45 protein-coding genes and 2 tRNA genes (1 of these 47 cut by a window edge) are annotated in these 57671 nt (G+C 73.6%); 28 read left to right on the forward strand and 19 right to left on the reverse strand.

All coding sequences use genetic code 11. From position 1 onward, the window contains the following. Positions 1-66: 66 nt before the first annotated feature. From ACZ6ZN_RS20620 to ACZ6ZN_RS20630, 3 genes are all read left to right on the forward strand, one after another. A complete protein-coding gene (locus ACZ6ZN_RS20620) occupies positions 67-585 on the forward strand; it encodes an SSI family serine proteinase inhibitor (RefSeq protein WP_469648214.1) in 519 nt (172 codons plus the stop codon). A gap of 355 nt (positions 586-940) precedes the next feature. Next, positions 941-5893 (forward strand): hybrid sensor histidine kinase/response regulator, encoded by a 4953-nt coding sequence (locus ACZ6ZN_RS20625; RefSeq protein WP_469648216.1) that lies wholly within the window; start codon positions 941-943, stop codon positions 5891-5893. 92 nt (positions 5894-5985) lie between these two features. Continuing rightward, the gene (locus ACZ6ZN_RS20630; protein ID WP_469648219.1) at positions 5986-6591 is read left to right on the forward strand and encodes a hypothetical protein; all 606 of its coding nucleotides are present in this window, start codon (positions 5986-5988) and stop codon (positions 6589-6591) included. A 98-nt stretch (positions 6592-6689) separates the two neighbouring features. Here ACZ6ZN_RS20630 and ACZ6ZN_RS20635 read toward each other — a convergent pair whose 3' ends face one another. Continuing rightward, positions 6690-7268 (reverse strand): TetR/AcrR family transcriptional regulator, encoded by a 579-nt coding sequence (locus ACZ6ZN_RS20635; RefSeq protein ID WP_398109249.1) that lies wholly within the window; start codon positions 7266-7268, stop codon positions 6690-6692. A 132-nt stretch (positions 7269-7400) separates the two neighbouring features. Here ACZ6ZN_RS20635 and ACZ6ZN_RS20640 point away from each other — a divergent pair, with 132 nt between their 5' ends. After that, entirely contained in the window at positions 7401-8606 is a 1206-nt protein-coding gene (locus ACZ6ZN_RS20640; RefSeq protein ID WP_469648221.1) for an MFS transporter, read from the forward strand. A gap of 31 nt (positions 8607-8637) precedes the next feature. On the opposite strand, the gene ACZ6ZN_RS20645 is transcribed toward ACZ6ZN_RS20640, so the two are convergent. The 3 genes from ACZ6ZN_RS20645 to ACZ6ZN_RS20655 all read right to left on the reverse strand — a co-directional run bounded on the left by ACZ6ZN_RS20645 (position 8638) and on the right by ACZ6ZN_RS20655 (position 11631). Further along, positions 8638-10314, reverse strand: coding sequence for a long-chain fatty acid--CoA ligase (locus ACZ6ZN_RS20645; RefSeq protein WP_469648223.1), 1677 nt, complete (start codon positions 10312-10314; stop codon positions 8638-8640). Positions 10315-10466: 152 nt separating this feature from the next. Further along, the gene (locus ACZ6ZN_RS20650) at positions 10467-11030 is read right to left on the reverse strand and encodes a SigE family RNA polymerase sigma factor (protein WP_398109246.1); all 564 of its coding nucleotides are present in this window, start codon (positions 11028-11030) and stop codon (positions 10467-10469) included. Positions 11031-11304: 274 nt separating this feature from the next. Next, positions 11305-11631 carry a hypothetical protein gene (locus ACZ6ZN_RS20655; RefSeq protein WP_398109245.1) on the reverse strand — a complete coding sequence of 109 codons (327 nt, stop codon included), beginning with the start codon at positions 11629-11631 and terminating at the stop codon, positions 11305-11307. Between the two features lie 373 nt (positions 11632-12004). Here ACZ6ZN_RS20655 and ACZ6ZN_RS20660 point away from each other — a divergent pair, with 373 nt between their 5' ends. From ACZ6ZN_RS20660 to ACZ6ZN_RS20670, 3 genes are all read left to right on the forward strand, one after another. Further along, positions 12005-12874, forward strand: a complete 870-nt coding sequence (locus ACZ6ZN_RS20660; RefSeq protein ID WP_469648228.1) for a bifunctional DNA primase/polymerase — start codon at positions 12005-12007, stop codon at positions 12872-12874. Positions 12875-12929: 55 nt separating this feature from the next. Further along, positions 12930-13391 (forward strand): hypothetical protein, encoded by a 462-nt coding sequence (locus tag ACZ6ZN_RS20665; RefSeq protein WP_398109243.1) that lies wholly within the window; start codon positions 12930-12932, stop codon positions 13389-13391. A 94-nt stretch (positions 13392-13485) separates the two neighbouring features. Continuing rightward, the gene (locus ACZ6ZN_RS20670) at positions 13486-14058 is read left to right on the forward strand and encodes a GNAT family N-acetyltransferase (RefSeq protein ID WP_469648230.1); all 573 of its coding nucleotides are present in this window, start codon (positions 13486-13488) and stop codon (positions 14056-14058) included. A 189-nt stretch (positions 14059-14247) separates the two neighbouring features. On the opposite strand, the gene ACZ6ZN_RS20675 is transcribed toward ACZ6ZN_RS20670, so the two are convergent. Next, entirely contained in the window at positions 14248-18885 is a 4638-nt protein-coding gene (locus ACZ6ZN_RS20675; RefSeq protein WP_469648232.1) for an nSTAND1 domain-containing NTPase, read from the reverse strand. Between the two features lie 354 nt (positions 18886-19239). Between ACZ6ZN_RS20675 and ACZ6ZN_RS20680 the strand changes: the two genes are divergently transcribed. Continuing rightward, entirely contained in the window at positions 19240-19461 is a 222-nt protein-coding gene (locus tag ACZ6ZN_RS20680; protein ID WP_469648235.1) for a ferredoxin, read from the forward strand. Then, positions 19458-20219: a PIG-L deacetylase family protein gene (locus tag ACZ6ZN_RS20685; protein WP_469648237.1), complete on the forward strand. Its 762-nt coding sequence runs from the start codon at positions 19458-19460 to the stop codon at positions 20217-20219. The genes ACZ6ZN_RS20680 and ACZ6ZN_RS20685 overlap by 4 nt, the downstream gene beginning before the upstream one ends. A gap of 18 nt (positions 20220-20237) precedes the next feature. On the opposite strand, the gene ACZ6ZN_RS20690 is transcribed toward ACZ6ZN_RS20685, so the two are convergent. The 4 genes from ACZ6ZN_RS20690 to ACZ6ZN_RS20705 form a co-directional block, all read right to left on the reverse strand. Beyond that, a complete protein-coding gene (locus ACZ6ZN_RS20690; RefSeq protein ID WP_469648239.1) occupies positions 20238-20978 on the reverse strand; it encodes a glycosyltransferase family 2 protein in 741 nt (246 codons plus the stop codon). 148 nt (positions 20979-21126) lie between these two features. Continuing rightward, entirely contained in the window at positions 21127-21561 is a 435-nt protein-coding gene (locus ACZ6ZN_RS20695; RefSeq protein ID WP_469648241.1) for a peptidase inhibitor family I36 protein, read from the reverse strand. A 272-nt stretch (positions 21562-21833) separates the two neighbouring features. After that, positions 21834-21920, reverse strand: a tRNA-Ser gene (locus ACZ6ZN_RS20700). A 61-nt stretch (positions 21921-21981) separates the two neighbouring features. Next, entirely contained in the window at positions 21982-23430 is a 1449-nt protein-coding gene (locus ACZ6ZN_RS20705) for a S1C family serine protease (RefSeq protein WP_469648244.1), read from the reverse strand. A gap of 290 nt (positions 23431-23720) precedes the next feature. Between ACZ6ZN_RS20705 and ACZ6ZN_RS20710 the strand changes: the two genes are divergently transcribed. The 3 genes from ACZ6ZN_RS20710 (at position 23721) to ACZ6ZN_RS20720 (ending at position 26470) form a co-directional block, all read left to right on the forward strand. After that, positions 23721-24548 carry a glycerophosphodiester phosphodiesterase gene (locus tag ACZ6ZN_RS20710; protein ID WP_469648246.1) on the forward strand — a complete coding sequence of 276 codons (828 nt, stop codon included), beginning with the start codon at positions 23721-23723 and terminating at the stop codon, positions 24546-24548. A 153-nt stretch (positions 24549-24701) separates the two neighbouring features. Continuing rightward, a complete protein-coding gene (locus ACZ6ZN_RS20715; protein WP_469648922.1) occupies positions 24702-25340 on the forward strand; it encodes an ATP-binding protein in 639 nt (212 codons plus the stop codon). 164 nt (positions 25341-25504) lie between these two features. Then, positions 25505-26470: a DUF5926 family protein gene (locus ACZ6ZN_RS20720; RefSeq protein WP_398109234.1), complete on the forward strand. Its 966-nt coding sequence runs from the start codon at positions 25505-25507 to the stop codon at positions 26468-26470. 234 nt (positions 26471-26704) lie between these two features. On the opposite strand, the gene ACZ6ZN_RS20725 is transcribed toward ACZ6ZN_RS20720, so the two are convergent. Further along, positions 26705-27313, reverse strand: a complete 609-nt coding sequence (locus tag ACZ6ZN_RS20725) for a hypothetical protein (RefSeq protein ID WP_469648249.1) — start codon at positions 27311-27313, stop codon at positions 26705-26707. 55 nt (positions 27314-27368) lie between these two features. After that, a complete protein-coding gene (locus ACZ6ZN_RS20730) occupies positions 27369-28034 on the reverse strand; it encodes a bifunctional DNA primase/polymerase (protein WP_469648252.1) in 666 nt (221 codons plus the stop codon). A gap of 499 nt (positions 28035-28533) precedes the next feature. Between ACZ6ZN_RS20730 and ACZ6ZN_RS20735 the strand changes: the two genes are divergently transcribed. The 3 genes from ACZ6ZN_RS20735 to ACZ6ZN_RS20745 all read left to right on the forward strand — a co-directional run bounded on the left by ACZ6ZN_RS20735 (position 28534) and on the right by ACZ6ZN_RS20745 (position 34764). Next, on the forward strand, positions 28534-30045 hold the full coding sequence (locus ACZ6ZN_RS20735) for a PP2C family protein-serine/threonine phosphatase (RefSeq protein WP_469648254.1): 1512 nt from the start codon (positions 28534-28536) through the stop codon (positions 30043-30045). Positions 30046-30127: 82 nt separating this feature from the next. After that, entirely contained in the window at positions 30128-31585 is a 1458-nt protein-coding gene (locus ACZ6ZN_RS20740; RefSeq protein ID WP_469648257.1) for an aminopeptidase P family protein, read from the forward strand. A 185-nt stretch (positions 31586-31770) separates the two neighbouring features. Beyond that, entirely contained in the window at positions 31771-34764 is a 2994-nt protein-coding gene (locus tag ACZ6ZN_RS20745) for a glycine--tRNA ligase (RefSeq protein WP_469648259.1), read from the forward strand. Between the two features lie 73 nt (positions 34765-34837). Here ACZ6ZN_RS20745 and ACZ6ZN_RS20750 read toward each other — a convergent pair whose 3' ends face one another. Further along, the gene (locus tag ACZ6ZN_RS20750) at positions 34838-35305 is read right to left on the reverse strand and encodes an ATP-binding protein (protein WP_469648262.1); all 468 of its coding nucleotides are present in this window, start codon (positions 35303-35305) and stop codon (positions 34838-34840) included. 222 nt (positions 35306-35527) lie between these two features. On the opposite strand from ACZ6ZN_RS20750, the gene ACZ6ZN_RS20755 reads away from it, so the two are divergent. From ACZ6ZN_RS20755 to ACZ6ZN_RS20795, 9 genes are all read left to right on the forward strand, one after another. Beyond that, positions 35528-36349, forward strand: a complete 822-nt coding sequence (locus ACZ6ZN_RS20755) for a hypothetical protein (protein WP_469648264.1) — start codon at positions 35528-35530, stop codon at positions 36347-36349. Positions 36350-36486: 137 nt separating this feature from the next. Then, positions 36487-37224: a YcnI family copper-binding membrane protein gene (locus ACZ6ZN_RS20760; RefSeq protein WP_451875996.1), complete on the forward strand. Its 738-nt coding sequence runs from the start codon at positions 36487-36489 to the stop codon at positions 37222-37224. A 93-nt stretch (positions 37225-37317) separates the two neighbouring features. Further along, a complete protein-coding gene (locus ACZ6ZN_RS20765) occupies positions 37318-37971 on the forward strand; it encodes an SCO family protein (RefSeq protein WP_451875995.1) in 654 nt (217 codons plus the stop codon). After that, positions 37968-38453: a copper chaperone PCu(A)C gene (locus ACZ6ZN_RS20770; protein ID WP_469648268.1), complete on the forward strand. Its 486-nt coding sequence runs from the start codon at positions 37968-37970 to the stop codon at positions 38451-38453. Before ACZ6ZN_RS20765 ends, ACZ6ZN_RS20770 begins: the two co-directional genes overlap by 4 nt. A gap of 13 nt (positions 38454-38466) precedes the next feature. Then, positions 38467-40380, forward strand: coding sequence for a copper resistance CopC/CopD family protein (locus ACZ6ZN_RS20775; protein ID WP_469648271.1), 1914 nt, complete (start codon positions 38467-38469; stop codon positions 40378-40380). 6 nt (positions 40381-40386) lie between these two features. Next, positions 40387-41676: an iron uptake transporter deferrochelatase/peroxidase subunit gene (gene efeB, locus ACZ6ZN_RS20780; RefSeq protein WP_469648274.1), complete on the forward strand. Its 1290-nt coding sequence runs from the start codon at positions 40387-40389 to the stop codon at positions 41674-41676. A gap of 61 nt (positions 41677-41737) precedes the next feature. Continuing rightward, positions 41738-42670, forward strand: a complete 933-nt coding sequence (gene pheA / locus ACZ6ZN_RS20785; protein WP_451875991.1) for a prephenate dehydratase — start codon at positions 41738-41740, stop codon at positions 42668-42670. A 520-nt stretch (positions 42671-43190) separates the two neighbouring features. Then, positions 43191-44468: a serine--tRNA ligase gene (serS, locus tag ACZ6ZN_RS20790; RefSeq protein ID WP_398109220.1), complete on the forward strand. Its 1278-nt coding sequence runs from the start codon at positions 43191-43193 to the stop codon at positions 44466-44468. Continuing rightward, positions 44465-45268: an HAD family hydrolase gene (locus tag ACZ6ZN_RS20795; protein ID WP_469648277.1), complete on the forward strand. Its 804-nt coding sequence runs from the start codon at positions 44465-44467 to the stop codon at positions 45266-45268. The genes serS and ACZ6ZN_RS20795 overlap by 4 nt, the downstream gene beginning before the upstream one ends. Positions 45269-45282: 14 nt before the next feature. On the opposite strand, the gene ACZ6ZN_RS20800 is transcribed toward ACZ6ZN_RS20795, so the two are convergent. From ACZ6ZN_RS20800 to ACZ6ZN_RS20820, 5 genes are all read right to left on the reverse strand, one after another. Then, a tRNA-Ser gene (locus ACZ6ZN_RS20800) sits at positions 45283-45369 on the reverse strand. A 351-nt stretch (positions 45370-45720) separates the two neighbouring features. Continuing rightward, the gene (locus tag ACZ6ZN_RS20805; RefSeq protein WP_333931693.1) at positions 45721-46440 is read right to left on the reverse strand and encodes an ABC transporter permease; all 720 of its coding nucleotides are present in this window, start codon (positions 46438-46440) and stop codon (positions 45721-45723) included. Between the two features lie 9 nt (positions 46441-46449). Then, the gene (locus tag ACZ6ZN_RS20810; RefSeq protein ID WP_451875989.1) at positions 46450-47361 is read right to left on the reverse strand and encodes an ABC transporter ATP-binding protein; all 912 of its coding nucleotides are present in this window, start codon (positions 47359-47361) and stop codon (positions 46450-46452) included. Continuing rightward, positions 47358-48275 (reverse strand): ABC transporter permease, encoded by a 918-nt coding sequence (locus ACZ6ZN_RS20815; protein WP_398109217.1) that lies wholly within the window; start codon positions 48273-48275, stop codon positions 47358-47360. The genes ACZ6ZN_RS20810 and ACZ6ZN_RS20815 overlap by 4 nt, the downstream gene beginning before the upstream one ends. Continuing rightward, entirely contained in the window at positions 48265-49233 is a 969-nt protein-coding gene (locus ACZ6ZN_RS20820) for an ABC transporter ATP-binding protein (protein ID WP_398109362.1), read from the reverse strand. The genes ACZ6ZN_RS20815 and ACZ6ZN_RS20820 overlap by 11 nt, the downstream gene beginning before the upstream one ends. Before the next feature lie 168 nt (positions 49234-49401). Between ACZ6ZN_RS20820 and ACZ6ZN_RS20825 the strand changes: the two genes are divergently transcribed. The 4 genes from ACZ6ZN_RS20825 (at position 49402) to ACZ6ZN_RS20840 (ending at position 53795) form a co-directional block, all read left to right on the forward strand. Further along, complete coding sequence (locus ACZ6ZN_RS20825; RefSeq protein ID WP_469648281.1) at positions 49402-51159, forward strand: SDR family oxidoreductase; 1758 nt, start codon at positions 49402-49404, stop codon at positions 51157-51159. Between the two features lie 143 nt (positions 51160-51302). Next, positions 51303-51851 carry an RNA 2'-phosphotransferase gene (locus ACZ6ZN_RS20830; protein ID WP_469648284.1) on the forward strand — a complete coding sequence of 183 codons (549 nt, stop codon included), beginning with the start codon at positions 51303-51305 and terminating at the stop codon, positions 51849-51851. 83 nt (positions 51852-51934) lie between these two features. Beyond that, positions 51935-52837 (forward strand): LLM class flavin-dependent oxidoreductase, encoded by a 903-nt coding sequence (locus ACZ6ZN_RS20835; protein WP_469648287.1) that lies wholly within the window; start codon positions 51935-51937, stop codon positions 52835-52837. 70 nt (positions 52838-52907) lie between these two features. After that, positions 52908-53795 (forward strand): HAD-IIB family hydrolase, encoded by an 888-nt coding sequence (locus ACZ6ZN_RS20840; RefSeq protein WP_398109361.1) that lies wholly within the window; start codon positions 52908-52910, stop codon positions 53793-53795. A gap of 48 nt (positions 53796-53843) precedes the next feature. On the opposite strand, the gene ACZ6ZN_RS20845 is transcribed toward ACZ6ZN_RS20840, so the two are convergent. Together ACZ6ZN_RS20845 and cydD are read right to left on the reverse strand one after the other, a co-directional pair. After that, complete coding sequence (locus ACZ6ZN_RS20845) at positions 53844-54920, reverse strand: M23 family metallopeptidase (protein WP_469648289.1); 1077 nt, start codon at positions 54918-54920, stop codon at positions 53844-53846. 117 nt (positions 54921-55037) lie between these two features. Continuing rightward, on the reverse strand, positions 55038-57671 hold the 3' portion of the coding sequence (gene cydD / locus ACZ6ZN_RS20850; protein WP_469648291.1) for a thiol reductant ABC exporter subunit CydD. It continues 855 nt past the right edge of the window; 2634 of the gene's 3489 nt are visible here — the last part of the coding sequence; its start codon lies off the right edge, out of view; the stop codon is at positions 55038-55040.

A 57671-nucleotide genomic window follows, 5' to 3' on the forward strand; every position in this document is an offset into this window, starting at 1 on the left:
GGGGCCGGGCGGGCGGCAGCGGGGGAAGGGGCGCAACGTCCGGCGCCGCCTCGCGTTAGGCAGGGCATGTTGCGTGCCACCCCCCGGGCCACCGCCCGCCCCGCCCTGCGGCGCCTCCTCCTCGGTGCCGCCGCCTCCGTCGCCGGCGTCGGTTCGCTGGCCGCCGTGTCCCCGGCCGCGTACGCCGACGCCACCGGGACCGACCCGCTGCCCCGCGAGTGGGTCGATGACCTCCGGGACCGTGACCACCTCACCGTCACCGTGCGGAACGCCGGAGAGGGGGTGGACGGCACCTTCGAGCTGTACTGCGGCCCCGACGGCGGCAGCCACCCCGACCCGCACGGCGCCTGCGCGGCCCTGGAGCGGGACACGCGGTGGGGCCGGGACGTCTTCGCGCCGGCCCCGCAGGGCGGCATGTGCACCATGCAGTACGGCGGGCCGGCCACCGCGCACGTCACCGGCACCTGGGCCGGGCGCCCCGTCGACGCGACGTACGACCGCCGCGACGGCTGCCAGATCGACCGCTGGGACCGGCTCGTGCCGCTCCTGCCCGGCATGGGGGAGAAGCCGGACGCCGTCCGCTGAGCCCTGCCGGCCGGGTCCCCCCTCCACCGGGGACCCGGCCGGACCCGTCCCGCGCCTCCACGGCACACCCCTCTGTGCGCCACACTCCGCCCACATCAGGCCGGCTCGGCCGAAACATACAGAAACGTCTTCGTCGTAAAGGTCCCGCGAAGGTCCCGCGACGTCGTCGCAGGAGGGCGGGCGTTCGGGGTCGCCCGCGTGCCGGTCCGGGGTCCCTTCCCCGTGCGACGTCGCTCTCATCCGGCGTCGCGAGCGCAACCCCAGCCCTTAGACTCCCTCGCGTGACACGCTGCGGGACGGTTGGCAAGATGGCCCGAGCGGTCGGCAAGGTGCGGTAACAGGAGGGAAGCGTCTCGTGAGCAGCAGGCCATCCCGAGGCGCTGCTCGCCTCGCAGCCATACTGGACGCCCTCCCCGACGCGTTGGTGCTGGTCAACGCCAACGGGACGGTGGTCAACGCCAACACCATCGCCCTGGAGGCCTTCGAGACCCCGGGCACCGCCCTGGTGGGGCGCGGGCTGCTCGACCTGCTGCCGCAGTTCGACTCCAAACTCATCCCGGGTTCCATGCGCCGGCCCGAGCACCTCGACCCGCGGGCGCGCACCAAGCCGACCCGGATGGTGGCGCGCAGGACCGACGGGACGGAGTTCCCCGTCGAGGTCACCAGTGCGAATCTCGAGAACGGGCAGCAGGCGTACGACGGTTACGGCTACACCGGCGACGAGCTGCTGATGCTCGTCGTGCGCGATCTGTCCGGGACCGTGGACACCGAGGCCGAGCTGGCGCGGTCGCAGCGGCAGACCGAGATGATCCTGCGGGCCGCCGCCGAGGGCGTCGTCGGCACCGACACCGACGGGCGGATCGTGCTCGTCAACCCGTCGGCCGCGCAGATCCTGGGCTACCGGGCCAGCGATCTGGGCGGGCGCGAGCTGCACACGCTCGTCCTGCACTCGCGGGCCGACGGTTCGCCCTTCCCCTACGAGGACTCGCCGCTCGCCGACACCCTGCGCTCCGGGCGCAAGCACCGGGTGCGCGGGCAGGTGCTGTACGCCAAGAACGGCGCCAAGGTCCCGGTCGACCTGACGACCGCGCCCGTGCGCGACGGCGACCAGCTCGTCGGCGCCGTGATGACCTTCACCGACCGGCGGCCCTACGACGCCGTCGTCGAGGAGAAGGAGGCGGCCGAGAAGGCCCACGCGGAGGAAGTGGAGCGGCTCTCCGAGGAGCACGCCTCCGAGCTGACCGCCCTGCGCCAGCAGCACGTCACCGAGCTGGAGGAGCTGCGCGAGCGGCACGCCGAGGAACTCGCCGCCAACGAGGAGCGGTACGCCGCCCTCGGGGAGCGGGAGAAGGACCGGTTCGACGCGCTCTCCGCACGGCACGAGCAGCTGCTGACCCTGCTGGGCCGGTCCCTGCGCGGGCCGCTGGAGGAACTGCGCCGCGAACTGGCCGCGCTCGCCGCCGACGACGCCGGGCAGCTGTGGCCCGAGGCCAACCAGGTGCTGCACCACCTCTCGGCCGGCTACTCGCGCATCACGACCCTGATCGACAACGTCCTCGGCTTCCAGCGGCTCGACGCGGGCAGCGAGAACGTCGCCCGGACGAAGGTGATGCTCGACGCCGTCGTCGCCGCCGGTGTCGACGGGGCCGTGGAACTCATCGGGCCCGGGCGGGTGCAGTTCGCCGTGCACGCCCCGCCCATCGAGGCCGAGGTCGACCCCCGGCTGCTCGCCACCGCCCTCGCCCATCTCGTCGCCGACGTGGCCGGGGTGGACGCGACCGGCAACTCGCCCGTGTCGGTGGGCGGTTACATGGACAACACCGTCGTCGTGGCGGCCGCGCAGCGCGGTGAGGTCGTCCGCATCGAGGTCCGCGGGCCGTACGCCGGGGGCGACAGCGTGCACGAGCCGATCGTGCGCGGGATCGTCCGGGCCCACGGCGGCGTCCTGCAGACGCACGACGTGCCGGGGATGAGCGGCAGTGCGTACGTCCTCGAAGTCCCGCTCGGCGGCGGGGCCGGGGCCGTCACCGGGCAGCCGGTGGACGAGGCGGCGGCCGCGCCGGCACTCGCGTCCGGCGAACAGCCCTCCGGCGCGGGGCGCCGCCGTGCCCGGCGGGGCGGCACCGACGCCTTCCTCGACGGGGACGCCCCCGTCGGTGAGGGCGAGGACGAGGCGGGCTCCGGTGCCGAGGGCGGCGTGCCGACCGGTCGGCGCAGGAGGCGCGCCGCCGGGGAACCGGCCGCGCTGCCCGCGCAGGCCTCCGGCGAGGACGCCGCCTCGAGCGGTACCGGGCGGCGTCGCGGCCGGGCCGCCGAGGACGCCGGTGCGGCGGCCGTCGGCAGCGCGGTGCAGGGTGTCGCCGAGGGCGCCGTCGTGATGGCCGGGGAGCACGCGGGCGCCGCCGCCTCGAACACCGGGCTGGGCGGCACCGTTCCGCCGCAGGGCGTGCCCGTGCCGTCCGGGCGGCGTGCCCGGCGTGAGCCCGGTGAGCAGCACGCGCTGCCCGCGGCGCTTCCGGCGGCGCCGTCCGGCGCGCAGGACCAGGACGCGCAGGGCTCTCCGGGCTCGCAGGAGCAGGATCAGGGTCCGGCGCAGGCACCGCAGCCGACGGGGCGCCGGCGCAGGGCGCTGGCCGCAGCCAACGAGCGCGCCGCGGCCGCGCAGCAGGCTGCGGCGGCCGGACCGCGTCCGGTCTTCGCGCTGCCGCCCGCCGAGGCCGACCAGGTGGCACCGGGTGCGGGTACAGGCGCGGGTACGGGCCCGGGCGTGCAGGCACCGTCCGGGCAGACCGGTGCCGGTGGGGCCGGTGCTCCGGTTGCCGGGCAGGGAGCCGTGGCGGTGCCCGGCACCGCCGGTGACGAGGGCGTCGAGGAGGGGCGGCACGATGCCGTTCCGCACGACCGGTCCGACGATCACACGCCGCCCCAGCCGCACCCGACCAGCCGGCCGACCGGGCGCCGACGGCGTGCCGTGGCCGCGCCGGAGTCCGCCGGGGCACCGGCTCCCGACCCGTCCGTGCCGGCTCAGGCTCCGGCTCCGGCTCCGGCTCCGGCTCCGCAGGGTGCCGGGCAGCCGGGGGCCGTGCCGGGGCATCCCGGCCAGGTGGCCGCCGCGTCCGCGGGAGCCGCTCCGGTGGCCGGCGGGCCTGCGGGATTTATGCCTTCCGTTCCGGTGCCTGCGGGTGCCGTGCCCCCTGGTGCCGGTGCCGTGCCCCCTGGTGCCGGTGCCGTGCCCCCTGGTGCCGGTGCCGGGCAGGGAGTGGTTCCCCCGCAGGGTGTCCCGGCCCAGGGGTTCCCCGCCCAGCAGGTCGCCGGGGCCGTTCCGCCCGGACAGGCCGTGCCGGTACCGGGCGTGCCCGGTCAGGCCGCGGCGCCCGCCGCCCGGGTCGCGCCGGGTGCGGGTGTGCCCCCGCAGGGCAACGCCCCCGGCATGCCCACGAACGCCGCGGCGCCGCAGGGCGTCGCCGGGCCGCATCCGGATGCCGTGCCGCCGCAGGCAGGTCCCCTGCCCGGCCCGGGCGGGCTCGGTCACAGCGTGCAGGGGGTGCTGCCGGGCCAGGCGGTGCAGTTGCAGGCGCAGCCGCTGCCTCCGCAGGCACCGGCCGTACCCGACCAGCACGCCTCCGCCGCTCAGCCGCTGCCCGCGGAGGCCGCCGGGCAGAACCCGGGTGTCCCGGCCCAGGCGAGCCCGGCTCGGACGACCCCCGCTCAGGCCGCACCGGCTCAAGCCGCACCCGCGCAGGGAACCCCGGCTCAGGGAACCCCGGCTCAGGGAACCCCCGCCCCGGGCACGCCGATCCCCGGCGGATGGCCCGCCGGGGGCGGCACCTCGGGCGCCGGTGTCCCCGTGCCCCCCGTGCTTCCGAACGGTGCCGCGCCGAGCGCCCACCCGCAGGGCGCCCCGGGCGCCCCGAGTGCGGCTCCGAGTGCCCCGAACGGGGCGTCCCAGCGGAACACGCCCGCTCCCGGGACCCCGGTGCCCCCGCAGGGTGCCGCTGCGCGGGGAGCGGCCCAGCCGCTGCCCGCCGAGGCCGCGGCGCCCGTGGACCCCAACTCGACGCAGGGACGGGCGATCAGCGTCCGGACGCTGGGGCAGGGCGTGCCGTTCACCCGGCAGGCGGCCCAGGTCCAGCAGCCGTCGGCCGCCCACGGCCCGGCGACGCCTCCCCCGCACGCGCCGGGCGGTTCGGGCCGCCGTCGCAAGCTCGGCACGCCGCCCGACCCGGCCGCGCGTGCGGAACCGCAGGCCGGTCCGGACCAGGCACCGCGACCGGTGGACCGCGCGGGCCGTCCCGAGCAGGCCGCCCTGCCGCATCCGGCGGCCGATCCGACGCCTCCCGGCGGGACCCCCGCCGGCACACCGGTCCCGCCGGGCGCCCCGGCTCCCGCGCCCATGCCCGCGCAGCACTCGCTGGCCGGGCAGACGCGGCTCGCGCCGGTGACGGAGGGCGGCGGGCGTTCGTACGCCATAGGCGCGCCGGACGAGAACGCGGCCGAGGGCCCCGAGCCGCTGGACGGTCCCGGCGGGGCCGTCGAGGTCGCCGATCCGCCCCGGCCGCAGCCGATGGACGACGAGCTGCCGCCCGAGCCGCTGGACAATCCGCGGCGGCTGCTGGTGTGGCCCGCGCCGGACGTCAGCACCCAGCAGGCGCTGAGCGACCGCGGCTACCGGCCGGTGATCGTGAACTCGCGCGAGGAGGTCGACGCGCAGATCGCGGCGTTCCCGGCCGCGCTGTTCGTCGACCCGCTGACCGGGCCGATCACGCGCACGGCGCTGCAGTCGCTGCGGCAGGCCGCGGTGGCGGCCGAGGTGCCCGTGCTCGTCACGGCCGGGCTGGGCCAGGCCTCGCGGGACGCGGCGTACGGGGCCGACCCGGCGGTGCTGCTGAAGGCGCTGGCGCCGCGCGACAGTGAGCAGCACCCGCCGCGGGTGCTGCTGATCGAGGAGCACGCCGAGATCGCGCTGGCGCTGACGGCGACGCTGGAGCGGCGCGGCATGCAGGTCGCGCGGGCCGCGAGCGACGCGGACGCGGTGACGCTGGCGGGGCAGTTCCGGCCGAACCTGGTCGTGATGGACCTGCTGCAGGTGCACCGGCGGCAGGCGGGATACGCCGGGATCGTCGACTGGCTGCGGGCGAACGGGCAGCTCAACCGCACCCCCCTCGTCGTCTACACCGCCGCCGTCGACCAGGCGGACCTGCCGCGGCTGGCGTCCGGCGAGACGGTGCTGTTCCTGGCGGAGCGGTCGACCAGCAACGAGGTGCAGACCCGGATCGTGGAGCTGCTCAGCCGGATCGGCACCAACTAGGACCGGCCGGGGCGTCGGCCGGTCCGGCCGGCGCGCAGTCGGTTGCCGCCCTGCCGCGTGTGCCCACCGGCGGCGACGGCATGATGGCCGACATGGAGTCTCTCGCCGCGGCAGGTCTGCGCATCGTGGACGGATGGACCGAACCCGACGGGCTCCTCCCTCCCATCGTCGCCGGCCAGGCGGCGAGCTGCCCCCACGACGAAGGGCGCGTCGAGGCCATGCTCGACGTCCTGGAGCCGCGGCTGCGGGAGAGGGCCAACGCCGACTGGTACCGGCTGTCCGTCGAGGGAGGGCTCTTCTCCGGGACCGACCGCAGGTTCCTCCTCGCGCTCGGGCCCGGCGAGGACCGCCCCGCCCGATGGTTCTGCGTCGAGTTGCAGCGTGAGTGGGACGTCATGGGCGAGGGCGCTGTCGGCCTGCTCGGCAGCGCCTCCTGCCGCCCCGAGTTCCGCATGCTCTCGCTCGACGGGAACGTGCTGGTCTTCGCGACGACGTGGGAGCACGACATCAGCACCTCCGTGCTGACGGCGCCGCATCGCTCGCGGGTCCTGCGGCGGTGGGCCGAGGCGGTGGCGGAGGGCACGATGGACGAGCCGGACCACCCACCGCTGAGCCTGGCGGCACGCCGCTGGCTCGACACCCATCCGGAGACGGACCGGCGCCAGGACAGCGACCCGTGCGGCCCTGCCCGGCCATGAGGCCCTGCCCGGCCATGAGGCCCTCTGCCCGGCCGTGAGGCCCTGCCCGGCCATGAGGCCCTCTGCCCGGCCGTGAGGCCCTGGCCTGCCATGCGGCCCTAGCGGGCCGTCAGGCGGCGGGCCGCCTCCTTGACCGAGGCGCGCAGCCGGTCCCGGTCGGGGTCGCCGCCGCCGACCAGGATGCGCCGCATCTGCGGGACGACGGCGGTCCAGTTGGCCAGCGCGGTCAGCAGGAACAGCAGGTCGGCGGCCGGGATCGCGTCGGTGACGACACCCCGCTCCTGCCCGTCGCGCAGGGCGGCGACCTTGCGGGCGTAGTGCTCCTGGCGGTCGGACTCGTGGGGCAGTTCGGCGCTGCCGTACTCCAGGCCCTCCCAGAAGAGCAGGCGCAGCAGTTCGGGGTGGGCGGCGTGGTAGTCCGTCAGCCGGTCGATCCAGCCCTCGATGTCGTCGGGGTCGACGGGGACGGCCTCGGCGAGGTGGAGCATCTTCCGTTCGAGGACGATCGCGAAGAGCTCGGCCTTGTTGCCGAAATAGGCGTAGATCAACTGCTTATTGGCCTTCGCCTCGGCGGCGATGCGGTCGATGCGGGCGCCGGCGATCCCGTGCCGGGCGAACTCGGCGACCGCCGCCTCGAAGATCCGGGCCTTGGTGGCCTCGGGGTCCCTTGCTGCCATGGGGGAGAGGGTAGCGCGCCCAGGCAACCAACTGTTTGGTTGACAGGGAATGACGGGGCGGCCCAGACTGTTGGCGCCATCAGCCAACCAACCAGTTAGTTGTTAGAGCCGACTCCAAGGAGTCCTCCCCTCATGCCGACAACGACCACGACCACCACCCCCCAGGCGGGCCGTACCCCGGCGCGGGCACCGCGCACGCCCTCCCCCGGTCTCTTCCTCACCCTGCTCGCGGTGTGCAGCGCGGTCACCGCCGCCAACATCTACCTCGCCGCGCCGCTGCTGTCCCTGATGGCCCGCGACTTCGGCTCGACCCCCTCGGCCCTGGCCTGGATCGCCTCCGTCGCACAGCTCGGCTACGCGGTCGGCCTGCTGTTCTTCGCGCCGCTCGGCGACAGCGTCAACCGGCGCCGGCTGGTCGCCGGGCTCACGCTGGTGACCGCCCTGGCGCTGGCGGCTAGTGCCCTCGCGCCCGGCGCCGGGATCCTCGCGGTCGCCGTGTTCGTCGCCTCGGCGGCGACCGTCGTGCCGCAGCTGCTCGTGCCGCTGGTGGCCGAGCGGGCCCCGGCCGAGCGGCGCGCCCGGCACGTCGCCGCCGTCATAGCGGGCCTGTTCACCGGCATCGTCGCGGCCCGGGTGCTGGGCGGACTGGCGGGCCAGGCCTTCGGCTGGCGCTGGGTGTTCGCGGGCGCCGCCGTGCTGACCCTGGTCCTGGGCCTGGCGACCGCCTGCGTGCTGCCCTCGCGGCGCAGCAGGCAGGGCTCGCTCTTCTCCGGGCTCGCCGCGCTGCCGTCGGTGCTGCGGGGCTCGCCGGAGCTGTGGCGGGCCTGCGTGCGCCAGGCCGGGATGTTCGGCGCCTGGAGCGCGCTGTGGACGTCGCTCGCCGTGCTGCTGACCGGGCCGGCGTACGGCCTGTCCACCGCGGCCGCCGGGCTGTTCGGACTGTTCGGGCTGACGGCGAGCGCGGTGGCGCCGCTGGCGGGCGGGCTGGTGGACCGGTTCGGCGCGGGCCGGGTGGTGCGGTCCGCGTACCTGGTGGCGGCCGTGTCCGTGCCGCTGTTCCGGCTCGGCGGGCACACGCTCGGCGCCCTGTTCGCCGCCGCGGTCGCGATCCACGCGGCGCTGGTGGCGTCGCACGTCGCCAACCAGACGCTGGCCCTGACCTCGACCTCCACCCCGGCCACCGCCAACACCGCCTACGTGGTCGCCGGCTTCGCGGGCGGCGCCGCCGCCTCCGCCCTCGCGGGCGCCGCCTACGGCCACTTCGGCTGGGACGGGGTGTGCGCGGTGGCGGGGCTGTGGCTGCTTCTGGGCTGGGGCGTGACCGCCGTACGACGGTGAGGCGCTGCCGTACGGCGGTCCGCCGGGGGCCTCAGAGGCGGGTGACGTCCAGCTCGCCCTGCGCGTACTGCTTGCGCAGCACCTTCTTGTCGAACTTGCCGACGCTGGTCTTCGGGACCGCCTCGACGATCGTCCAGCGCTCCGGGAGCTGCCACTTGGCGATCTTGCCCTCGTCGGCGAGGAAGCCGCGCAGGTCCTCGAAGCCGACGGAGGCGCCCTCCTTGAGGACGACCGTGGCCAGGGGCCGCTCGCCCCACTTGTCGTCGGGCACGGCGACGACGGCCGCCTCGGCGACGTCCGGGTGGGACATCAGGGCGTTCTCCAGCTCGACGGAGGAGATCCACTCGCCGCCGGACTTGATGACGTCCTTGGCGCGGTCGGTGAGCGTGAGGAAGCCGTCGGGCGAGATGGTGCCGACGTCGCCGGTCTTGAGCCAGCCGTCCTCGCTGAACTTGTCGGCGGGGCGAAGCGGTTCGGCGTCGGGGCCGTTGTAGTAGGCGCCCGCGATCCAGGCGCCGCGCACCTCCAGCTCACCGGCCGACTCCCCGTCCCACGGGAGGCGTTCGCCGCCGGGGCCGGTCAGCCGGGCCTCGACACCGGCCGGGAAGCGGCCCTGGGTGAGGCGGTAGGCGAACTCCGCGTCGGTGCCGACCGCGGAGGCCGGCGGACGCGCGACCGTGCCCAGCGGGGACGTCTCCGTCATGCCCCACGCGTGGCAGACCCGCATGCCCAGCTGGTCGAAGGCCTCCATCAGCGACGGCGGACAGGCCGAGCCGCCGATGGTGACCTGGGTGAGGGAGGAGACGTCGCGGGGGTGCGCGGTCAGCTCGGCGAGCAGGCCCTGCCAGATGGTCGGGACGGCGGCGGCGTGGGTCGGCTTCTCGCTCTCGATCATCGCGGCGAGCGGGACCGGCTGGAGGAACCGGTCCGGCATCAGCATGTTCACGCCGGTCATGAACGTGGCGTGCGGCAGGCCCCAGGCGTTCACGTGGAACTGCGGGACCACGACCAGCGAGGTGTCCTGGTCGGTCAGGCCCATCGACTGGGCCATGTTGACCTGCATGGAGTGCAGGTAGATGGAGCGGTGGCTGTAGACCACGCCCTTGGGGTCGCCGGTGGTGCCGGAGGTGTAGCACATGGCGGCGGCCTGGCGTTCGTCCAGCTCGGGCCAGTCGTAGGTGACCGGCTTGCCGGCGATCAGGTCCTCGTACTCGTGGACCTGCGCGGTGGCCTCGGCGAGCAGGGAGCGGTCGCCCGGGCCCGTGACGACCACGTGCTCGACGGTCTTCAGGTGGGGCAGCAGCGGGGCGAGCAGGGGGAGCAGCGAGCCGTTGGCGATGATCACGCGGTCGGCGGCGTGGTGGACGATCCACGCCAGCTGCTCGGGCGGGAGGCGGAGGTTCAGGGTGTGCAGGACCGCGCCCATGGAGGGGATCGCGAAGTAGGCCTCGACGTGCTCGGCGTTGTTCCAGGCCAGGGTCGCCACCCGCTCGTCGCCGGTGACGCCGAGGTCCTCGCGCAGCGCGTGGGCGAGCTGGGCCGCGCGGGCGCCGATCTCCGCGAAGGACCGGCGGTGCGGTTCGTCCTCACCGGTCCAGGTGGTCACCTGTGATGTCCCGTGGATCGTCGACCCGTGGGTCAGGATCCTCGAGATCAGCAGCGGTACGTCCTGCATGGTGCTCAGCACGGCGTCCTCCCGGGGCGACATTGCCTGCGCGGTGGTAAGGGATGTGCGCTGATTCTGCGCACATACCGCGCGGTATGTCACTAGGACCGGGCGATCGATCACATCACGCCGCGCCGGAGGAACGGATCACAGGGGCGGACGACGGCTGTCCGGGGACTTGCGGTGCCGGCGGGTCAGCGGCGGGCGAGTTCCAGCTCGGTGTCCTCGCGGAGCTTGCCCAGGGCGCGGGAGACGGCCGACTTGACCGTGCCCACCGAGACGCCGAGCACCTCGGCCGTCTGCACCTCGCTGAGGTCCTCGTAGTACCGCAGGACGACCATCGCGCGCTGCCGGGCCGGCAGCCGCATGATCGCCCGCCACATCGCGTCGCGCAGGGCCTGCTGCTCGGCCGGGTCCTCGCCGCCGCCGGAGCGCGGTTCGGGCTCGGGCAGCTCGTCGCAGGCGAACTCGTCGACCTTGCGCTTGCGCCACTGGGAGGTCCGCGTGTTCAGCAGGGCCCGGCGGACGTAGCCGTCGAGGGCGCGGTGGTCCTCGATCCGCTCCCAGGCGACGTACGTCTTGGTCAGGGCGGTCTGCAGCAGGTCCTCGGCGTCGCTCGGGTTGCCGGTGAGCGAGCGGGCGGTTCGCAGCAGCACCGGCCGGCGGGCTCTGACGTACGACGAGAACGACGGGTAGGGAAGGGTCTGCGCCGCTGGCGCGGCCGCCTTCGAAGCGGTGGTGCAGACGAGTGTGGTCATGGCTCCACGCTAGGAGCGGGGTGTGCCCGGCGGATCGGCCGCAGGTCCCGAAGCGGGGTCCCCCTCAGGTTGTAGGGGTGGGGGTGACTGCACCTCCTGTAGGTGGAGCGGGGGCCGGGGAGTACTGCGGGTTCGTCCCTGAGGGGACGGCCGCACCCGTCCGCACGCACGCCTGGGCGGCGGTACCGGAGTACCGCCGCCCAGACCCGTGCCACCCCGTGCAGGACACCCCCCGCGCCCCCCGGGCCGGCGCCGCCGCACCGGCCCCGTCAGCTCACCACCACAGCGGGGTGAAGCTGATGGCCGTATTGGCGTTGCCCTGGTTGACGGCCGTGAAGGCCGAACCGTTGACCTGGGCCGTATTGCTCTGGTTGGAGGCGCCGTCGCCGACGGCCTGCTGCTGTGTGGTGGCCGCGTTGCCGAAGTTGTCGCCGCCGACGCCGCTGCCGAGGATGCCCTGCTCGGCCTCGCTGACGGCCGCGATCGATCCGCCGTCCGCGAAGGCGCCGTTGTCCGCCGCCGCGACACCGGCGAAGAGGGCGGCCGCGAGCGGAAGGGCGGAGACGGCTGCGATGACGCGGGCGGTGCGGATGCTTGCCATGGTGCTGTCCCTCCAGGACTCCGGGAAAACCGTGGTCGTGCCGGCCGAGGCCGGCGGTGCTGTGTGAACTGCTGGTCTCACCGGGGAAGTTGGCCGGCCGCCCCGGTGCGGTGCTCGACGTCGCGAGTCCAGAGTTGCCCGCCGAACCCCGGCGAACCACCTCGGAAGCCACTCTTCGCACGCAAGCGTGAGGACAAGTCGATAAACCCCCTCGCGTCACTTCCGCCCCGGACCGGGGCGAACGGGAGCTTTCGATCCCGGGCGCCGCAAGAGGTGAAGCGTTACGGCACATTTCCCCCGTCGCCCACCGCCCCCGGCGCGTCCCCCCTCGCTCCCCCTTTCCTTTTTCGAACGCACGTACGAAACTAGAGTCATGGCCACCACCGACCGGCAGGCCACGACGCTGGCCCTCGCGCACGCCCTGTCAGCCGCCGAGCGCGGGCTCGCCGTCATCCCCCTGTCGCGCACCAAGCTGCCCGCGCTGCGTTCCCCCCACCGCGACGACCCCCTGCCCTCCCCCTGCCACGGCGAGTGCGGCCGCCTCGGGCACGGGGTGTACGACGCCTCCAGCGACCCCGCCCGCATCCGCGAACTGTTCGCCGCCGCGCCCTGGGCGACCGGCTACGGCATCGCCTGCGGACTGCCCCCGCACCACCTCGTCGGCGTCGACCTGGACGTGAAGACCGGCACCGACTCCTCGGCGGCCCTGCGCGAACTGGCCTTACGGCACCTTTTCACCATCCCGCCGACCGTGGTCGTCGTGACGCCCTCGGGCGGGCGGCACCTGTGGCTGAGCGGCCCGCCCGACGTGGTCGTCCCCAACTCGGCGGGCCGCCTCGCGCCGGGCATCGACATCCGCGGCGCGGGCGGCTACCTCGTCGGCCCCGGCTCACGCACCGCGCACGGCGTCTACGCCGCCGCCCCCGGCACCGCCCACCTGCCGCCCGCCCCCTGCCCGCGCTCCCTGCTGCGGCTGCTGCTCCCGCCGCCGCCGCGCAGCCACCGGCACCCGCCGGACCCGGCCGGCGGCCACGGCCAGGGCCTGGTCCAGTTCGTCCTCGCCGCGCACGAGGGCCAGCGCAACACCCGGCTGTTCTGGGCCGCCTGCCGGGCCTACGAGGACGGCATCGGACCCGCGCTCGTGGAGCCCTTGGTCGAGGCCGCCGTCGACACCGGCCTGTCCGAGCGGGAGGCCCGGGCGACCGTCGCGTCGGCGGCGCGGCTCACCGGACACCGGCCGTGACCACCGCCCCGCCCCTGCCGAGCGCGGCCCCGACCAGGAACAGCGAAAGACCCCCATGCCCCAGCACGTCAAAGCGCCGGCCCTGGCGCTCGCCCGCCTCGTCCTGGCCTCCGGCCGCCCGGTCGACCTCGCCGAGCTGCGGTTCACCTCGACCTACGGCGACCTGGAGGGCTATCCCTGCAAGCCGGTGAACGACCTGCGGATCCGGACGCTGCTGCGGTCCGCCCGGCGGGCCCGGCCGGGCACGCCCGTGCACCTGGTCCCGCCGCCGCGCGAGTACCCCGACCAGTACGCGGGCGGTCTCGGGCCGGTGGAGGTGCTGCCCCCGGTGGCCTGCCTCGGCACGTTCCACTCCGCGGCCCTCGACCCGGCCCACGACCCCGTCGCCTACCGTTCGCGCCTCACCGTCCTGTGGTTCCAGTCCGCCCCGCGCCTGCCCGCGGACTGCCGGACCGAGCCGGGGCTGCGGGACCTGGACTGGCACCGGCTGGCCCGGGACGCCCGGGCGTCCACGTAGGGCCGCCCCGAAGGACCTCGACAGCGTCACCCGCTCCACGACGGGCCGGCCGGCACCCCCGGCGCCGCAGCCCGGGGCGTGACATCGTGGGCGTATGAGCATCGTCGTGCGGCCGGCCTCGGAGTTCGAGGACGTCCGCGCCGTCCTGGGCCCGAAGTCACCCGGCGCGAACGTCTGCTGGTGCCTGAGCCACCGGATCCCGTCCCGGCTCAACAACGAACTGCGCGGCCCGGCGCGCGGCGAGTACGTCGCCGGCCTGTGCCGCGCCGACACCGCCCCCGGCGTGCTCGCCTACGACGGCGCGGAACCGGTCGGCTGGGCCGCCGTCGCCCCGCGCGCGCAGACCACGTTCGCCCGCAACCGCAGGATCCCGCACGTCGACGACCTGCCCGTGTGGTCCCTGTGGTGCGTCCGGGTCCGCCCCGGCCACCGCAAGCAGGGCATCTCGCACGCCCTGATCGCCGGCGCCGTCGACTTCGCCCGGTCGCACGGCGCTCCGGCCGTCGAGGCGTACCCGCTGGACAACGGCGACGCGAAGGTCGACCTGACCATGGCCTACGCCGGTCTGCGGAAGAACTTCGCCCGCGCGGGCTTCACCCTCGCGGCCCCGACGACCTCGGTCCTGGCCGGCCATCCGCGCGTGCTCATGCGCCTCGACCTGCGCTGACGCAGCACCGGGCCGCGGACGGCGAAGACCCGACCGCTGGCGACGGGGGATGCACCAGCGGTCGGGCCATGGCCAAGGGTAACAAGCGCTTGCGCCCCGCGAGCCGACTCCGCGGGACTGGACGCCGGTTGTGACTGGTATCACTCAACTCCCTTGCCCCACACGGCTGTTGGGGCGAGCAGTTCTCGTTCAGCCGTCGCAGGGCGGGTCGTAGGACTGCCGGGGCAGGTACTCGTGCCAGGTGTCCGGGGTCAGCACACCCCGGGTCAGGGCGCACACCCGCTGCGCGGCCCGGTCGACGTCCAGGTCCCACAGCCGGATGGAGTCCGCTCCGCTCGACACGGCCAGCATGCCGCTGCGCGGGTTGAACGCCAGGTAGTTGCCGGCCTTCGCGCTGGTCATGGACTGGCCGATCGCGTCGGCCGCGGCCGGGTCGGACACGTTCCACAGCCGCACGGTGCTGTCGTTGCCGCCGCTCGCCAGCCTGCGGCCGTCCCGGCTGAAGGTCAGCGCCACGACCGCCTCGGAGTGGCCGGTCAGCCGCTTCCGCAGCACCGCCCGGGCGGGATCGGACACGTCCCAGAGCCGGACGGAGGTGTCGTCGCCCGCGCTGGCCAGCGTCCGGCCGTCACGGCTGTAGGCGAGGACGTTGACCGCGCCGAGGTGACCGCGGAGCGGGGCGCGGACCAGGGAGACCCGGCCCGGGTCCGCCACGTTCCACAGCCGGATGGTGCCGTCCGCGCTGCCACTGGCCAGCGTCCGGCCGTCCGGGCCGAACACCAGGTGGTTGACGTAGCCCTTGTGCCCGGTCAGCGGCGTGCCGAGCGGACGCGGGCGGGAGCGGTCGGAGATGTCCCACAGCCGGATCGTGCGGTCGTCGTCGGCGGTGGCCAGGGTGCGGCCGTCGGGGCTGAAGGCGAGCGGATCGGCGTACCGGATGCGCAGCGGGACGGGCGGGCCGTGGGCGACGGGACGCGCGGGATCGCCGACGTTCCACAGCTGCACGGCCCGGTCGCCGGTCACCACCGCCAGGGTGCGGCCGTCCGGTGAGAACTCCAGCGCGCGCACGTCCCCCTTGCCGGGGCGGAACGGCTCGCCCAGCCGCACCGGCCTGCTCGGCGCCCGTACGTCCCACAGCCGCAGCCGTCCGTCGCGCCCGGCCGTGGCCAGCACCTGCCCGTCCGGCCGGAACGTCCCGGTCCGGCCGGTCATGTCCGACCGCGGCAGCGCCCACAGCCGCACCTTGTTGTCCCCCGCGCCGGTGGCCAGGGTGCGCCCGTCGGGACTGAACCCCAGCGCGAACATCTCGCCGCTGCTGCCCGACAACGGCCCGCCCACCTGCGCGGGATGCGCCGGATCGGCCACCTTCCACAGACTCGCCGTGGTGTCCGAGCTGGCGGCGGCGAGCATGCCCCCGTCGGGGCTGAACGCCACCGACCAGACCGGTCCGGTGTGGCCGGTCAGCGGCGTTCCGATGGCCTCGGGGCGATCGGATCCGGCCATGTTCCACAACCGCACGGTGCCGTCCTCGCCCCCGCTGGCCAGCGTCCGCCCGTCGGGGCTGAACGCCACCGAATGCACGGTGGAGGTGTGGCCGGTCAGCGGCCTGCCGGCCGGCTCGGGACGCCCCGGGTCGGTCGTGTCCCACAGGCGGATCGTGCCGTCGTCGCCGCCCGCCGCCAGGGTCCTGCCGTCCGGGCTGAACGCCACCGAGCGCACGGCGGCCGTGTGCCCGGTCAGGGGCGCGCCCCGCGCCCGCGGCCGGCGCGGATCGGTCATGTCCCACAGCCGTACGGTCCGGTCGTCGCTCGCGGAGGCCAGCGTGCGGCCGTCCGGACTGAAGGCGATCAGGTAGATCGTGCCGTCGTGGCCGGTCAGCGGCTTCCCGAGCGGCTCGGGGCGGCTCGGGTCGGTCACGTCCCAGAGCCGGATCGTGCCGTCGTCGGACGCACTGGCCAGGGTCCGGCCGTCCGGGCTGAAGACCGCGCTGCTCACCCAGCTGGTGTGGCCGGTCAGCGGCTCGCCCAGGGCCTCGGGCCGCTGCGGGTCGGCCACGTTCCACAGCCGCACGGTGCGGTCGTAGCTGGCGGTGGCCAGGGTCTGGCCGTCGGGGCTGAAGGTCGTGAGGTAGACGGCGCCGGTGTGCCCGGACAGGGGAGTGGCCAGCGGGGCGTTCACGACGGAGATCAGCCGGCTGCTCGCGCCCTCGTCGTCGGGCCGCAGCCGGTGGGCGACCAGGTCGAGCTGGGCGGACAGCGACGGGTCGGTGTCCCGGACGCGGTCGGCCTGGGCGAGCACCTGCTCGAACACGGCCTCGTCCCGCTGCTTCCAGGCGATCACGGCCGCGCCGACCGCCAGCAGGGCCAGCGCCATCAGCGACGCCACCGCCGCCCGGCTGATCCAGATGACCCGCCGGCGCAGCCGCACGGACGCGGCCAGGAACTCCACCGCGCTGCGGGTCAGGAAGGTGTCCCCGGCCGACTTCGCCCAGTTGTGGGCCTGTTCGAGGCGGGAGCCCCGGTACAGCAGCGACGCGTCGCGGTGCGACTCCTCCCAGGCCCGGCCGTCCTCCTCCAGGCGCTGGCGCAGCAGATTGTCCTGCCGGTCCTCGTCGATCCAGTCGCGCAGCCGCGGCCAGGCGTGCAGCAGCGCCTCGTGCGTGATCTCGACGGTCTCCGCGTCGAGCGTCACCAGCCGGGCGCGGACCAGCGCCTCCAGGGACTCCTCGGTCTTGCCCGGATCGGCCGACTCCTCGGCGAGCTGGCGCCGGGTGCCGCGCCGCCGCGTGGCCTGGGTGTCCTCGCCGAGCCGCACCAGCCGGAGCAGGAGCAGCCGGGCCGCCGTGCGCGCCGCCGGGTCGAGGCGGGACCAGGCCCGTTCGGCCGTCGCCGCGACGGCACCCTGGATGCCGCCGGCCGCGCGGTAACCGGCCAGGGTCAGCCGGCCCCCCTTGCGGCGCTGCCAGGTGGCCAGCAGGGCGTGCGACAGCAGCGGCAGCGCGCCCGCGTCGTGCGCCCCGCGAGGGCCGTCCGCGCTGACCTCCCGGACGATCAGCTCCGCGAGGCCGGGCTCCAGTTCCAGTCCGACCGCCTTGGCCGGGCCGGTCACCGCCTCGCGCAGCTCGGCGGCGGTCAGCGGCCCGAGCACCATGTGCCGGTGCTGGAGGGCGTCGGCCAGCTCCGGGTACCGCAGGCACTGCTCGTAGAAGTCGGCGCGGATGCCCAGGACGACGATCGCCGGGGCCGGTTCGCCCGGGGCGGCGGGGGAGCAGGCGGCGTGCAGCGCCTCGACGAAGATCCGGCGCTCGGTCTCGTCGGAACAGAGCGTGAACGTTTCCTCGAACTGATCCACGATGACGACGGGACGGGCACCCGACGGATCCTCACGCCGGGCCCAGGCGGTGACGGCGGCCCGGACGGCGGCGGAGAAGGGGGGAGTACCCGGTTCCGGTGCGGAGGCCGAGGTCGCGGGGCCGGTGGCGGGGGTGTCCGGTGGTGCGGGTGGGGGTGAGTGGGGGGTCGTCGTGGGGGTGGTGGGTCGGGGCGTGGGGTGGAGCGACGCGCCGGGCGGATCCGGCGAGCCGGTCGGGTCGGGGTGCGCGCTCGGCGGCTCTGGCTGGTGAGTGCGAGGAGCGGGGTGACCGCTTGCGTCGGGGTGGGCGCTGGGGCCGGAGTGGACGTTGGGGTCGAGAGGAGCGCCTGTGCCGGAGTGGGCATTGGGGTCGGGGTGACCGCTTGCGTCGGGGTGGCCGCTGGGGCCCGGGTGGGCGCTGGGGCCCGGGTGGGCGCTGGGGCTGGGGTGACCGCCTGCGTCGGAGCGGCCGCTGGAGCTGGGGCGACCGGTGGAGCCGGGATGGCCGCTGGAGGTGAAGTGGCCGGTCGGGGCGGGTGAGTCGGTCGCGGCCGTGGGACCGGTGGGGGTGTCCCCGGCCGGAGACGCACCGTGGGCGACGTGGTCCGGGGCGGTGCCGTGGGCCTTCGCCTCCGGGCTTGCCCGGAAGACGTCCCCCTCCGCGACCGCCCTGCCCGGGGCATCCCCCTCCGGCGACGTCCCCGCCGCTCCCCCGGGTCCCCGCACGGCCGGGAGGACCGAGGCCAGTTCGGGCACGCGCCGGGTGAGTTCCGCCAGCGGATCACTGCCCGGCAGGAGTTGCACGACCAGCCGCTCCCGCCCGGTCCGGCCGTCACCGTCCGCTTCGGGCAGGGCGTCGTCGTCGGCCAGCGCCCCCTCCCGCAGGGCCGGCACCAGACCGGCGTTCAGCAGGGAGGACTTGCCCGCTCCGGACGCGCCGACCAGCATCACCAGACCGCCGGCCGGCGGCACCGCCGCCAGCTGCTCGACGAGCGCGTCCGTACTGCGCTCCCGGCCGAAGAACCAGCGAGCGTCCTCCAGCCGGTAGGAGGCGAGTCCCCGGTACGGGCACACCCAGCCCGGCGCGGGCGCGGGATCGGTCGGGACCTGCTCCTCGGCCGGGGACGCCGCCGGGCGTTCGCCGGCCGGCCCGGCCACCGCGCTCTCCCACAGCCGCTGCCACTGCCCGACGTCGTACAGACCGGGGGACACCGGGGCCGGCCGGGCCCTGCGCGCCTCGGGGATCAGCACCTGGAGCACCGCGGCGAGGGCGGCGAACTGGGCCGGTACGTTCCGGGCCCGCCGCCAGTCGCTGATGCGCTGGGCGGACACCCGCACGGGCCGCCCGCGTTCGTCGACCCGCTGCAACCGGACGACCGCTTCGGAGACCCGCTTGAGCGGGGGATTGCCGGCTTCCTTGTACAGCAGGGCGAGGCGTTCCGCGAAGGCGGTGCGCGCCCCCGAGTCGGAACCCAAGGTCTCCCCTCCTCACTTCCGATCGCCTGGACGTCCGGTCCGGAAAACTCACTCTATATCGCTGACCTGCGGCAACGCCGTCCGCTGCACCCCGGAACCTCCTCCTCCGTGGCCTGAAATGGCAGGATCCGGACGCAGCAGCGCACCCCATCCGGACACCTTCCGTCCGAGCCACGACGGCAGGCTCCACCGTTCGGTACCGGTCCCCACGAGGGGAGGGACCGGTACCGGACGACTTGGTCCGCCTCCCCGGCTCGCTGCGCTCCCAACCCCCGGATTCGGCCGGTGACGCGCTGGGCAGGGAACACCTGAACGCACGGCAGGCGACGGCGTCCGGAGGGGGACGAGGGATTCATGAAGGTCTCGGTCGAACGCGACCTCTGCTACGGCTCGGCCGAGTGCGCGTACCGGGCCCCGGACGTCTTCGAGTTCATCGACGGCTACGGTGTCGTCCGCCCCGGCCGCGCCGACTCGGGCGACGACCCGCGGGTGCGCGAAGCGGCGGAGAAGTGCCCGAGCCAGGCGATCGCCCTCACCGGGACACCGGAGCCGCCGGCCGGTCCGGACACCGGATGACGGCACCGGGCCTGCTCGCGGTCTTCGCCCATCCCGACGACGAGTCCCTGTCGGCCGGCGGCGTCCTCGCCCGGCACGCCTCCGCGGGCGGCCGCACGGCGGTGGTCACGGCGACCTGGGCGGCGGACAGCACGCGCGCGGCGGAACTGGCCGATGCCCTCCGGCTCCTGGGCGCGGGCGCACCCCGGATGCTCGGCTGGGCCGACTCACGCGTCCCGCACTCGGCTCCCGGCCGACCGCGTCTGTGCGACGCCCCGCTGGAGGAGGCGGTGGGCGCCCTAGTGGCGCAGATCCGCGCCGTACGCCCGGAGACCGTGGTCACCCATGACGCCTACGGCGGTGTCACCGGCCACGAGGACCACGTCCACACGCACCGGATCACCCTGCTCGCCGTCCACGCCGCCGGACTCGAGCGCCTCCACCCGGACGCCGGCGCGCCCTGGCGGCCGAGCGCCCTGTACCTGGCCACGCACCCGCACTCGGCGGTCCGGGACTGGGGCGGGTACCTGGCCCCGGCGGGCAAGGGCCTGCGGACGGTCCCGGACGAACACGTCACCGCGACGGTCGACGTCACCCCCTGGCTCGACCGGAAGGTCGCCGCGGTCCTGGCCCACCGCACGGAGGTCGCACGCGGAGCGGTCCCCGCCCTGATCGCCGCTGCCTCGGAGCAGGAGCGCCGACGACTGCTCGGCACGGAGCACTACACCCGCCACGACCTGCTCCCCACGCCACCGCCCCGGGCGGACGGCCTGGCGTGACAGGGCCCCGGCGCCCGCTCACTGCTCGGCGGAGCCGCTCCACCGCAGCCGGGACAAGGCGCGGGCCCGGGCCTCCACGACGGCCATCCGGGCCTCCCGCTCGCCCCGTTCCCCATGGGCCGCCTGCCCGGTCACCTGCCCCGCCCACTTCCGGTACAGCAGCCCCACCTCGCCCGAGAACCAGCCCCGGCTCACCGCGGAGAGCGCGAGCAGCAGCCCGGTGTCCTCGGAGGCGGGCAGGGCCATCCAGCCGCCGAGCGCGAGCAGCAACTCCCGCCGCACGCACAGCGAGGCGGGGTGCACCGGGGCGATGAAGTCCTGGGCCTTCCACTGCTCCAGCACGGTCCCGCGCTCGATCGGCCCCTCGTCGGGATCCCCGGGGAACCCGACGGTCGTTCCGTCGGGCAGCAGGTCGAGGACCCGGGAGGTCACCCAGCCGATGCGTGGATCGCCCTCCAGCACGGCGATGTCCCGTGCGAGCACCCCGGGCGCCAACCGGTCGTCGGCGTCCAGCACTTTCACGTACGGCCCGTCCGCACGGGCCAGGGCGATGGTCCGGGCCACCCCCGGCCCACCGGCGCGCCCCTGCCGGAACGTCACGCGCGGATCGCTCGGCACGTACGGCCGCACCTCGGCGCCCTGCCCGTCCTCCTGCACGACCCACCGCCACCGCCAGCCCGCCGGCAGCCGCTGCTCGCACAAGGAGGCGTAGGCCTGCGGCAGGAACCGGGCATGGGGCCCGTGCACAGCGGTGACCACGACGACACACCGACCGCCGACGACGACCACCCCTCACCTCACCCCGCCGGCGCCCGGGACCCCGCGGCGCCGGCCTGCTCCCCGCAAGCCTACGGAACCCGTGGGGCCCCGGCCGTCGTCCGGCCGGGGCCCCACGGCACCGGGTGCGCTAGCAGCGGGTGACGGTCTTGGCGCTCTCGGCCTCGTCGTTGAAGACCCAGCCGTACTTGAGGTTGTTGATGTTCGTGTGCGGCTTGACGCAGATCGAGTAGCCCGAGTAGTCGTCGTTGTCGTAGACGCGGACGTTGTAACCGGAGTTGTTGATCAGCGACGTGATCTCGTTGTCCCCGTTCCAGCCGTCGATCTGGTACTTCTGGTTGGCGCCGGTGGGCTTCCAGTTGACGTACTTGCTGCCGGTGTAGCTGGCGTCCTCGTACATGCAGATGCGACCGGAGTCGCACGTCCAGTCGGCGGCCCGGGCCGGGGCCTGCTGCTCCGCCTGGGCCGGGACGGTGCCGAGACCGACCACCGCGGTCGTCACGGCGAAGGCCAGGGCCGCGCCGCGACCGAGCCGGCCCATGAAGGACGTCGTCGAACGTGTCATGTGTTGCTCCCCCTTGTCACAAGGCACTGGTCGTGTGCCACGGGCTCCGCCCGAGGGCGGAACATCGCGCGAACTCCTCCGGGAATGACAGTCGTTGAGCGCTGCGTGCCCGAAGAAGACCGCTGGCGAGCCTAGGAAGCGATCACTCGCGGATCAACCGGATATCTCCCTTGAGCGCCCTCGCCCAAGTCCCCCCCCCGGCACGCGGAAGGGGTGCCCCTCCGGAGAGGGGCACCCCTTGCGTACTGCGCTGTCCATGACTATGGCCTGCGCGGAGGCGGTGGGATTTGAACCCACGGTGACATCGCTGCCACGACGGTTTTCAAGACCGTTCCCTTCGGCCGCTCGGGCACACCTCCCCGCGCCGGCCGAGATCGGCGGCGCGGGGACAAGGGTAACGGGTCGGTGCGGGCGGGTGGGTCAGTCGCCGACGCGGGAACCGAGGGTGACGTCGACCGTGCGCTCCTTGCCGTCGCGCTCGTACGTGAGGGTGACCTTGTCGCCGGGCTTGTGCGTCCAGATCTCGCCGATCAGGGTGGGACCGGAGTCGATCACGCGGTCGTCGAGCTTGGTGATGACGTCGCCCGGCTTGAGACCCGCCTTGGCGGCCGGGCCGCCCGGCTCGACCGGCGCGGAGCTGCCCGCGCCCTCGTCCGTGATCTGCGCGCCGCCGGAGCTGTCGTCCAGGGAGACGGACGCGCCGATCTTCGCGTACACCGGCTTGCCGTTCTTGATCAGCTCCTGGGCCACGTACTTGGCCTGGTTGATCGGGATGGCGAAGCCCAGGCCGATCGAACCGGACTGGCCCGTGCCGAAGCCGCCGTTGCCGGTGGACTGGATCGCGGAGTTGATGCCGATGACGTTGCCCCGCCCGTCCAGCAGCGGCCCGCCGGAGTTGCCCGGGTTGATCGAGGCGTCGGTCTGCAGGGCGCTCATGTAGGAGGCCTGGCTGCCGCTGCCGTCGCTGGAGGCCACCGGGCGGTTCTTGGCGCTGATGATGCCGGTCGTCACCGTGTCGGACAGGCCGAAGGGCGCGCCGATGGCGATGGTCGCGTCCCCGACGGCCACCTTGTCCGAGTCGCCCAGGGTGAGCGGCTTCAGGTCGGAGGGGGCGTTCTTCAGCTTGATGACCGCCACGTCGTAGCCCTGGGCGTTGCCGATCACCTCGGCGTCGTACTTCTTGCCGTCCGGGAACGTCGCGGAGAGCTTGCCGCCGTCCACGGCGTCGGCCACCACGTGGTTGTTGGTGACGATGTGGCCCTGCTTGTCGAAGACGAAGCCGGTGCCCGTGCCGCCCTCGCCGCTGGTGCTCTCGGCCTGGATCGTGACCGTGCTCGGCAGCGCCTTGGCGGCCACGCCCGCGACGGTGCCCGGGTCGCGCTTGACGTCCCCGCCGTTGGTCGAGGCGGACACCGTCGTCGAGCCGGTGTTGTCGTCGTTGTCCTTGGCCAGGGTGTAGCCGAGGCCGCCGCCGACACCGCCGGCGACCAGCGCGGCGATCAGGATCCCGGCGATCAGGCCGCCGCGCCCGCGACCGGACTTCGGCGCCGGCTGCTGGTACGACGATCCCCAGCCGCCCGGCCCGGAACCACCGGAACCGCCGTCGCCGTACGGACCGGCCGGCGGCGGGGGCGGCGGCCAGGACGGGTCCGGGGCGGAGGAGGAGACGCCGGGGCCGGCAGGACCGGCCTCACCGGCGGCGCCCTGCCCCTGCGGGGCCTGCCCGTACGGTCCCTGCCCCTGGGGAGCCGGCCCGTACGGTCCGTGGCCGGCCTGTGCCTGCGGCGCCGGAGCAGCAGGAGCGTCCACCGGCACGGGGGGTGCGGACGGGGCGGGGGGTACCGCGTTGCCCTCGTTCTCGGTGCTCACAGCTTCTCTCCTCGATCCACGGCTGTTTCCTGGGTCGCACTCGGTCGTGCTCCGCACGCGTCCGCGCGACCGGCCCGGCGCGCCTGCGGCGTGCTTGTCCCTTTGTATGCCGTCAGCTTTTCCCACGGGCCGTCAGAGCACCATAAGCGGCGGCTGTGCGTCCGGGGTCGTTCTTTATATAGGTCATTAACGGTCAAAAGGATGCAATCCCAGTGCCGCCGTCCGGAACCGCGCCCGCGCGGAGTCCCTCCGACCGGACGCATACCCGCCCACGGTGGCACCATGACGCGGTGACCCACGCACGACAGCACGTCATCAAGGTCGTCGCCCACCGCGGTGCCTCCGAGGACGCCCCGGAGCACACGCTGGCCGCGTACACCAAGGCGATCGAGGACGGCGCCGACGCCCTCGAGTGCGACGTGCGCCTCACCGCCGACGGCCACCTGGTGTGCGTGCACGACCGCCGGATCAACCGTACGTCCAACGGCCGCGGCGCCGTCTCCGCCCTGGAGCTCGCCGATCTCGCCGCCCTCGACTTCGGCTCCTGGAAGACGCGCGACGCCTGGAAGGGACGCGACGAGGAACCGGACTGGGAGCACCGCCCGGAGGACCGCGAGGCCACCTCCGTGCTGACGCTGGAGCGGCTGCTGGAACTGGTCGCCGACGCCGGGCGCCCGGTGGAACTGGCCATCGAGACCAAGCACCCCACCCGCTGGGCCGGGCAGGTCGAGGAGCGGCTGCTGACCCTGCTCAAGCGGTTCGGCCTGGACGCCCCGGCCTCCACCGGTGAGTCGCAGGTGAGGGTGATGAGCTTCTCGGCGCGTTCCCTGCACCGCGTGCGTGCCGCCGCACCGGCCCTGCCGACGGTGTACCTCACGCAGTTCGTCTCGCCCCGGCTGCGCGACGGCCGGCTGCCGCCCGGGGTGGGCATTGCCGGCCCCTCGCTGCGGATCGTGCGCAGCCACCCCGCATACATCGAGCGCCTCAAGCGGGCCGGCCACCAGGTGCACGTGTGGACGGTCAACGAACCCGAGGACGTGGACCTGTGCGTCGGTCTGGGCGTCGACGCTATCATCACCAACCGCCCGCGCGCGGTGCTGCACCGGCTCGGCCGCTGACACGTCCGCCCCACAGGCCCCGTGTGCCTCGTGCACATCTCTTGACCCCGCACCCCGGCAGGCACGATCCTCACATCTCGGCCACACCGATGATTTCCAGCCAGACGGGCACCGGGAGTGCACCGGCGCGTTCGCCGCGTGCCGGCCGCCGAAGTGCGTCACCGGAGGTGGACTGGCCGGTTTCCGGTCCAGGCCAAGGGGGCATCCACACCGTGGCGTGGGGCGAAGGAGGTCTCGGGGGTGGCGTTGGTGGTGGCACAGGAGGTGCCCACGTCGTCGAGCATGGCCGTACCCCATGGCCCTGCGGGCGTGGGCGAAGCGCGACACCGGATGCGCACGCAGCTGCGCAGCGGTGGGGTGGCGGAATCGGTCATCGACGACGCCGTACTGATCCTTTCCGAGCTGCTGAGCAACGCGTGCAAGCACGGCAGGCCCCTGGGCGACGCGCTCTCCGGTGACGGCGATGTCCGCGCCGCGTGGCGGGTGGACCCGGCCGGCCGGCTGGTGGTCGAGGTCACGGACGGCGGCGGCCCGACCCGCCCCGCCCCCGCGACCCCCTCGGTCACCGCCCACGGCGGCCGCGGTCTGAACATCATCACCGCGCTCGCCGACGACTGGGGCGTGCGCGACGACATCCACGGCGAGGTCACGGTGTGGGTCGTCGTCCACGACGACGTGCACGACCCGGACGCCGGCCACCGCCGCGACGACTTCGCGACGCGCGTGGCGGCCCCGCCCGTCTCCCGGACGGCCGGACTGGACTTCGCGGACGCCTTCGACGAGCTGGGCTGAGGACCCGCCCACCGACCGGGGCGACGATCCCGCCGCCGGCCGGAGCGACGATCCCACCGCCCGCCGGAGCGGGAAACGGTGTTGTCCACAGGAACCCGACGCCCCGGGCACGAACGGCTAGGCTCGCGACCGTACGAGACGAGCCGTAACCGGGAGACCCATCGATGGCCAAGAAGCGACCCCAGACGAAGGCCAAGCGCCCGCAGATCACGGACGGCGAGGTCCCGGTCGTCGGTGCCCGCGAGCCCTGCCCGTGCGGCAGCGGCCGACGGTACAAGGCCTGTCACGGCCGGGCCGCCTCGCACGCCGCGACCGAGCTGGTCCACCGCCCCTTCGAGGGCCTGCCCGGCGAGTGCGACTGGGTCGCCCTGCGCGAGCTGGTCCCGGCGGCCACGGTCGAGCTGACCCTCAAGGACGGACTGCCCGAGGGCGTCCCGTCGGTCACGCTGGCCACGGTGCTGCCGATGGCCTGGCCCGCCCTGCGCCGCGACGACGGCTCGGTCCTGCTCGGCCTGCAGAACGACACCTCCTCGGGCGACATCAGCCGCGACCTCGCCGACACGCTCCAGCAGGCACTGGAGGCCGCGCCGGGCACGCCCGTCCAGGGCCGCCGCGCCCCGGCCGGCAGCCCGCGCCTTCAGGACCTGCTCGACCCGGAGGGCGCGTTCGAGCCAGAAGTGCACAGCGGTTTCGAGTTCTGGGTGCCGGACGCGGAGAACGCCACGCCGGAGGTGGCCGCCTCCCTGGAGCGGGCCAACGCCGCGGCCATCCCGACCGTCAAGCTCCAGGGCGTGGACGCCGCGTACTGGTGCGAGACACCGGACAAGAACCACCTGCGGTGGGTCATGCCGCACCCCGAGGAGCAGCTCCTGGACGCCCTCGCGCGCCTGCACGCCGCGGGCCGTTCCAGCCTCGGCGAGGGCACGCGCCTGGTGGGCTCCTTCCGCGCCCACGGGCTCACGGTGCCGGTCTGGGACCTGCCGAGCGGCGTCACGGCCGAGGACGTGGAGAAGCCCGCGGCGGAGTTCGCCGAGCGCCTCGCGGCCGCCCTGGCGGAGGACGCCCCGCTCACCCCGGAGGAGCGCCGCGCGCGCGGCGGCCTGACCAACCGGCAGGTCACGCTGAGCTGACGGGCACCGTGGGCGCTCCGGCCGGCCGGGTCACCGGCGGGCCGGACCGGCGCGCCCGGCCGGGATCACAACTCCCGTCGCGGACAAGCCAGTCGGTGACCGGAAAGGCGAGTTCGAATTTGCGAACCGCCGATCTCTTGTTACCGTTCCTGTAGCCCGGTTGCTGGTGCATCCCCCGTCGCCAGCAACCGGGTCTTTCCATGTGCGCAGAACCTCACCGTACGCAGTCGCTCGTCAACTGCTCGTCCACACTGGTGAGTTGCTTCCCGAGCGCAGCAGCAGCGGCCCCTGCCCGCCCCGCCGGGCGAACTCGGCGACGGCGGTGTACGCCGCCAGGTCCCCGCGCACCGGCTCCCTGGGGGTCTCGCAGGTTCCCGGCTCGTCCCCGGCGCCCACCGCGCACGTGATGCGCACGGTCCGGTCCCCGGGGGCCATCAGACTCAGCACGGCGTCCAGCGCCGACCCCGTCGTGTTGCGGTAGTAGGTGCGCGCCCAGGTGTCCGCACCCCGGGCGACGACACAGGTCTGGGCCTCGATGCCGTCGGGGGAGGCGAGTTCGGGTCCGCAGCGCACGGCGGACGTCACGTCCTGCCCGCGCGCGGGCGAGGAACCCGGGCGGGAGTGATCGGCGCGGGAGGAGGACGCGTGGGGGGACTCCGCGCGAGAGGAGTCTTCGCGGGAGGCTTCCGTCCCGGCGGGGTGCGCCGGGCGTTCGGACCGCACGGCCCCCGAGGCCGCCACGGCCAGGGGCAGGGCGACCGCGCACGCCACCAACGTGCCCGCCAGGGCGATCAGTCTGGCCTTCCGGGGATCCCGGGCGAGGCCCCGGGCATGACGCCGCATGGCCCCGGCATACAGCGCACCGGGGCGTGAGCGGCGGTCGGCGCGCCCGGCGGGCCTAGAACTCGGGCGCGCTCACACCCGTACGAGTGAGGACGTCGACCACGGCGTCCACCACGGCCTCGACGTCCGGCACCCACGGCGAGGCCGAGCCGGGCAGCGGGGCGCGCTCCCAGTGGATCTCGCCCCGGCCCGTCTCCGACGGCGGCAGCGCGAGGTAGCCGCCCTCACCGTGGAAGCGGAGCGAACCGGGCACGAAGTCCTTGGCGTAGAGCAGTTCGCCGAGTTGCTCCAGCGAGTAGGGCTTCACGAGGATCGCCCAGCGGGAGGGGGAGGCGACGACCGGGCCGAGCCGCATGCCCTGCCGGTCGAGGGCCTCCAGGGCGCGGGCGGCCGGGACGGCCGGCAGGGAGACCGCGCAGGGCGCCCTGCCCCCGGTGGCCAGGACGATCGGCGCCGTCGGCCGGTTGCCCCACCACCAGCGGACCATGCGCGCGTCGGTGGTGGCCGCGAGGAGGCCGGGGTCGAAGGGGTGCGCGCCGGGCACCGTGCATTCCGGGTCGGGGCAGGCGCAGCGGTCCGGCCGCTGCGGGTCCGCCGTCACGCCCGGGAGTACGGGCCACTGCCATTCCGTCGCATAGGTCAGGGCCGCGCCGATGAGCTCAGGCGTCCCGTCACCGCGCCGGAACAGGGGCCTGCGTCGCCTTCCGGGGATCTCGCGCATGAGCGCTCGTCCTTTCCGTTGCACGCCTGGCAACACCGTGGTCCATCACAACATGTGTCGATCGCTTCACTGTGCGTACCTGTTGGCGCATCACACCCCTGCCGCGAGCAGGGGGAACCCCTCCGGGTCGAGCGTGGGCTGCCTCCGCGGCCGTCCCGCCCATACTGCGTCCATCGAGAGCACGGGCGTGGCGTAGGGGTGGCGAAGTATGGCGTTTGCCGTCGCGCGTATTTCTCTCCGCCTCCGCCACGGGAGGATGGGGCACGGTCGTCGGTGGATAGGACGCCCGGTTCCGTCACCAGGTTCCGGGTGATTCCCGACCACCCCTGGCCTTCTCCGAGTACGTACCCATCACGACCGTTGTGACGCTCCGTCGAGCAAGGCCAGTCGACCGCAATAACCCGTCCACTGCGGCAGTTTCAAGCCAAGTTTGCTTTTCCGCAAGAGGAAGGAAGGACTTCTCTTAAGCCTCACTGACACCAGGAATCCCGGCAGGACAATGCTGGACATCTCCTTACGAGTCCGTGTAGATGTGGAGACACTGCTGGCGGCGCAGAATGACATGGGGGTTTGCGATGCTTTTGAGCAGTACGCGCCGGTCGGAAGGCCGGACGCCATGAACGCCCCGCACCCTCCGAAAGTGGCTGGAATCGATTCAACGGTTCCGGCCCCCGCACACACTGTCGCGCCCGTCGCGAGTACCTCCCCGGCCTCCCCCGCAAACCCACCCACCCCACCCGGCGCAGTACTTCAGGACCGCCTCGCCGGCTGGGTCTCCGACCTCACCACGCTCCACGAGCTGACCGAACGGCTGGCCCGCACCGCCACCCTCGACGAGGCCCTGCACGAACTGCTGCGCGCCGGAGCCGCCCTGGTCGGCGCCCGGCGCGGCCTCGTCGTCCTGGAACCGGGCGACGGACTCGGCCCGGACAGCACCATCGGCCTGGGCCTGGGCCGAGCCGACCTCGGCCACATCGAGACCGTGCCGCGCAGCGCCCTGTCCTACGGCCGGATCCTCGACGGACTGCCCGGCGGCGAGGGCGGCATCGCCGATCCCGACCTGTTCGCCGAGGAAGGCCTCGACCCCCGCCACCGCGAGGTCGCGGCCCGCCTCGGCTACGCCGCCAGCTACGCCCTCCCCCTGTCCACCGAGTCCGCCGGCCGCCTGGGCGCCGCCGTCTGGCTCTACGACGAGCCCGCCGAACCGGGCGAACGGCAACGCCACCTCGCGGGCCTGTACGCGCGCTACGCCGCCGAGCACCTCGCCCGCCTCCTGGAACTGGAGCGCACGCGCGCGTCCATGGCCACCATGGCCGACGAGCTGCTGCCCGCCCGGCTGCCCCGGGTGGCGGGTGTGCGGCTCGCCGCCCGGCACCGCACCGGCCCGCGCGGCGGCGGCGACTGGTACGACGCGCTGCCGCTGCCCGACGCCGCCCTCGGCCTCGCCGTGGGCTCCGTCACCGGCGCGGGGCCCAGCGCGGTCGCGGCGATGGGCCGCCTGCGGGCGTCGCTGCGCGCCTACGCCGTGATGGAGGGCGAGGACCCCGTCGCGGTCCTGTCGGACCTGGAGCTGCTGCTGCGGCTGACCGAACCGGCCCGCTCGGCCACCGCCCTGTTCGGATACTGCGAACCGGCCGCCCGCAAGATCACGCTGGCCGGTGCCGGGCACAGCCCACCGCTGCTGATCGGGCCGCGGCGCACCGAGTTCGTCGAGACGTCGGTCTCCGCCCCGCTGGGCATGCTCGCCTGCTGGGAGGCGCCGAGCGTCGAGATCCTCGCCGAGCCCGGTGAGACGGTCCTGCTCTACACCGACGGACTGCTGCACCGCACGGGCGAGGCCACCGACCGCGCCTTCGCCCGGCTGCACGCGGCGGCGGCCGGAGTGCCCCGGGCACTGCGCGGCGACCCCGGGGCGATCGCCGACCACGTCCTGCGCAGTGTCCTGCCGGACGGGCTGGACGCGCAGCAGGGCGCCGAGGACGTCGTGCTGCTGGCCGCGCACTTCGAGTAACGCTCCTCGTCACCGGCCCTGGGCCCCCTTCCACGCCGCCGTACAGTGGAGGAGGTCCAGTGCCGTACCGAGGAGGATGACCGTGGCCGAGGAGCTCACACCGGAGACCCCGGAAGAGAGCGAAGAGCCGATCAAGCAGCGGAAGAACGGGCTGTACCCGGGCGTGTCCGACGAGCTGGCCGAGAACATGAAGAGCGGCTGGGCCGACACCGAGCTGCGCGACCTCGAGCCCATCCCCCAGGCCGCCGAGACGGCCGCCCGCCGGGCCGCGCTGTCCGCGCGTTTCCCGGGCGAGCGCCTGGTGATCCCGGCGGGCAACCTGAAGACCCGGTCGAACGACACCGAGTACGCCTTCCGCGCCTCCGTCGAGTACGCCTACCTCACCGGCAACCAGACCGAGGACGGCGTCCTGGTCCTGGAGCCGAAGGACGACGGCCACGAGGCGACGATCTACCTGCTGCCGCGCTCGGACCGCGACAACGGCGAGTTCTGGCTGGACGGCCAGGGCGAGCTGTGGGTCGGCCGCCGCCACTCCCTCAGCGAGGCCGGGAAGCTGTACGGCATCCCCGCCTCCGACGTGCGCGAACTGCCCGCAGCACTGCGCGAGGCCACCGGCCCGGTGCGGGTCGTGCGCGGGCACGACGCCGGCATCGAGGCCGCGTTGACCGACAAGGTCACCGCCGAGCGCGACGAGGAGCTGCGGGTCTTCCTCTCCGAGGCGCGGCTGGTCAAGGACGCGTTCGAGGTCGGCGAGCTGCAGAAGGCCGTCGATTCGACCGTGCGCGGCTTCGAGGACGTCGTGAAGGTCCTCGACAAGGCGCAGGCGACCTCCGAGCGCTACATCGAGGGCACCTTCTTCCTCCGCGCGCGCGTGGAGGGCAACGACGTCGGCTACGGCACCATCGCCGCCGCCGGGCCGCACGCCTGCACGCTGCACTGGGTGCGCAACGACGGCCCCGTGCGCGCCGGCGACCTGCTGCTGCTCGACGCGGGTGTGGAGACGCACACCTACTACACCGCCGACGTGACGCGCACGCTGCCGATCGACGGCCGGTTCACCGAGATCCAGCGCAAGATCTACGACGCCGTGTACGAGGCCCAGGAGGCCGGCATCGCGGCCGTGCAGCCGGGCGCCAAGTACCGGGACTTCCACGACGCCGCCCAGCGGGTGCTGGCCGAGAAGCTCGTCGAGTGGGGTCTCGTCGAGGGGCCGGTGGAGCGGGTGCTGGAGCTCGGCCTCCAGCGGCGCTGGACGCTGCACGGCACCGGCCACATGCTCGGCATGGACGTGCACGACTGCGCGGCGGCCCGGGTCGAGACGTACGTCGACGGCACGCTGGAGCCGGGGATGTGCCTCACCGTCGAGCCCGGGCTGTACTTCCAGGCCGACGACCTGACCGTGCCGGAGGAGTACCGCGGGATCGGCGTCCGGATCGAGGACGACATCCTCGTGACCGAGGACGGCAACCGGAACCTCAGCGCCGCGCTGCCCCGGCGCTCCGACGAGGTCGAGGCGTGGATGGCCGCCGTCCAGGGCTGACGGCGCCTGTCCGGGCCCGACGACACCCCGGGGCGCGGGGGAGCCTGCCGCACGGCTGCTCCCCCGCGCCCCGCAGTGCTGTGCCGCCCGTTGTGCCTGGTCAAGAAAGAGCAGGTCAGCGCGGGTTGACGTATGAGATCATGGCCGACCTTGCCGGGCCGACTCGGGGAACGGGCGCGATCACCATGAACAACGTTCAGACCGCACTGACCATGCAGGACGCCATCCTCACCCTGCAGAAGTACTGGAGCGACAACGGCTGCATGATCACGCAGCCGCTGAACACCGAGGTCGGTGCCGGTACGGCCAACCCCTCCACCGCCCTGCGGGTGCTCGGCCCGGAGCCGTGGAGCGTGGCCTACGTCGAGCCCAGCGTCCGGCCGGACGACTCGCGCTACGGCGAGAACCCCAACCGGCTGCAGACGCACACCCAGTTCCAGGTGATCCTCAAGCCCGACCCGGGCAACCCGCAGGAGCTGTACCTGGGGAGCCTGCGCGCCCTCGGTGTCGACCTCAACGCCCACGACGTGCGGTTCGTCGAGGACAACTGGGCCTCTCCCGCGCTCGGCGCCTGGGGCCTGGGCTGGGAGGTCTGGCTCGACGGCATGGAGATCACCCAGTTCACCTACTTCCAGCAGGTCGGCGGAGTCGCGCTGGACCCGGTGTCGGTGGAGATCACCTACGGCCTCGAACGCATTCTGATGAACCTTCAGGGCGTGTCCCACTTCAAGGACATCGCGTACGCCCCCGGCATCACCTACGGCGAGGTGTTCGGGCAGAACGAGTACGAGATGAGCCGCTACTACCTCGACGACGCGGACATCGACACCAACCACCGGTTGTTCGAGTCGTACGCCGCCGAGGCCCGTCGCCTGCTCGACCTGGGACTGCCCGTCCCCGCCTACCTGTACGTGCTCAAGTGCAGCCACACCTTCAACGTGCTCGACGCGCGCGGCGCCATCAGCACCACCGAGCGGGCCAAGGCGTTCTCGCTGATGCGCGGGCTGACGCACGAGACCGCGAAGCTGTGGGAGCAGCGCCGGGCGGCGCTGGAGCACCCGCTGGGCGTGGCGGCCGTGGCGGCCCCGGCCGAACGGGCCCCGCTGCCCAAGGTGCCCGGCGTGGAGACCCTGCTGTTCGAGATCGGCGTGGAGGAACTGCCGTACGCGGACGTCCCCGCCACCACCGAGGCCGTGCGTGCGTCGATCACCGCCAAGCTCGCCGAGACCCGGCTGGGCCACGGGACGATCACCGTGATGGCCACGCCCCGCCGCATCGTGATCACGATCGACGGCGTGCAGCCCCGCGAGCACGACACCATGCGGACCGTACGCGGCCCCAAGGTCGCCGCCGCCTACAAGGACGGCGCCCCCACCCCCGCGCTGCTCGGTTTCGCCCGCAGCCAGGGCGCCGAACCCGCCGATGTGCGCACTGTCGAGGTCAACGGCACCGCGTACGTGGCGGTCACCCGGCACGAGGAGGGCCGCCCGGCCGTCGAGGTGCTCAGCGATCTGCTGGCCGAGGTCGTGTCCGGGCTGCGGGCCGGGCGCAACATGCGCTGGAGCGACCCGGGCCTGTCGTTCTCCCGCCCGGTGCGCTGGCTGCTGGCGCTGCTGGGCCGCACCCCCCTGCCCGTGGTGGTCTCCTCGCTGACCTCGGGCGACACCACCCGGGTGCAGCGCCAGGCCCCCTACCCGGAGGTCCGGGTGACCTCCGCCGAGGGCTATCCGCACTTCCTGCACATGCACGGCATCCTCCTGGACCGGGACGCCCGGCGCGGTGCCGTCGTGCGGGGCGCCGTGGAGGCGGCCGCCGAGGTGGGCGGGCGGATCGACGTGGAGGGCCAGTCCGGGCTGATCGACGAGATCACGGACATCCTCGAGTTCCCCTACGCCGTGCGCGGGTCGTTCGACGAGCGCTACCTCGAACTGCCCGCGAGCGTCCTGACCACGGTGATGCGCAAGCACCAGCGCTACCTGCCCGTGCTGGACGGCGACCGGCTGATGCCGCACTTCGTGACGTTCGCCAACGCCCTGTGCGACGACGACGTGGTGCGGGCGGGCAACGAGGCGGTGCTGCGCGCCCGCTACGAGGACGCCGCGTTCTTCTGGCGGGCGGACCTGAAGGTGGCGCCCGAGGAGTTCCGGCGGCGCCTGGACAAGCTGACCTTCGAGGATCGGCTCGGCACGGTCGCCGACCGGGCCGACCGGCTGGCCAAGCTCGCCCTGGACCTGGCCGGACGCGCCGGGCTCCAGGAGGAGACGGTGGCCGTCGTCCGGCGGGCCGGTGCCCTGGCCAAGTTCGACCTGGCCTCCCAGATGGTGATCGAGTTCTCCGGGCTGGCCGGTGTGATGGCCGAGGAGTACGCCCGTCACGCCGGGGAGTCCGCCGAGGTCGCCCGTGCTCTGGCCGAGATGGAGCTGCCGCGCGCGGCCGGTGGGGAGCTGCCCGCCTCGGAGGCGGGGGCCGTGCTGTCCCTGGCCGACCGGTTCGACCTGGTCACGGGCATGTTCATCATCGGCGCCGCACCGACCGGCAGTTCCGATCCGTACGGGGTGCGCCGGGCCGCGATCGGACTGCTCAACGTCCTGCGCGGCCTGCCCGCCGTGGCCGGCGTCCGGGTGCGCGAGGGACTGCGCGCGGCGGCCGTGCGCTACGCCGCTCAGGGCGTCGAGGTGCCCGCCGAGCGGGTCGCCGAGGCCGCCGAGCTGATCACCCGGCGCTATGAGCAGCAGCTCACGGACGCCGGGCACGAGCACCGGCTGGTGCAGGCCGTCCTGGTGTGGGCTGATCGCCCCGCCCACGGGGACCGCACGCTGGCCACGTTGGAGCGGCACGTCGGCAGCGAGGCGTTCGAGGCGCTGGCGGCCGCCTTCCAGCGGGTCGTGCGGATCCTGCCCGAGGGCGGCGTCGCAGGAGCCGATCTCTCCGTGCTGACCGCTCCCGCCGAACTGCGCCTCGCCGAGAGCGCCCGGGCCGTACGGGAGGCCCTTCAGGGCCGCGAGGACGACCTCGGCGCGCTCATCGAGGTCTCCGCCCCGCTGGTCGAGGCGATCGCCGCCTTCTTCGACGAGGTGCTGGTGATGGACCCCGACCCGGCGGTGCGGGCGGCGCGGCTGGCGCTGCTGACGGAGGTGGCGGGGCTGGCGCGGACAACCCTGGACTGGGGAGCGCTGTAGGCAACGCCGTAGAACCGGGGGCGGGGCGGGCGTTTCACGTGAAACACCGTCCCGCTGCCCGGTGGGGCCACTGTCAGACCGCCATGAGCGGTGCGTTCTCGCGCCACTTCAGGACCTTGTCGAAGCTCACCACGGCTCCGCCCCGGCCCGGCTTGTTGCCGATGTGGACGTGGTCGGCGAGCTCCTCGATCAGGCACAGGCCCCGGCCGTGCTCCGCGTCGGTGCGGGCCGGCTGCCTGATCTGCGGGCGGGACCGCTCGGCGGAAGCCCCGGGGAAGCCCGGGCCCGCGTCCGCGACCTCGATCCGGCAGGTCTCGCCGTCGAGGTAGGCGGTGACCCGGTAGGCCTCCGAGCCCGGGCCGCAGCCCTGTTCCCCACCGTGCTCGACGGCGTTGGCGCAGGCCTCTGTGAGGGCCACGGAGAGGTCGTAGGAGATGTCGGGGTCCACGCCTGCGGTTTCCATCGTGCCGATCAGCAGGCGCCGGGCGAGGGGCACGCTCGCGGCGTCCCGCCGCAGATGGAGTGACCACCAGATGCTCATGCTCCAGCCTCCTGGCTGTGCCTCGACATACCGTTACGTATTGCCCTCAGTCCCCGGGTGTAAGCGTGAAGTCGCCGTGAGGCCGCCCATATGGCGGATGCGGGCTGGTCCTGATCGGTGTATGTAGGGGCGGGCGGGGCCAGAGGGTGACGTTCCGGTCGTACGGCATCTTGTGGACCTGCCGTACGGGGGCCGCGGGGCCAGTGCGATGATGAGCCCGCCATGACTGCCCCCCACGCGCGCGCGACGCGCCCCGGAGATCCGCTCCGGATCCTGCGGGCCGCGGTGTTCGCCGCGGTCTGTGTCGTGCTGGCCGGGGCAGGTCACACGCTCGCCTCCTGCGACGGCGTCCCGCTGTGGACGCTGGGCGCCGGATTCCTCGGGGTGCTCCTCGTGGCGGCCCCGCTCGCCGGGCGGGTGCGCTCGCTGGCCGGGGTGGCGGCCCTGCTCGCGGCCGGCCAGACGGTGCTGCACATCGTGTTCGGCCTCGGCCAGCACGGCACGGCCGCCGTCGGCGCCTCCGCCCCGGCGGGTGGGAGCGACGCCGCCCTGGTCCAGCAGGCGGCACGCCTCGTCTGCGGCACGACGGCCGCGGCGATCAGCCCCGCCCAGGCGCAGAGGATCCTCACCGACGCCCGGATCGATCCGGCCGCGGGAGCGCACACCCACCTGGCCGGAGAGGTCGCCCCCGGCTCGTCCGCCTCGCTGTGGCCGTCCCTTCCGATGCTGCTGGGCCACGTCCTCGCGGCCCTCGCGGCCGGGTGGCTGCTGCGCCGGGGCGACCTGGCGCTGCTGCGGCTGACCGAGTTGTCGGCGCAGGGCGTCGCCGAAGGAGCGCTGATGCGCTCCCTGCGCGGTGCCCTCGCGTTCGTGCGCGCCCTGCGTGCCGGACTTCCGGGCGCCCTCGAGGCGGGTCCGCGCCCGGTGCGGGCCGATCGGGACGCCGCGCCGCTGCCGTGCGCCGTCGCCCTTCAGCACTCGGTGATCCGGCGCGGCCCGCCGGCCGGTGCGGCTTCCGTGTCCGCACTCGCCCTGGCCGCCTGACGACGCGACCACCCCTGCGCTGATCCGCTCTGTGTACCGGACGGCTGGGAGAGGCCGCCGCCGTCGTGCGGTGGGCGCGCGTGCGCGTATCCCTCGTCCTCAGTCGTACCGACTCTCACAGCGGAGTGTTTCCTTCCATGAAGGTTTCCCGTATCGCCGCGGCCGGTGCCGCCGCCGGTGTCACCGTCCTCGCCCTGTCCGCCCCCGCCTTCGCCCACGTCACCGTGCAGCCCGAGGGCGCGGCCGCCAAGGGCGGTTACGCGGTCGTCGACTTCAAGGTCCCCAACGAGCGCGACGACGCCTCGACCACCAAGCTCGAGGTGAACTTCCCGACCGACCACCCGCTGGCCTCCGTCATGCCGGAGCCGGTGCCGGGCTGGAAGGTCGAGGTCACCAAGTCCAAGCTCGACAAGCCGCTGGAGATGCACGGAGAGAAGATCTCCGAGGCCGTCTCCAAGGTCACCTGGACCGCCGACGGCAAGGGCATCCAGCCCGGGTACTTCCAGAAGTTCCCCGTCTCCCTGGGCCAGCTGCCCGAGGACACCGACACCCTCGCCTTCAAGGCCCTGCAGACGTACTCCGACAAGGAGGTCGTCCGCTGGATCGAGGTGCCGCAGGAGGGCAAGGAGGAGCCCGACAACCCGGCCCCGGTGCTGGAGCTGTCCGCCGCCTCCGAGGACGGGCACCACGGCTCGTCGGCCGGTTCGGACTCCGACGAGGAGAAGGCCGAGAAGACGTCCGCGCACACCGCCGCCGACTCCGGCTCCTCGGACGGCACCGACACCACCGCCCGCGTTTTGGGCATCGTGGGCATCGTGGTCGGCGCGGCCGGCGTCGCCTACGGCGTGCTCGCCGGACGCCGGCGCACCGCCTGAGGCTGCTTCCGTACGGCACGCACCGGGGCACCACCCCCCACCGCGGGGGCACCCCGGTGCGTGCCGGGACACCGACATCTGGGACATTTTTCTATGCGCACCACAACCTTCGCCGCGGCCGCCCTGCTCGCCGCCGCTTCCCTGACCCTGACCGCGTGCGGCAGCGGCGACGACAACGGCAAGCCCGTGTCCGTGGTCTCCGAGGAGGCCGGCAGCAAGAAGGCCGCCACCGTCCTCGACAGGCCCTTCGAGAAGCCGGACCTGGTCCTGACCGACACCCGGGGCAAGAAGTACGACCTCCGCAAGGAGACCGCGGGCAAGCCCACGCTGATCTACTTCGGCTACACCCACTGCCCCGACGTGTGCCCGCTGACGATGAACAACATCGCCGTCGCCAAGAAGCAGCTGCCCAAGGCCGAACAGGACGAGCTGCGCGTGGTGTTCGTCACCACCGACCCCGAGCGCGACACCGCGGCCGAACTCGGCACGTGGCTCAAGGGCATCGACCCCTCCTTCGTCGGCCTCACCGGGGACTTCCCCACCATCCAGGCCGGCGCCCGCACCCTCGGCATCAGCATCGAGCCGACCCGCAAGGACAAGAACGGCAAGCTCGTCTCGGAACACGGCACCCAGGTCATCGCGTTCTCGCCGAAGACCGACGGCGGGTACGTGCTCTACGGCGAGGACGCGACCGTCGACGACTACACCAAGGACCTGCCCGCACTGGTCAAGGGGGAGAAGCCGTGAGGCGCACCGGTCCGGCCGCCCTCGCCATAGCCGGGGCGCTCGCCCTGGCCGGCTGCGGCGGCGACGCTTCCGGCAGCGACTCCGGCTCCGGCTCCGGCTCCGGCTCCGGCAAGGCGGAACTCTCCGTCGGCTCGGCCTACATGCCGCAGCCGATGTCCGGTGACATGGCGGCCGGCTTCCTCACCGTCACCAACAAGGGCAGCGCCGACGACGAACTGACCGGGGTCACCAGCGACATCGGCCGGGTCACCGTGCACGAGACCGTCGACGGGGCGATGCAGGAGGTCGAGAGCCTGGAGATCCCCGCGGGCGGCCGGCTGGAGCTGCGCAGCGGCGGCGACCACCTGATGTTCGAGCAGCTGAAGCGCAAGCCGAAGGAAGGCCAGACGGTCTCCGTCGAACTGCGCTTCGCCCACTCCGCGCCCGTCACGGTGCGGATGCCGGTGAAGCCGGCGACCTACACCCCGAAGACCGGACACTGAGGGAGGGACCCCTGTGACGCAGACCATCGCCCCCCGCCGCGTCCGGATCCTGGTGCTGCTGCTCCTGGCCGCCGCCTGCGCCCTGTTCGCCGGCGCCGGACCGGCCTCCGCGCACGCCGCGGTCACCGGCAGCGACCCCGGGCAGGGGGCGGTGGTCGACCAGGCCCCCGCCCGCATCTCGCTCACCTTCTCCGAGCAGGTAGCGGTGTCCGACGACTCGCTGCGCGTCCTGGACCCCGAGGGCAAGCGCGTCGACACCGGCGAGCCGTCCAACGTCAGCGGCACGACGTACGCCGTGCGGCTGCACTCGGGGCTGCCCGACGGGACCTACACCGTGGCGTACCAGGTCGTGTCGGCCGACAGCCATCCCGTCGCGGGCGCGTACACCTTCTCCATCGGCGCCCCCTCCAAGACGTCCGTGTCCGTCTCCGGCCAGACCACCGACGACGGGGTGGTCGGCTGGCTCTACGGCTTCGGCCGGTACGCGTCCTACGCCGGCTTCCTGGTGATGGCCGGCGGTGCCGCCTTCGTGCTGGCCTGCTGGCCGCGCGGCTCGGGGGTGCGACCGGTGCAGCGGTACGTCGTCTCCGGTTGGGTCGCCCTCACCGCGGCGACCCTGGCCCTGCTGCTCCTGCGCGGGTCCTTCACCGGCTCCGGGAAGGTCTCCGACGTCTTCGACCTGTCCCTGCTCGGGCAGGTGCTCCAGACCAAGACCGGCGCGGCCCTGGTCTCCCGGCTGCTGCTGCTCGCCGCGGCGGCGCTGTTCATCGCCGTGCTGTTCGGGGCGTACGACAAGCGCGAGGACCCGCAGGAGCGGCGGGACCTCACCTTCGGGCTCTCGATCGGCGGTGCCGTCGTGGCGGCCGGGATCGCGGCGAGCTGGGCGATGTCCGAGCACGCCTCGGTCGGGCTCCAGGCGGGGATCGCCATGCCGGTCGACGTGCTGCACCTGCTGGCCGCCGCCGCCTGGCTCGGAGGACTGGGCGCGCTGCTGGTCGCCCTGTACCGGGCGCCCGCCGCCTCACCCGTCGGCGCTCCGGCCGTCCACCGGTTCTCCCGGCTGGCGTTCGGCAGCGTCGTCGTCCTGATCGTGACCGGCGTCTACCAGTCGTGGCGTCAGCTCGGCTCCTGGACGGCCTTCACCGACACCCGGTACGGCCGGCTGCTCCTGGCCAAGATCGCCCTGGTCGTCGTGCTCGTCGGGGTCGCGTGGATCTCGCGGCGGTGGACGGGCCGGCTGGCGCAGACCGCACCGCCCGCTGCCGAGGAGCGGGAGACGGCACGGGTCGGCACCGGGCCGGAGGCCTCGGCGGACGCCGGCGCGTCCGAGCCCGCCGACGCCCGCCGGGCCGCCCAGCTCGCCCGGCAGCAGGCCGCCCGGGACGCCGCCCGGCAGAGGAAGATCCGGGACGCCGATCCGAACCGCTCCGGACTGCGCCGCTCCGTGCTGGCCGAGGCCGGGGTCGCCGTCGTCCTGCTCGCCGTGACCACCGTGCTGACGCAGACCGAACCGGGACGCACGGAGGAGGAGGCCAAGGCGGCCACGCAGTCCTCCGCCGCCGCCTCCGCCGAGTCGGGCACGTCCGGGGCGCTCACCCTGAACATGCCCTTCGACACCGGCGGCGAGGACGGCAAGGGCGTCGTCACGATCGACATCGACCCCGCCCGCCCGGGCGACAACGAGATGCACGTCTACGTGGAGCGGCCCAACGGCCGGGCGTTCGACATCCCCGAGGTGAAGGTCGACTTCACCCTCAAGGCCAAGGACATCGGGCCGCTGCCCGTCGTCCCGGACCACATCGCTACCGGACACTGGTCGGCGAACGGAGTGCAGATCCCCATGGCCGGCGACTGGCAGGTCGACGTGACCGTGCGGACCTCCGACATCGACGAGGTGACCGTCACCAAGAACGCGCAGATCGGCTGAACCACCATGGCTGACCAGTCCATTCCGCAGGCCCGCACCCCCGGCACCGTGCCGGGGGAGACCGCGGCGGCCCCGGCCGGGGAGGGCATCTCCCGGCGGCGTCTGCTGGGCACCGCCGGTGCCACCGGGCTCGTGCTCGGCACCGCCGGTGCCGCGGTGGGCCACGCGGCCGCCCCGTCCGAGGCGGCCGCCCCCCTCACCTCACTCGGCACCGGCCGGTCGATGTTTCACGGGAAACATCAGCCCGGCATCACCGACGGGCTCCAGGCCCGCGGCCATCTCGTGGCCTTCGACCTCACCGCGGGCGCGGGCCGCAAAGAGGCGGCCGCCCTGCTGCGCCGCTGGTCGGAGACGGCCCGGCGGTTGATGGCGGGCGAGCCGAGCGCACAGGACGACACCGGCGTGGCCCGCGACGCCGGGCCCTCGTCGCTGACGATCACCTTCGGTTTCGGTCACAGCTTCTTCGCCCGCACCGGCCTGGAGAAGCAGCGGCCGGTCGCCCTGGACCCGCTGCCCGAGTTCTCCTCCGATCGCCTCGACAAGAACCGCAGCAACGGTGACCTGTGGGTGCAGATCGGCGCGAACGACGCGCTGGTCGCCTTCCACGCCCTGCGCGCGATCCAGAAGGACGCGGGCCGGGCCGCCCGGGTGCGCTGGCAGATGAACGGCTTCAACCGCTCGCCCGGTGCCACCGCCCACCCCATGACGGCCCGCAACCTGATGGGCCAGATCGACGGCACTCGGAACCCGAAGCCGGACGAGGCCGACTTCGACCGCCGGATCTTCGTCCCCGAAACGGGTGAACCCGCCTGGATGGCGAACGGCTCCTACGCCGTCGTCCGCCGCATCCGGATGCTCCTGGACGACTGGGAGAAGCTCTCGGTCACGGCCCAGGAGAACGTCATCGGGCGCCGCAAGTCGGACGGGGCAGCCCTGTCCGGGGGGACCGAGACGACGGCGATGGACCTGGAGAAGACGGACGCCCAGGGCAACCTCGTCGTGCCGATCAACGCCCACGCCCGGATCACCCGGCCCGACCAGAACGGCGGCGCCGCCATGCTGCGCCGCCCGTTCTCCTTCCACGACGGCATCGACCCCGACGGGACGCCCGACGCGGGTCTGCTCTTCATCTGCTGGCAGGCCGATCCGCTGCGCGGCTTCGTGCCGGTGCAGCGCAAGCTCGACCGGGGCGACGCCCTGTCGCAGTTCGTCCGGCACGAGTCGAGCGGGCTGTTCGCGGTGCCGGGCGGGGCCCCGGAGGGCGAGTACGTGGGGCAGCGGCTGCTGGAGGGCTGAGCGCCGGACGGAGTGCGCGCAGGGGGAAACGGGGCTTCCGCGGGCCCATTAGGGTGAGGTCATGCCAGCGAGCTATGCGTATCTCGGCCCCGAGGGCACCTTCACCGAAGTCGCCCTGCGCACGCTTCCCGAGGCCGCCACCCGGGAGCTCATCCCGTACGTGTCCGTCCAGTCCGCGCTCGACGCGGTCCGCGCAGGCGAGGCCGAGGCCGCGTTCGTGCCGATCGAGAACTCGGTCGAGGGCGGCATCACCACCACCCTCGACGAGCTGGTCGCCGGCGCCCCGCTGATGATCTACCGCGAGGTGCTGCTGTCCATCACCTTCGCGCTGCTGGTGCGTCCGGGCACGAAGCTGTCGGACATCAAGACCGTCTCCGCGCACCCGGCCGCCCAGCCCCAGGTACGCAACTGGATGCGCAAGCACCTGCCGGAGACCCACTGGGAGTCGGCCGCCTCGAACGCCGACGCCGCCCGGCTGGTCCAGGAGGGCCGCTACGACGCCGCTTTCGCCGGGGAGTTCGCGGCCGCCCGGTACGGTCTGGAAGCCCTGGAGACCGGCATCCACGACGCCGAGAACGCCCAGACCCGGTTCGTGCTGGTCGGCCGCCCCGCCCGGCCGGCGGCGCCGACCGGCGCGGACAAGACGTCCGTCGTGCTGTGGCAGCGCGACGACCACCCCGGCGGCCTGCGCGACCTGCTGGGTGAGTTCGCCACCCGCGGCATCAACCTGATGCTGCTCCAGTCCCGGCCCACCGGCGCGGGCATCGGCAACTACTGCTTCTGCATCGACGCCGAGGGCCACATCTCCGACCGCCGGGTCGCCGAGGCGCTGATGGGCCTGAAGCGCATCTGCCTTCAGGTGCGGTACCTCGGCTCGTACCCGCGCGCGGACGTGCGGCCGGGAGAACTGCAGCCGCCGCGGCCGGGCACCTCGGACGACGAGTTCGTGGCGGCGGCCGACTGGGTCGCGCGCTGCCAGGACGGCCGCTTCTAGAGCCGGTCGTACCTGCTGACAGTCGTTGTCCACAGAAGTTATCCACAGGTCCGCTTCTCGACCTGGGGACAAGTCGACAACGAAGCGTGAGTCAGTCGACAAATCACCCTTCTTGGCCTCGATGCGGCCATCGGCGGGCAGGTCACCCTTCGTCCACCGTTTCCCCATGCATCACCCTTCGAGGTGACCCCTTTCCACTCGAAAGTGAGGGTAGGGAGGGTTTGTCCTGGGAATTTCCCAGAGAGTTCGGTGCTTCCGGAGTGATCCATTCCGAAGTCCACAGATCTTCCACACAGCCTGTGGATAACTTCTCCGACGGTGTGGACCGCTGTGGACAACCGAGGCCCAAGTCCCGCCCGCCGCAAGGAATTCGAGTCAAGGCGACGCTCGCCGGGTGCCCCGTTCCGGGGAGCCGGGCGACCCATATTGACACGCTGCGCAATTCGGTCATAACGCCCCGTAAAGGGCGCGTGGAATACGGAGTCGTAGGTGGTCACCCCACACCGGTAGCCTTGGGCGCGTGATTGACCTTCGCCTGCTCCGTGAGGACCCCGACCGTGTGCGCGCGTCGCAGCGCGCCCGTGGAGAGGACGTCGCGCTCGTCGACTCCCTCCTGTCTGCCGACGAGCGGCGCAGGTCGTCCGGCGTCCGCTTCGACGAGCTGCGCGCCGAGCAGAAGGCGCTCGGCAAGCTCATCCCCAAGGCGAGCGGGGACGAGAAGGCCGAGCTGCTGAAGAAGGCCGGTCAGCTGGCCGCCGACGTCAAGGCCGCCGACGCCGACCGCGACGCGGCGGCAGCCGAGACCCAGGAACTCCTCCTCCGCCTCGGCAACCTCGTCCACCCGGACGTGCCGGTGGGCGGCGAGGAGGACTTCGTCACCCTGGAGACGCACGGCACGATCCGCGACTTCGCCGCCGAGGGCTTCGAGCCCAAGGACCACCTGCAGCTCGGGCAGATCCTCGGCGCGATCGACGTCGAGCGCGGCGCCAAGGTCTCCGGCTCGCGCTTCTACTTCCTGACCGGCGTGGGCGCCCTGCTCGAGCTCGCCCTGGTCAACGCGGCGATGGCCCAGGCCGGCGCGGCCGGCTTCACGCCGATGCTGACCCCGGCCCTGGTCCGGCCCCAGTCCATGGCGGGCACGGGCTTCCTCGGCCAGGCCGCCCAGGACGTCTACCACCTCGCCGACGACGACCTCTACCTGGTCGGCACGTCCGAGGTGCCGCTGGCGGCGTACCACATGGACGAGATCCTCGACGCCGACCGCCTCCCGCTGCGCTACGCGGGCTTCTCGCCCTGCTTCCGCCGCGAGGCCGGCTCGCACGGCAAGGACACCCGGGGCATCTTCCGCGTGCACCAGTTCGACAAGGTCGAGATGTTCTCCTACGTCTCCCCCGAGGACTCCCAGGCCGAGCACCAGCGCCTGCTGGAGTGGGAGAAGCAGTGGCTGACCTCGCTGGAGCTGCCGTTCCGGGTGATCGACGTGGCGAGCGCCGACCTCGGCGCCTCGGCGGCCCGCAAGTACGACTGCGAGGCGTGGATCCCGACCCAGGGCAAGTACCGCGAGCTGACCTCGACCTCGGACTGCACCGAGTTCCAGTCCCGCCGGCTGTCGATCCGGGTCCGTGACGGCAAGCAGGTCAAGCCGCTGGCCACGCTCAACGGCACGCTCTGCGCCGTCCCGCGCACGATCGTGGCGATCCTGGAGAACCACCAGCAGCCCGACGGCTCGGTGCGCGTGCCCGAGGTGCTGCGGCCCTACCTCGGTGGCCGCGAGGTCCTGGAGCCGGTGGCGAAGTGACCGCCGTCCTTCCGTACAAGCTGGTCGCGACCGACCTCGACGGGACGCTGCTGCGCTCCGACGACTCGGTCTCCCGGCGCACCCGTGACGCGCTCGCCGCCGCCACCGCGGCGGGCGCGGCCCACATCGTCGTCACCGGCCGCGCGGTCCCCTGGACCCGGCACATCCTGGACGACCTGGGCTACCAGGGGCTGGCCGTCTGCGGCCAGGGCGCGCAGGTCTACGACGCCGGCGCGCACCGGCTGCTGACGTCGGTGACGCTGGACCGGCAGCTGGCGGGGGTGGCGCTGGCCAAGATCGAGGCGGAGGTCGGCCCGCTGTACATGGCGGCGAGCCGTGACGGCCTGGACGGCGAGGTGCTGGTCGGCCCGGGCTACGCCGTGCAGGGCACCCTGCCCGCCACGCCCTTCACGGACGCCTCCGACCTGTGGAGCGCGCCCCTCAACAAGCTGTACATCCAGCACCCGACCCTCTCGGACGACGAGTTGTGCGAGGTCGCCTCGCGGATCGCGGGCGGTTTCGTCACCGTCGTCATGGCGGGCGCGGGGATCGTCGAACTGCTCCCGCTCGGCCTGTCCAAGGCGACCGGGCTGTCGCTGGCGGCCCGCCGGCTCGGGATGAAGGCGGCCGACACCATCGCATTCGGCGACATGCCCAACGACATACCGATGTTCGGCTGGGCCGCCTACGGCGTCGCGATGGCGGACGCCCACGAGGACCTCAAGGCGGTCGCCGACGAGGTGACGTCCTCCAACGACGAGGACGGCATCGCCGTGGTGCTGGAGCGGATGCTCGGCTGAACGCGGTCTTCCGGCGGAGGATGCACGGATCGAACGTGCGCGGGCCTTCCAGCCCGACCATGGCTCAGCAAGCCAGTGCCTTACCACTCGGCCAATCCTCCGGGTGGGCGGCCCACGCGATGTGCGGTTCGCGTGCTCGAAGCGGCCGCCCCGGGCAGCTCCCCGTGCGGCGCGGGCTCCACGGAGGGGTGGTGACTACTCCGGAACCGGCCGCGGGCTGCCCTGAAGGGAGCTGGACGTACTGCCGTGCAGAGGCACCGTCCCGCTCCTCTCCCAGACCCCGACGCCGGGCCTCTCGCCCGGCGGGGACACGACCACTGTGCCCGCCGGGCGCATCGGGCGCCACCGAATAAATCCTGCGCTCGCCGGTGTGCCTCGCCGTTGTGCCTTGCCGGTATGCCTTGCCGGTGTGCCTCGGCGGGGACGAGGCCCGTCGAGGCACACCGGTCACGTCACTCCTCGCCGGCGAGGGTGAGGGAGCGCAGCTTCTGCCCCGCGTACCAGGTGGCCAGCACGGTGACGGCCACCAGCAGCACCGTCGCCGTGGTCAGGCCGACGTCGGAGGAGACCAGGTCCCCGCCGGACACCTTCTGGGCGACGGCCAGCGACCACTGCTGGACGCTCAGCGTGCGCGCCCCCGGCACCAGGGAGCCGAACAGCGCCTCCCAGACCAGGGCGTACACCAGGCCGAACACCACCGCGTGCCGCGAGACCGTGCCGAGCAGCAGGAACAGCGCCGCGTAGGCGATGGACGCGACCAGCGCCGCCACCGTGTAGGCGACCGCGACCTGCTGGCCGTTGCCGTTCAGGATGAACCCGGCGACGAGCGTCGGCACCGCCGAGAACACCATGGTCACCGCGACGGCCACGATGAGCTTGGTGAAGATGATCGTCGGCCGCTTGATCGGCTTGGACAGCAGGTACACCACCGAGCCGTCGTCGATCTCCGGGCCGATCGCGCCGGTGCCCGCGATGACGCCGATGATCGGCACCATCGTCGCCAGGGCGAGCCCGCCCAGCAGATCCGCCGCGGTCTGGTCGTCCGCTCCGGCCAGGCCGCGCACCGCCACGGCGATCACGATCAGCAGCAGCGGCAGGGCGCCCAGGATGAGGGCCCGGCGCCGGCCGAGCAGGGCCCGGTAGGTGAGCCGGGCGACTGTGGGGTCGTACATCAGGGCCTCCTACGCCGCGACCAGGTACGAGAAGACGGACTCGAGGGACTCGTCGGACGGCGAGACCGTGAGCAGCCGGATGCCGTGGTCCCTGGCGACCTTGGGCAGCAGCGCGGTGAAGCGGCCGAAGTCGACGGCCTGGATGCGCAGCGCGCCCTCGGCGTGGTCGACCTCGATGCCGGACGTCGACGGATCGGCGATCAGCGCGGCCGCGAGGGCGCGGTCGTCGCTGGAGCGCACCAGGTAGCGGTGCGGCCGGTCGGTCATCAGGCGGCGGATCTTGCGGAAGTCACCGCTGGCGGCGTGCCGGCCGGCGACGACGACCTCGATGTGCCAGGCGAGCTGCTCGACCTCTTCGAGGATGTGGGAGGAGAACAGCACCGTGCGGCCCTCGTCGCCCATCCGCCGCAGCAGGTCCATCAGCTGCATGCGCTGGCGCGGGTCCATGCCGTTGAAGGGCTCGTCGAGCAGCAGGAGCGCGGGGTCGTGCACCAGGGCGCTCGCCATCTTCACGCGCTGGCGCATGCCCTTGGAGTACGTCTGGATCTTGCGGTCCTGCGCGTACTCCATCTCCACGGTGGCCAGGGCCCTCTGGGCCGCCTTGGCGCCCAGTCCGTGCAGTTCGGCGTTGGCGAGGACGAACTCCTTGCCGGTGAGGAAGTCGTACATCGCCTCCCGCTCGGGGACGACGCCGATGTGCCGGTAGATCTCCTCGTTGCGCCAGACGGGCCTGCCGTCGAGGGTGACCGTGCCCGTGGAGGGGGCGAGGAAGCCGCCCATCATGTTGATGAGGGTGGACTTGCCGGCGCCGTTGGGCCCGAGCAGGCCCGTGACGCCGGGTCCGATGGTCATGGTGATGTCGTTGACGGCGACCACGTTGCCGAACCAGCGGGAGACGTGGTCGATGCTGAGCGTGGTCACAGTCCCACCTTCTTGTAGCGGCGCATCAGGAGGCCGTAGCTCGCCGCGATCAGGCCCAGGGCGACGAGGACGTAGGCGACGCCCTCGGCGGTGCTCGGGCCCACCCCGCTGGGGGAGGCGGAGGTCGCGCCCAGGAACGCGGACTGCACCCCGTCGACGATGGTGATCGGCGAGAACAGCCCGATCCACGGCACGGCGTCGCCGCTGCCCTGGGCGTCGGCGATGGCCTGGAGGGTGGAGACGGCGCCGTAGGTGATGGTCAGCACGGCGATCACGGCCGCGATGCCGAAGCCGCGGCGCGGGGTGAAGGACGCGATGACCAGGCCGATGCCGGCGAAGAGCAGGGAGAGCAGCGCCACGGACACCAGTCCCTGTCCGAATCCCTCGGTCTGGTCGGCGAAGTCGAGCTTGGCCAGGAGAGCGCCCACGTAGAGCACGAGCAGCGGGGCGGCCGTCAGGATGAACAGCGCCGAGGCCAGCGCCGCGAACTTGGCGCGGACGTAGTCGGCGGTCTCGATGGGCCGCGAGAAGTACAGCGGTACGGTCCTGAAGCGCAGGTCCCGCGAGACCGACTGGGGCGCCTGCGAGGCGACGTACAGGCTGATGACCGCCTGCATGACGATCGCGTAGCGCGTGTAGTCCAGGGGCAGTTCCTTGGCCTTCGTGGCGACCGCGACGGCGACCATGATGGCCGCGGGCACGCACATCACCACGAACAGCAGCATCGGCAGCACCTTGGACTTCACCGAGCGGCCGAGGCCGTAGGAGCCGCGCAGGGACTGCGAGTACAGCGAGCGGCGGGCGTAGGCGCGGCCGAGGCGCGGTCCGTCGTAGCTGCGGTAGCCGATGTTGTGGATGCGGGTCTGGTCACCCGGTGCCGGGGCGGGCGCCCCCGTGGAGTGCTCAACCGCCATGGCCGACCGCCTCCTTCCGCTGCTCGTTCCGGTCGCCGGTGGTGAAGACCTCGGAGATGTGGTGCCGGCGCTGCTCCATGCGCACCAGGCCGAGTCCGAGATCGGCGATCACGTCTCTGACCAGGTCGTACGTCTCCTCGCCCTGCGCGGTGAGCAGGAGGATGTGGCCGGCGCCCGGCAGGCCGCTGCCGTCCTCGACGCTCACCCCGCGCGCGTGCAGCGCCTCACGGACCGCGCGGGTGCCGTCCGGGTGTTCGTCGGAGTCGGTGACCTCGATGGCCAGGGTGGTCGTGGTCTGGGTGAAGTCCGTGGTGGAGCTGGAGCGCAGGAGCTTGCCGCCGTCCACCACGACGACGTGGTCGCAGGTGCGCTCCAGTTCGCCCAGCAGGTGCGAGGTGACCAGGACCGAGATGCCGAAGTCGGTGTGGATGCGGCGGATCAGGCCGAGCATCTCGTCCCGGCCGACCGGGTCCAGGCCGTTGGTCGGCTCGTCCAGGAAGACCAGCTGCGGGTCGTGCACCAGGGCCTGCGCGAGCTTCACCCGCTGCTTCATGCCGGTGGAGTAGCCGCCGATGGGGCGGTACCGCTCCTCGTACAGACCCACGTGGCGCAGGGTGTCGGCGGTGCGCTCGCGCGCGGCCGTGGCGGGCAGGCCGGACATCCGCGCCATGTGGACGACGAACTCGGTGGCCGAGACGTCCGGCGGCAGGCAGTCGTGCTCGGGCATGTACCCGACGCGTTCGCGGATGGCGGCGCCCTGGGTGGCGACGTCGAGGCCGAGCACTGCGGCGCGGCCCTCCGTGGCGGGGGACAGACCCAGCAGGATCTTGATCAGTGTGGACTTGCCGGCCCCGTTGGCTCCGACGAGTCCGGTCACACCGGGCCCGACGTCCACGGAGAGCCGGTCAAGCGCGGTCACCCGGGGGAACCGCTTGCTCAGGCTTTCGGTCGCGATCACAGTCACGCTTCGACGGTAGGGGCCGTCCACGAGGAGGTCGTCACTCCGCAGAGCTGTCTTGGGGTCAGCCTGGAGTATTAGGCGCCCTTAGGGGACCTGCTTCTCCCGGGGTAGCGGGGCTCGGGGCGCCCTATTGACGAACTCTCTAACAACTGCCAGATTCGCCGGATGACGTTGCTCAGGGGCGCGCGCGAGCGCAGGGTCCGGACCGGCGGGGTCGAGCTGTGCGTGGCCGAGCTGGGGGACCCGGCACGGCCCACGGTCGTCCTGGTGCACGGCTACCCCGACACCAAGGAGGTGTGGTCGGAGGTCGCCGCGCGGCTCGCCGGTGACTTCCACGTGGTGGCGTACGACGTCCGCGGCCACGGCCGGTCGACGGCGCCGCGGCCGCTGCGCGGCGGATTCACGCTGGAGAAGCTGACGGACGACTTCCTGGCCGTCGTGGACGCGGTGAGCCCCGGCCGGCCGGTGCATCTGGTCGGCCACGACTGGGGGTCGGTGCAGGCCTGGGAGTTCACCACCGTGCGGCGCACGGAGGGGCGCATCGCCTCGTTCACGTCGATCTCCGGTCCCTCCCTGGATCACTTCGGCCACTGGATCACGCGGCGCCTGAGCCGGCCCACCCCGCGCCGGATCGGCCAGCTGCTCGGACAGGGCGCCCGGTCCTGGTACGTCTACCTCCTCCAGACGCCCCTGCTGCCCGAGCTGGCCTGGCGCGGCCCGCTCGGCAAGCGCTGGCCCAAGGTGCTGGAGCGCGTCGAGAAGGTGCCGGCAGGCGACTACCCGCTCCCCTCGCTGCCCTCGGACGCGGCCCACGGCGCCTGGCTGTACCGGGACAACGTGCGGTCCCGGCTGCGGGTTCCCCGCACCGACGCCCGTGCCCACGCGCCCGTGCAGCTCGTGACCCCGCTGGAGGACCGGTTCCTCTCGGAGCGACTCACCGACGAGCTGGAGCAGTGGGTTCCGCAGCTGACCCGCAGGACCGTGCAGGCGGGGCACTGGGTCCCACGGACCCGCCCGGACCTGCTCGCCTCGTGGATCGGCGCGTTCGTGACGTCCGTCGAGGCCGGGCACCCACCGGTGCCGGCGAGCGGGGAGCACGCCGAGCGCTTCGCGGGGCAGCTCGTGCTGGTCACCGGCGCGGGCAGCGGCATCGGACGGGCGACGGCGCTCGCGTTCGCCGCTGCGGGAGCGCGCGTGGTGGCGGTCGACCGCAACGCGGAGGCGGCCGTCCGCACGGCCGCGTCGGCGCGCGCGGCGGGCGCGGCCGGGGCCTGGGCGGAGACGGCCGACGTGTCCGACGAGCAGGGCATGGAGAAGCTCGCCGAGAAGGTCACCGCCGACCACGGTGTGGTCGACGTGCTCGTGAACAACGCCGGAATCGGGCTGTCGGGCTCCTTCTTCGACACCACGCCCGAGGAGTGGAGGAAGGTCCTCGACGTCAACCTGTGGGGTGTCATCCACGGCTGCCGGGTCTTCGGCCGGCGGATGGCCGAGCGCGGACAGGGCGGCCACATCGTGAACGTGGCCTCCGCCGCGGCCTACCAGCCCTCCCGCGCGCTTCCGGCGTACAGCACCTCGAAGGCGGCCGTGCTGATGCTCAGCGAGTGCCTGCGGGCGGAACTCGCCGGCCAGGGGATCGGGGTGACGGCAGTCTGCCCCGGTTTCGTGAACACGGCCATCACGTCCACGGCACGGTTCGCCGGGGTCGACGCCCGGGAGGAGAAGCGGCTCCAGCAGCGCGCCGCCCGTCTGTACGGGCTGCGCAACTACCCGCCGGAGAAGGTGGCCCGCGCGATCCTGCGGGCGGTGGCACGCGATGCCGCGGTGGTGCCGGTGACACCGGAGGCGCGGGGCGCCCGACTGCTGGCCCGGGTCGCTCCGGGGCTGCTGCGCGGGATCGCCCGGGTCAAGCCGCCCGTGTGAGAGGGCGCCAACACCCGGCGGGGAAGCACCAGTTGTCCACAGCGAAGCCCACTCTTCCTGTGGATAACACCACTTGGCTGTGGATCAAACGTGGTGGACAAAACTCGATCGCGTGATTCACGTCTCTCCAGCACCCTGGTGGGATGGACGAAAGACGCACCGTGAAGGTGTCGAAGTACCTCTCCAAGCACCTGCGCCACCAACCCGAGCGGATCGGTCTGACGCTCGACGAGGCCGGCTGGGTGGAGATCGACACCCTGATCGCCGCGGCCGCCGCACACGGCTTCCGGTTCTCCCGGGACGAGCTGGACCAGGTCGTGGCCACCAACGACAAGCGGCGGTTCGCCGTGCAGGGCAGCCGGATCCGCGCCAGCCAGGGCCACAGCGTCGAGGTCGACCTCGGTCTGTCACCGGCGACCCCGCCGGCCCACCTCTACCACGGCACCGTCGCCCGCCATCTGGAGGCGATCCGGGCCGAAGGTCTCCGGCCGATGAGCCGGCATGCCGTGCACCTCTCACCCGACCGCGAGACGGCCACCCGGGTGGGCGCCCGCCGGGGACGGCCGGTCGTGCTCGGCGTGGACGCGGCCGCCATGCACCGCGACGGCCATGTCTTCCAGGTGAGCGAGAACGGCGTGTGGCTGACCGAAGCGGTGCCGCCGGGATATCTGCGCTTCCCTGGACCCCACTGACGGACTGCGCGCAGTCCGCGACGCGTGGTGACTGTTTCACGTGAAACACGGCCGCCCCGCCGGCCTCCTTTAGGCTCGACGGCATGAGTCTGCACCTGAGCACCGTGATCCTGCCCTACCGCCGCTGGCACGAGGGCGGCCGTGCGGCCTGGACGCGGGCGGAGCAGCTCGGCTTCCACGCCGCGTACACCTACGACCACCTGTCCTGGCGCACCTTCCGGGACGGACCGTGGTTCGGCGCCGTCCCGACCCTCACCGCCGCCGCGGCCGTCACCGAGCGGATGCGGCTGGGCACCCTCGTGACCTCGCCGAACTTCCGGCACCCGGTGACCCTCGCCAAGGAGCTGATCTCCCTCGACGACATCTCGGGAGGGCGGATCACCCTGGGCATAGGTGCGGGCGGCTCCGGTTTCGACGCCACGGCACTCGGCCAGGAGCCCTGGACCCCGCGCGAGCGCGCCGACCGCTTCGCCGAGTTCGTCCCCCTGCTCGACCGGCTGCTCAGCGAGGACGCCGTGTCGTACGAGGGTGACTTCTACTCGGCCCACGAGGCACGGAACATCCCCGGTTGCGTGCAGCGGCCCCGGCTGCCCTTCGCGGTGGCCGCCACCGGGCCGCGCGGGCTGCGCCTCGCCGCCCGGCACGGACAGGCCTGGGTCACCACCGGCGACCCGAAGCTGTTCGAGAACGGCACTCCGGAGCAGTCGGTTCAGGCCATTCGCCGGCAGGTGGAGAAGCTGACCGACATCTGCGCCGAGACCGGCCGGGACGTGAACGGCCTCGACAAGATCCTGCTCACCGGCTTCGCCCCGGATCGCCCGGGGCCGCTGGCGTCCCTGGACGCCTTCGTCGACTTCGCCGGCCGGCACGTGGAGCTGGGCTTCACCGAGCTCGTGGTCCACTGGCCGATCCCCGACTCGCAGTTCGCCGCGGAGCAGAAGGTCTTCGAGCAGATCGCGATGGAGGCGCCGGCGCAGCTGCGGTGAGCCGCGAGGCCGCCCGGTGGGAAGCCGTATCCACTCACCTGTGCGCACACCCGCCCGTCCGTGCAGGCATATGCGGGACAATGGCCGGGTGACTTCAGCGACCCGACAGCCCGAGACCGCGGCCGAGACCGTCCCGCCGCGACTGATCGCCACCGACCTCGACGGCACCCTGCTGCGTGACGACAAGTCGGTCTCCCCGCGCACGGTCGCGGCCCTGGCCGCCGCGGAGGAGGCGGGCATCGAGGTCTTCTTCGTCACCGGCCGCCCGGCCCGCTGGATGGACGTCGTCAGCGCCCATGTCCACGGCCACGGCCTGGCGATCTGCGGGAACGGCGCCGCCGTGGTGGACCTGCACGGCGGCCCCGGTGCCCACCGTTTCGTGAAGGTCCGCGAGCTGGCCCGGGAGAACGCCCTGGACGCCGTCCGGCTGCTGCGGGATGCCGCGCCCGGCACGGTGTACGCGGTCGAGCAGACCTACGGCTTCTACCAGGAGCCGGCGTACCCGAAGCTGCACATGGAGATACCGGACAGCCTCGCCCCGGCCGAGGAGCTGCTGTCGGCCCACCACCGCGCCGCAGGCGAGCCGGTGCTGAAGATCCTCGCCTACCACCCCGAGATCGACCCGGACGCCTTCCTGACCCTGGCCCGCCTCGCCATCGGCGATCGCGCCAACGTCACCCGCTCCAGCCCCAGCGCCCTGCTGGAGATCAGCGGCCCCGAGGTGTCCAAGGCGAGCACGCTCGCCCTGTGCTGCGCCGAGCGCGGCATCTCCCACGAGGAGGTCGTCGCCTTCGGCGACATGCCGAACGACGTGGAGATGCTGACCTGGGCCGGCCGGTCGTACGCGATGGGCAACGCCCACCCGGACGTGATCGCCGCCGCCTCCGGCCGGACGGTCGCGAACAACGAGGACGGCGTGGCGGTCGTGATCGAGCGGCTCCTGGCCGAACGCCGGTAGCGGGCGGCCCGCAGGCCCCGGGCGAGATCCGGCGGGTGGCTCGTCCGGTCACAGTGACACGCCGCGGGCGTCCAGCCAGGAGACCGGGTTCACCGCCGAACCCGTCTCGGGCGTGACCCGGGCCTCGAAGTGCAGGTGCGGTCCCGTGGAGTTCCCGGTGGTGCCGGACTGGCCGATCCACTGGCCCGGTTCGACGAGTTCGCCCTGGTCGACCGCGACGGCCGAGAGGTGGGCGTACTGCGTGTAGTAGCCGCCCGCGTGCTTCAGCACGATCTGGATGCCGAAGGCGCCGCCGCAGGACACGCTCACCACGCGGCCCGCGCCCACGGCCCGCACGGGCGTCCCGATCGGCACCGCGAAGTCCTGCCCGGTGTGCCGGTTCGACCACCGCGCACCACCGCTGCCGAAGGACGCGGACAGTTCGTACGTCTCTACGGGTGCGACCCAGGCGCTGGTGAAGCCCGTCGCCGGCTGGTCGAGCCGGACGGCTCCCGGGCAGGAGCCCGCGGCGACGGCGGCGTCCGCCTCTCCCTGGAGCTGCTCGCGGGCCGATGCGAGCTTCTCCTCGATTCCCGCCTTCAACGCGGCGAGCTGGGCGTTCCGCTTCTCCAGCCGCTCCCACAGCGCCGCCGCCCTCGCCTCGTCCGCGGCGAGCCGTGCCTCGGCGCGGCTGCTCCTGCTGATCGCGTTGTTCAGTGCCAGATCCGCCTGTGCGAAGGCGTGCTGACCCCGCATCAGGGCGTCGGGGCCGTCGGCGAGGATCATCTGCGCCGCCACGGGCAGTCCCCCGCTGCCCCGGTACTGCGCCCGGGCGATCCGGCCCAGGTCCTCGTGCAGGGCCGCGATGTGCTCCCGCTGCGCGTCCAGCAGGTCCTCCGCCCGCCGCGCTCTGTCCCGCTGCTCCTCGGCCTCCGCACGGCCCGCCTCGTACTGCCGGGTCGCGACGGCGGCCTCCTCGTACAGCCGGACCACCTCGGCGCTGAGCCCGCCCGAGGCCGATTCCGTGCCGCCGGCTCCGGTGCCGGTGCCGTACTCCTCGTCGGCCGATCCCGGCCGGGCCGCGAGGACGGCCAGCCCGCACAGCAGCACCGGAACCAGCAGACGATGACGGCGATATGAGCGCATGTCAGCGATCGTCACCCGCCCCGGCCGCCCGGTCCTGTTCTCGTCGTACGGCCGGGGGACCGGCTGCCCCGAACGGCCCAGGCGGACCGGCCGGGGCGGCCTCGGCTGCGCGGCGGACTACGCTGCGCCCACGAGCGGCTCCACCGCCGCCTCCCGCTCCGCCATGCGCCGCAACGGGCCCTCCCGGTCCACCAGTTCGGCGTACCGGCCGCGCTGCACGACGTGTCCCGCGTCGAGCACGACCACCTCGTCCACGGCGTCCAGTCCGGCCAGCCGGTGCGTGATGAGCAGCGTGGTGCGGCCCTCGGTGGCGGCCAGCAGGTCGGCGGTGAGGGCGTCGGCGGTCGGCAGGTCGAGGTGCTCGGCCGGCTCGTCCAGCACCAGGACGGGGAAGTCGGCGAGCAGGGCCCGCGCCAGGGCCAGCCGCTGCCGCTGCCCGCCCGACAGCCGCGCACCGTGCTCACCGACCAGCGTGTCGAGCCCGTCCGGCAGGGTGCGGGCCCAGTCCAGCAGCCTGACCCGGTCGAGCACCGCCCACAGGTCCTCCTCGTCGGCGTCCTTCCTGGCGAGCAGCAGGTTCTCGCGCAGGGAGCTGTCGAAGAGGTGGGCGTCCTGCGCGCACAGCCCGACCCTCGCCCGCACGTCGTCCCCGGCCAGCCCGTGCGCGTCGACGCCCGCAAGGGTGTACGCGCCGGCCCGTGCGTCGAGGAACCTCAGCAGCACCTGCGCCAGAGTCGTCTTGCCGGAGCCGGAAGGCCCCACCACGGCGATCCGGCGGCCCTCCTCGAGGGTCAGGTCCACTCCGCCGAGGGCGTCCCGGTCCTGGCCCGCGTGCCGGGCCGCCAGGCCCTCAACAACGACCGGGAAGGGCGACGCGGGTGCCCGCAGGGGCCGCTCCGGCTCCCGTACCGGTTCCGGGGCGTCCAGGACCTCGAAGACCCGCCCGGCACTGCGGTGGACGCGCTGCCGGTACTGCACGGCGAGCGGCAGCCCGAGCACGGCCTCGAACGCGGCCAGCGGGGTGAGGACGACGACGGCCAGGGCCACGCCGTCCAGCCGTCCGGCCGCGACCGCCTGCACACCGGCCAGGGCGGCCGCCGTGACGGTCAGGCCCGACACCAGCGCGGTGAGCCCGTCTCCGAGGGCCGTGGCGGTGGCGGCGCGCGAGGCGATCCGGGTGAGCGCCCTGTCGGCCTCGCGCGTCTGCCCGACCCGCGCGGGCAACGCGCCCGCGACGGCGAGTTCCGCCGTGCCGGTGAGCAGGTCGGTCACCCGCGTGGCGAGCACCCCGCGGGCGGGAGCGAGCCGGTGCTCGGCCCGCCGGGCGACAGCCCCCGTGACCAGGGGCACGCCCACTCCGGCGGCGAGCAGCCCGGCCGCGAGCACGACACCCGCCTCGGGCAGCAACCACGCCGTGAAGCCGACGGAGACGGCCGACACGACGAGCGCGGACCCGGCCGGCAGCAGCCAGCGCAGCCAGTAGTCCTGGAGCGCGTCCACATCGGCGACCAGGCGGGAGAGCAGGTCGCCCCGGCGGGTGCGGTGCAGCCCGGCCGGGGCCAGCCGCTCCAGCCTGCGGAACACCGCGACCCGGGTATCGGCCAGCATCCGCAGCACGGCGTCGTGCGACACCAGACGCTCGGCGTACCGGAACACGGCCCGCCCGATGCCGAACGCCCGCGTGGCCGTCACGGCCATCATCAGATAGAGCACGGGCGGCTGCTGCGAGGCCCGCGAGATGAGCCATCCCGACGTGGCCATGAGCCCGACCGCGCTGCCCAGTGCGAGCACACCGAGGAGGAGTGCGAGCCCCAGCCGGCCGCGCCGGGCCCCGGACACGGCACGCACCCGTCCGAGGACCCCTCCCGGTGCGGGCCGGTCGAGGGTTTCCGGGGGAACGGGCGGCTGCGCGGCAACGGCCGGACGCGCCCCGCCTTCTCGGACGGCAGGCCGGACCACCGCGGCGGCGGGCGTCTCGGGCTCCCCCAGGCGCACCACCCGGTCCGCCACCTCCAGCAGCGCGGGCCGGTGCACCACGAGCAGCACCGTCCGGCCGGCCGCCAGCCGCCGCACCGCTGCCACGACCTCCGCCTCGGTGGCCCCGTCCAGCGCAGCGGTCGGCTCGTCGAGCAGCAGCACGGGCCGGTCCGCGAGGAACGCCCGGGCCAGCGCCAGCCGCTGCCTCTGCCCGGCCGACAGCCCCGCCCCGCCCTCGCCGAGCACCGTTCCGGCACCCTCGGGCAGCGCGTCCACGAACTCCAGTGCACCGGCGTCCCGCAGCGCCCGCCGTACCGCGCCGTCGTCCGCGTCGGGCCGTGCCAGCCGCACGTTCTCGGCGATCGTCCCGGCGTACAGGTGCGGGCGCTGAGGAACCCAGGCGATCCGGGACCGCCACTGCTCCAGGTCGGCGTCCGCCAGATCGGTCCCGCCGACCCGGACCCGTCCCCCGATGGGCCGGACGAACCCGAGGAGCACGTCCAGCAGGGTCGACTTGCCCGCACCGCTGGGGCCGACCAGGGCGACCGTCTCCCCGGGTTCGACGGTGAAGGAGATCCGCGAGACGGCGTCCGTGGAGCGGCCCGGGTACCGGACGGTGACGTCCTCGAAGGACAGCGCGCCCTCCGGCACGGGCGCGGAGCCGGACACCGGCAGGGGAGTCTCCAGGACCTCGAAGATCTCCTCGGCCGCCGCCAGCCCCTCCGCCGCCGCGTGGTACTGCGCGCCGACCTGCCGCAGCGGCAGATACGCCTC

The sequence above is a fragment of the Streptomyces sp. NPDC053665 genome, assembly GCF_055585285.1.

Bases quoted from the DNA above. Each gene is read 5' to 3' on its own strand.
- ACZ6ZN_RS20620 (WP_469648214.1), top strand. From the start codon at position 67: ATGTTGCGTGCCACCCCCCGGGCCACCGCCCGCCCCGCCCTGCGGCGC.
- ACZ6ZN_RS20630 (WP_469648219.1), top strand. From the start codon at position 5,986: ATGGAGTCTCTCGCCGCGGCAGGTCTGCGCATCGTGGACGGATGGACC.
- ACZ6ZN_RS20635 (WP_398109249.1), bottom strand. From the start codon at position 7,268: ATGGCAGCAAGGGACCCCGAGGCCACCAAGGCCCGGATCTTCGAGGCG.
- ACZ6ZN_RS20640 (WP_469648221.1), top strand. From the start codon at position 7,401: ATGCCGACAACGACCACGACCACCACCCCCCAGGCGGGCCGTACCCCG.
- ACZ6ZN_RS20645 (WP_469648223.1), bottom strand. From the start codon at position 10,314: ATGTCGCCCCGGGAGGACGCCGTGCTGAGCACCATGCAGGACGTACCG.
- ACZ6ZN_RS20650 (WP_398109246.1), bottom strand. From the start codon at position 11,030: ATGACCACACTCGTCTGCACCACCGCTTCGAAGGCGGCCGCGCCAGCG.
- ACZ6ZN_RS20655 (WP_398109245.1), bottom strand. From the start codon at position 11,631: ATGGCAAGCATCCGCACCGCCCGCGTCATCGCAGCCGTCTCCGCCCTT.
- ACZ6ZN_RS20660 (WP_469648228.1), top strand. From the start codon at position 12,005: ATGGCCACCACCGACCGGCAGGCCACGACGCTGGCCCTCGCGCACGCC.
- ACZ6ZN_RS20665 (WP_398109243.1), top strand. From the start codon at position 12,930: ATGCCCCAGCACGTCAAAGCGCCGGCCCTGGCGCTCGCCCGCCTCGTC.
- ACZ6ZN_RS20670 (WP_469648230.1), top strand. From the start codon at position 13,486: ATGAGCATCGTCGTGCGGCCGGCCTCGGAGTTCGAGGACGTCCGCGCC.
- ACZ6ZN_RS20680 (WP_469648235.1), top strand. From the start codon at position 19,240: ATGAAGGTCTCGGTCGAACGCGACCTCTGCTACGGCTCGGCCGAGTGC.
- ACZ6ZN_RS20685 (WP_469648237.1), top strand. From the start codon at position 19,458: ATGACGGCACCGGGCCTGCTCGCGGTCTTCGCCCATCCCGACGACGAG.
- ACZ6ZN_RS20695 (WP_469648241.1), bottom strand. From the start codon at position 21,561: ATGACACGTTCGACGACGTCCTTCATGGGCCGGCTCGGTCGCGGCGCG.
- ACZ6ZN_RS20720 (WP_398109234.1), top strand. From the start codon at position 25,505: ATGGCCAAGAAGCGACCCCAGACGAAGGCCAAGCGCCCGCAGATCACG.
- ACZ6ZN_RS20725 (WP_469648249.1), bottom strand. From the start codon at position 27,313: ATGCGGCGTCATGCCCGGGGCCTCGCCCGGGATCCCCGGAAGGCCAGA.
- ACZ6ZN_RS20730 (WP_469648252.1), bottom strand. From the start codon at position 28,034: ATGCGCGAGATCCCCGGAAGGCGACGCAGGCCCCTGTTCCGGCGCGGT.
- ACZ6ZN_RS20735 (WP_469648254.1), top strand. From the start codon at position 28,534: ATGCTGGACATCTCCTTACGAGTCCGTGTAGATGTGGAGACACTGCTG.
- ACZ6ZN_RS20745 (WP_469648259.1), top strand. From the start codon at position 31,771: ATGAACAACGTTCAGACCGCACTGACCATGCAGGACGCCATCCTCACC.
- ACZ6ZN_RS20750 (WP_469648262.1), bottom strand. From the start codon at position 35,305: ATGAGCATCTGGTGGTCACTCCATCTGCGGCGGGACGCCGCGAGCGTG.
- ACZ6ZN_RS20755 (WP_469648264.1), top strand. From the start codon at position 35,528: ATGACTGCCCCCCACGCGCGCGCGACGCGCCCCGGAGATCCGCTCCGG.
- ACZ6ZN_RS20760 (WP_451875996.1), top strand. From the start codon at position 36,487: ATGAAGGTTTCCCGTATCGCCGCGGCCGGTGCCGCCGCCGGTGTCACC.
- ACZ6ZN_RS20765 (WP_451875995.1), top strand. From the start codon at position 37,318: ATGCGCACCACAACCTTCGCCGCGGCCGCCCTGCTCGCCGCCGCTTCC.
- efeB (WP_469648274.1), top strand. From the start codon at position 40,387: ATGGCTGACCAGTCCATTCCGCAGGCCCGCACCCCCGGCACCGTGCCG.
- pheA (WP_451875991.1), top strand. From the start codon at position 41,738: ATGCCAGCGAGCTATGCGTATCTCGGCCCCGAGGGCACCTTCACCGAA.
- ACZ6ZN_RS20805 (WP_333931693.1), bottom strand. From the start codon at position 46,440: ATGTACGACCCCACAGTCGCCCGGCTCACCTACCGGGCCCTGCTCGGC.
- ACZ6ZN_RS20815 (WP_398109217.1), bottom strand. From the start codon at position 48,275: ATGGCGGTTGAGCACTCCACGGGGGCGCCCGCCCCGGCACCGGGTGAC.
- ACZ6ZN_RS20825 (WP_469648281.1), top strand. From the start codon at position 49,402: ATGACGTTGCTCAGGGGCGCGCGCGAGCGCAGGGTCCGGACCGGCGGG.
- ACZ6ZN_RS20830 (WP_469648284.1), top strand. From the start codon at position 51,303: ATGGACGAAAGACGCACCGTGAAGGTGTCGAAGTACCTCTCCAAGCAC.
- ACZ6ZN_RS20835 (WP_469648287.1), top strand. From the start codon at position 51,935: ATGAGTCTGCACCTGAGCACCGTGATCCTGCCCTACCGCCGCTGGCAC.
- ACZ6ZN_RS20840 (WP_398109361.1), top strand. From the start codon at position 52,908: ATGCGGGACAATGGCCGGGTGACTTCAGCGACCCGACAGCCCGAGACC.
- ACZ6ZN_RS20845 (WP_469648289.1), bottom strand. From the start codon at position 54,920: ATGCGCTCATATCGCCGTCATCGTCTGCTGGTTCCGGTGCTGCTGTGC.